54 protein-coding genes (2 of these 54 cut by a window edge) are annotated in these 54539 nt (G+C 70.6%); 23 read left to right on the forward strand and 31 right to left on the reverse strand.

Annotation, left to right across the window (positions count from 1 at the left end; all coding sequences use genetic code 11):
- The 5 genes from ACEN96_RS07635 to ACEN96_RS07655 form a co-directional block, all read right to left on the reverse strand.
- On the reverse strand, nucleotides 1–1526 hold the 5' portion of the coding sequence (locus ACEN96_RS07635) for an ABC transporter ATP-binding protein (protein ID WP_495587433.1). 226 nt of this gene lie to the left of the window's left edge; only the first 1526 of its 1752 coding nucleotides appear in the window; its start codon is at nucleotides 1524–1526; the stop codon falls past the left edge of the window.
- A gap of 157 nt (nucleotides 1527–1683) precedes the next feature.
- Nucleotides 1684–2796, reverse strand: a complete 1113-nt coding sequence (locus tag ACEN96_RS07640) for an IS481 family transposase (RefSeq protein WP_495587434.1) — start codon at nucleotides 2794–2796, stop codon at nucleotides 1684–1686.
- Between the two features lie 372 nt (nucleotides 2797–3168).
- On the reverse strand, nucleotides 3169–4080 hold the full coding sequence (locus ACEN96_RS07645) for an anti-sigma factor family protein (RefSeq protein WP_495587435.1): 912 nt from the start codon (nucleotides 4078–4080) through the stop codon (nucleotides 3169–3171).
- A 10-nt stretch (nucleotides 4081–4090) separates the two neighbouring features.
- Complete coding sequence (locus ACEN96_RS07650; RefSeq protein ID WP_495587436.1) at nucleotides 4091–4624, reverse strand: sigma-70 family RNA polymerase sigma factor; 534 nt, start codon at nucleotides 4622–4624, stop codon at nucleotides 4091–4093.
- Between the two features lie 128 nt (nucleotides 4625–4752).
- The gene (locus tag ACEN96_RS07655; protein ID WP_495588574.1) at nucleotides 4753–5121 is read right to left on the reverse strand and encodes a COG4315 family predicted lipoprotein; all 369 of its coding nucleotides are present in this window, start codon (nucleotides 5119–5121) and stop codon (nucleotides 4753–4755) included.
- 197 nt (nucleotides 5122–5318) lie between these two features.
- Between ACEN96_RS07655 and ACEN96_RS07660 the strand changes: the two genes are divergently transcribed.
- Nucleotides 5319–5657, forward strand: coding sequence for a DUF805 domain-containing protein (locus ACEN96_RS07660; RefSeq protein ID WP_495587437.1), 339 nt, complete (start codon nucleotides 5319–5321; stop codon nucleotides 5655–5657).
- An 85-nt stretch (nucleotides 5658–5742) separates the two neighbouring features.
- Nucleotides 5743–6249: a cupin domain-containing protein gene (locus tag ACEN96_RS07665; RefSeq protein ID WP_495587438.1), complete on the forward strand. Its 507-nt coding sequence runs from the start codon at nucleotides 5743–5745 to the stop codon at nucleotides 6247–6249.
- Nucleotides 6250–6317: 68 nt separating this feature from the next.
- Here ACEN96_RS07665 and ruvC read toward each other — a convergent pair whose 3' ends face one another.
- The 10 genes from ruvC to ACEN96_RS07715 all read right to left on the reverse strand — a co-directional run bounded on the left by ruvC (nucleotide 6318) and on the right by ACEN96_RS07715 (nucleotide 16556).
- Nucleotides 6318–6866 carry a crossover junction endodeoxyribonuclease RuvC gene (gene ruvC / locus ACEN96_RS07670; protein WP_343638861.1) on the reverse strand — a complete coding sequence of 183 codons (549 nt, stop codon included), beginning with the start codon at nucleotides 6864–6866 and terminating at the stop codon, nucleotides 6318–6320.
- A gap of 12 nt (nucleotides 6867–6878) precedes the next feature.
- Nucleotides 6879–7865 carry a phosphatidate cytidylyltransferase gene (locus ACEN96_RS07675; protein WP_495587439.1) on the reverse strand — a complete coding sequence of 329 codons (987 nt, stop codon included), beginning with the start codon at nucleotides 7863–7865 and terminating at the stop codon, nucleotides 6879–6881.
- Nucleotides 7862–8491: a lysophospholipid acyltransferase family protein gene (locus tag ACEN96_RS07680; protein ID WP_495587440.1), complete on the reverse strand. Its 630-nt coding sequence runs from the start codon at nucleotides 8489–8491 to the stop codon at nucleotides 7862–7864. The genes ACEN96_RS07675 and ACEN96_RS07680 overlap by 4 nt, the downstream gene beginning before the upstream one ends.
- A 9-nt stretch (nucleotides 8492–8500) precedes the next feature.
- Nucleotides 8501–10108 (reverse strand): GMC family oxidoreductase, encoded by a 1608-nt coding sequence (locus tag ACEN96_RS07685; protein WP_495587441.1) that lies wholly within the window; start codon nucleotides 10106–10108, stop codon nucleotides 8501–8503.
- Nucleotides 10105–11514, reverse strand: a complete 1410-nt coding sequence (locus tag ACEN96_RS07690) for a coniferyl aldehyde dehydrogenase (protein WP_495587442.1) — start codon at nucleotides 11512–11514, stop codon at nucleotides 10105–10107. The genes ACEN96_RS07685 and ACEN96_RS07690 overlap by 4 nt, the downstream gene beginning before the upstream one ends.
- 201 nt (nucleotides 11515–11715) lie before the next feature.
- Nucleotides 11716–12240, reverse strand: a complete 525-nt coding sequence (locus ACEN96_RS07695; RefSeq protein ID WP_495587443.1) for a porin family protein — start codon at nucleotides 12238–12240, stop codon at nucleotides 11716–11718.
- A gap of 353 nt (nucleotides 12241–12593) precedes the next feature.
- The gene (gene purH / locus ACEN96_RS07700) at nucleotides 12594–14174 is read right to left on the reverse strand and encodes a bifunctional phosphoribosylaminoimidazolecarboxamide formyltransferase/IMP cyclohydrolase (protein ID WP_495587444.1); all 1581 of its coding nucleotides are present in this window, start codon (nucleotides 14172–14174) and stop codon (nucleotides 12594–12596) included.
- Nucleotides 14175–14215: 41 nt separating this feature from the next.
- Nucleotides 14216–14449, reverse strand: a complete 234-nt coding sequence (locus tag ACEN96_RS07705) for a helix-turn-helix domain-containing protein (RefSeq protein ID WP_343638727.1) — start codon at nucleotides 14447–14449, stop codon at nucleotides 14216–14218.
- Nucleotides 14446–15582 carry a tRNA dihydrouridine synthase DusB gene (gene dusB, locus ACEN96_RS07710; RefSeq protein WP_495587445.1) on the reverse strand — a complete coding sequence of 379 codons (1137 nt, stop codon included), beginning with the start codon at nucleotides 15580–15582 and terminating at the stop codon, nucleotides 14446–14448. The genes ACEN96_RS07705 and dusB overlap by 4 nt, the downstream gene beginning before the upstream one ends.
- Before the next feature lie 71 nt (nucleotides 15583–15653).
- A complete protein-coding gene (locus ACEN96_RS07715) occupies nucleotides 15654–16556 on the reverse strand; it encodes a substrate-binding periplasmic protein (RefSeq protein ID WP_495587446.1) in 903 nt (300 codons plus the stop codon).
- Between the two features lie 21 nt (nucleotides 16557–16577).
- On the opposite strand from ACEN96_RS07715, the gene ACEN96_RS07720 reads away from it, so the two are divergent.
- Nucleotides 16578–17093, forward strand: a complete 516-nt coding sequence (locus tag ACEN96_RS07720) for a YqaA family protein (RefSeq protein ID WP_495587447.1) — start codon at nucleotides 16578–16580, stop codon at nucleotides 17091–17093.
- Between the two features lie 45 nt (nucleotides 17094–17138).
- On the forward strand, nucleotides 17139–18635 hold the full coding sequence (locus ACEN96_RS07725; protein ID WP_495587448.1) for a carboxypeptidase M32: 1497 nt from the start codon (nucleotides 17139–17141) through the stop codon (nucleotides 18633–18635).
- A 117-nt stretch (nucleotides 18636–18752) separates the two neighbouring features.
- On the opposite strand, the gene ACEN96_RS07730 is transcribed toward ACEN96_RS07725, so the two are convergent.
- Both ACEN96_RS07730 and ACEN96_RS07735 read right to left on the reverse strand, forming a co-directional pair.
- Nucleotides 18753–19382 carry a DUF642 domain-containing protein gene (locus tag ACEN96_RS07730; RefSeq protein WP_495587449.1) on the reverse strand — a complete coding sequence of 210 codons (630 nt, stop codon included), beginning with the start codon at nucleotides 19380–19382 and terminating at the stop codon, nucleotides 18753–18755.
- Between the two features lie 223 nt (nucleotides 19383–19605).
- The gene (locus tag ACEN96_RS07735; RefSeq protein WP_495587450.1) at nucleotides 19606–20217 is read right to left on the reverse strand and encodes a phasin family protein; all 612 of its coding nucleotides are present in this window, start codon (nucleotides 20215–20217) and stop codon (nucleotides 19606–19608) included.
- 149 nt (nucleotides 20218–20366) lie between these two features.
- Here ACEN96_RS07735 and ACEN96_RS07740 point away from each other — a divergent pair, with 149 nt between their 5' ends.
- The gene (locus ACEN96_RS07740) at nucleotides 20367–21461 is read left to right on the forward strand and encodes a TFIIB-type zinc ribbon-containing protein (RefSeq protein WP_495587451.1); all 1095 of its coding nucleotides are present in this window, start codon (nucleotides 20367–20369) and stop codon (nucleotides 21459–21461) included.
- Nucleotides 21462–21709: 248 nt separating this feature from the next.
- Here ACEN96_RS07740 and ACEN96_RS07745 read toward each other — a convergent pair whose 3' ends face one another.
- Together ACEN96_RS07745 and ACEN96_RS07750 are read right to left on the reverse strand one after the other, a co-directional pair.
- Nucleotides 21710–22690, reverse strand: a complete 981-nt coding sequence (locus tag ACEN96_RS07745; protein ID WP_495587452.1) for a hypothetical protein — start codon at nucleotides 22688–22690, stop codon at nucleotides 21710–21712.
- Nucleotides 22691–22952: 262 nt separating this feature from the next.
- Nucleotides 22953–23993, reverse strand: coding sequence for a zinc-binding alcohol dehydrogenase family protein (locus ACEN96_RS07750; RefSeq protein WP_495587453.1), 1041 nt, complete (start codon nucleotides 23991–23993; stop codon nucleotides 22953–22955).
- A 150-nt stretch (nucleotides 23994–24143) separates the two neighbouring features.
- Between ACEN96_RS07750 and ACEN96_RS07755 the strand changes: the two genes are divergently transcribed.
- Nucleotides 24144–25079: a LysR family transcriptional regulator gene (locus tag ACEN96_RS07755; RefSeq protein WP_495587454.1), complete on the forward strand. Its 936-nt coding sequence runs from the start codon at nucleotides 24144–24146 to the stop codon at nucleotides 25077–25079.
- A gap of 19 nt (nucleotides 25080–25098) precedes the next feature.
- Here ACEN96_RS07755 and blaOXA read toward each other — a convergent pair whose 3' ends face one another.
- Both blaOXA and ACEN96_RS07765 read right to left on the reverse strand, forming a co-directional pair.
- Nucleotides 25099–25998, reverse strand: coding sequence for a class D beta-lactamase (gene blaOXA / locus ACEN96_RS07760; RefSeq protein ID WP_495587455.1), 900 nt, complete (start codon nucleotides 25996–25998; stop codon nucleotides 25099–25101).
- Nucleotides 25999–26100: 102 nt separating this feature from the next.
- The gene (locus tag ACEN96_RS07765; protein ID WP_495587456.1) at nucleotides 26101–27621 is read right to left on the reverse strand and encodes a hypothetical protein; all 1521 of its coding nucleotides are present in this window, start codon (nucleotides 27619–27621) and stop codon (nucleotides 26101–26103) included.
- A 132-nt stretch (nucleotides 27622–27753) separates the two neighbouring features.
- On the opposite strand from ACEN96_RS07765, the gene ACEN96_RS07770 reads away from it, so the two are divergent.
- Complete coding sequence (locus ACEN96_RS07770) at nucleotides 27754–28455, forward strand: hypothetical protein (RefSeq protein ID WP_495587457.1); 702 nt, start codon at nucleotides 27754–27756, stop codon at nucleotides 28453–28455.
- Between the two features lie 166 nt (nucleotides 28456–28621).
- Here the strand turns inward: ACEN96_RS07770 and ACEN96_RS07775 are convergent, their stop codons facing one another.
- On the reverse strand, nucleotides 28622–29476 hold the full coding sequence (locus ACEN96_RS07775; protein ID WP_495587458.1) for a hypothetical protein: 855 nt from the start codon (nucleotides 29474–29476) through the stop codon (nucleotides 28622–28624).
- Nucleotides 29477–29695: 219 nt separating this feature from the next.
- Here ACEN96_RS07775 and ACEN96_RS07780 point away from each other — a divergent pair, with 219 nt between their 5' ends.
- Nucleotides 29696–29971, forward strand: a complete 276-nt coding sequence (locus ACEN96_RS07780; protein ID WP_495587459.1) for an AbrB/MazE/SpoVT family DNA-binding domain-containing protein — start codon at nucleotides 29696–29698, stop codon at nucleotides 29969–29971.
- Nucleotides 29972–30062: 91 nt separating this feature from the next.
- Here ACEN96_RS07780 and ACEN96_RS07785 read toward each other — a convergent pair whose 3' ends face one another.
- The 5 genes from ACEN96_RS07785 to ACEN96_RS07805 all read right to left on the reverse strand — a co-directional run bounded on the left by ACEN96_RS07785 (nucleotide 30063) and on the right by ACEN96_RS07805 (nucleotide 37713).
- Nucleotides 30063–33374: an error-prone DNA polymerase gene (locus ACEN96_RS07785; RefSeq protein WP_495587460.1), complete on the reverse strand. Its 3312-nt coding sequence runs from the start codon at nucleotides 33372–33374 to the stop codon at nucleotides 30063–30065.
- 13 nt (nucleotides 33375–33387) lie between these two features.
- A complete protein-coding gene (locus ACEN96_RS07790) occupies nucleotides 33388–34848 on the reverse strand; it encodes a Y-family DNA polymerase (RefSeq protein ID WP_495587461.1) in 1461 nt (486 codons plus the stop codon).
- Nucleotides 34796–35632 carry a translesion DNA synthesis-associated protein ImuA gene (imuA, locus tag ACEN96_RS07795; RefSeq protein ID WP_495587462.1) on the reverse strand — a complete coding sequence of 279 codons (837 nt, stop codon included), beginning with the start codon at nucleotides 35630–35632 and terminating at the stop codon, nucleotides 34796–34798. Before imuA ends, ACEN96_RS07790 begins: the two co-directional genes overlap by 53 nt.
- Before the next feature lie 103 nt (nucleotides 35633–35735).
- A complete protein-coding gene (locus tag ACEN96_RS07800; protein WP_495587463.1) occupies nucleotides 35736–37040 on the reverse strand; it encodes a sensor histidine kinase in 1305 nt (434 codons plus the stop codon).
- Nucleotides 37030–37713, reverse strand: a complete 684-nt coding sequence (locus ACEN96_RS07805) for a response regulator transcription factor (protein ID WP_495587464.1) — start codon at nucleotides 37711–37713, stop codon at nucleotides 37030–37032. Before ACEN96_RS07805 ends, ACEN96_RS07800 begins: the two co-directional genes overlap by 11 nt.
- Before the next feature lie 346 nt (nucleotides 37714–38059).
- Here ACEN96_RS07805 and ACEN96_RS07810 point away from each other — a divergent pair, with 346 nt between their 5' ends.
- The 3 genes from ACEN96_RS07810 to ACEN96_RS07820 all read left to right on the forward strand — a co-directional run bounded on the left by ACEN96_RS07810 (nucleotide 38060) and on the right by ACEN96_RS07820 (nucleotide 39598).
- Nucleotides 38060–38650: a GNAT family N-acetyltransferase gene (locus ACEN96_RS07810; protein WP_495587465.1), complete on the forward strand. Its 591-nt coding sequence runs from the start codon at nucleotides 38060–38062 to the stop codon at nucleotides 38648–38650.
- Between the two features lie 217 nt (nucleotides 38651–38867).
- A complete protein-coding gene (locus tag ACEN96_RS07815) occupies nucleotides 38868–39197 on the forward strand; it encodes a hypothetical protein (RefSeq protein ID WP_495587466.1) in 330 nt (109 codons plus the stop codon).
- Nucleotides 39198–39217: 20 nt separating this feature from the next.
- Entirely contained in the window at nucleotides 39218–39598 is a 381-nt protein-coding gene (locus ACEN96_RS07820; RefSeq protein WP_495587467.1) for a hypothetical protein, read from the forward strand.
- Here ACEN96_RS07820 and ACEN96_RS07825 read toward each other — a convergent pair.
- Nucleotides 39552–40208: a Crp/Fnr family transcriptional regulator gene (locus tag ACEN96_RS07825; RefSeq protein ID WP_495588575.1), complete on the reverse strand. Its 657-nt coding sequence runs from the start codon at nucleotides 40206–40208 to the stop codon at nucleotides 39552–39554. The genes ACEN96_RS07820 and ACEN96_RS07825 overlap by 47 nt on opposite strands.
- 369 nt (nucleotides 40209–40577) lie before the next feature.
- Between ACEN96_RS07825 and ACEN96_RS07830 the strand changes: the two genes are divergently transcribed.
- From ACEN96_RS07830 to ACEN96_RS07870, 9 genes are all read left to right on the forward strand, one after another.
- Entirely contained in the window at nucleotides 40578–42524 is a 1947-nt protein-coding gene (locus tag ACEN96_RS07830) for an AMP-dependent synthetase/ligase (RefSeq protein WP_495587468.1), read from the forward strand.
- Complete coding sequence (locus ACEN96_RS07835; RefSeq protein ID WP_495587469.1) at nucleotides 42524–43435, forward strand: ABC transporter ATP-binding protein; 912 nt, start codon at nucleotides 42524–42526, stop codon at nucleotides 43433–43435. The genes ACEN96_RS07830 and ACEN96_RS07835 overlap by 1 nt, the downstream gene beginning before the upstream one ends.
- A gap of 25 nt (nucleotides 43436–43460) precedes the next feature.
- Complete coding sequence (locus ACEN96_RS07840; protein WP_495587470.1) at nucleotides 43461–44390, forward strand: branched-chain amino acid ABC transporter permease; 930 nt, start codon at nucleotides 43461–43463, stop codon at nucleotides 44388–44390.
- Between the two features lie 33 nt (nucleotides 44391–44423).
- Nucleotides 44424–45488, forward strand: a complete 1065-nt coding sequence (locus ACEN96_RS07845; protein WP_495587471.1) for a branched-chain amino acid ABC transporter permease — start codon at nucleotides 44424–44426, stop codon at nucleotides 45486–45488.
- A gap of 96 nt (nucleotides 45489–45584) precedes the next feature.
- Nucleotides 45585–46928, forward strand: coding sequence for an ABC transporter substrate-binding protein (locus tag ACEN96_RS07850; protein WP_495587472.1), 1344 nt, complete (start codon nucleotides 45585–45587; stop codon nucleotides 46926–46928).
- Between the two features lie 22 nt (nucleotides 46929–46950).
- Complete coding sequence (locus ACEN96_RS07855) at nucleotides 46951–47757, forward strand: ABC transporter ATP-binding protein (RefSeq protein WP_495587473.1); 807 nt, start codon at nucleotides 46951–46953, stop codon at nucleotides 47755–47757.
- Between the two features lie 86 nt (nucleotides 47758–47843).
- Entirely contained in the window at nucleotides 47844–48134 is a 291-nt protein-coding gene (locus tag ACEN96_RS07860) for a hypothetical protein (RefSeq protein ID WP_495587474.1), read from the forward strand.
- Between the two features lie 42 nt (nucleotides 48135–48176).
- Complete coding sequence (locus tag ACEN96_RS07865) at nucleotides 48177–49460, forward strand: phenylacetate--CoA ligase family protein (RefSeq protein WP_495587475.1); 1284 nt, start codon at nucleotides 48177–48179, stop codon at nucleotides 49458–49460.
- A gap of 93 nt (nucleotides 49461–49553) precedes the next feature.
- A complete protein-coding gene (locus tag ACEN96_RS07870; RefSeq protein ID WP_495587476.1) occupies nucleotides 49554–50519 on the forward strand; it encodes a tripartite tricarboxylate transporter substrate-binding protein in 966 nt (321 codons plus the stop codon).
- Nucleotides 50520–50630: 111 nt separating this feature from the next.
- On the opposite strand, the gene ACEN96_RS07875 is transcribed toward ACEN96_RS07870, so the two are convergent.
- The 3 genes from ACEN96_RS07875 to ACEN96_RS07885 all read right to left on the reverse strand — a co-directional run bounded on the left by ACEN96_RS07875 (nucleotide 50631) and on the right by ACEN96_RS07885 (nucleotide 52442).
- The gene (locus ACEN96_RS07875; RefSeq protein WP_495587477.1) at nucleotides 50631–51014 is read right to left on the reverse strand and encodes a VOC family protein; all 384 of its coding nucleotides are present in this window, start codon (nucleotides 51012–51014) and stop codon (nucleotides 50631–50633) included.
- A 67-nt stretch (nucleotides 51015–51081) separates the two neighbouring features.
- Entirely contained in the window at nucleotides 51082–51519 is a 438-nt protein-coding gene (gene dtd, locus ACEN96_RS07880) for a D-aminoacyl-tRNA deacylase (RefSeq protein ID WP_495587478.1), read from the reverse strand.
- The gene (locus ACEN96_RS07885) at nucleotides 51516–52442 is read right to left on the reverse strand and encodes a cation diffusion facilitator family transporter (protein ID WP_495587479.1); all 927 of its coding nucleotides are present in this window, start codon (nucleotides 52440–52442) and stop codon (nucleotides 51516–51518) included. Before ACEN96_RS07885 ends, dtd begins: the two co-directional genes overlap by 4 nt.
- A gap of 89 nt (nucleotides 52443–52531) precedes the next feature.
- Here ACEN96_RS07885 and argB point away from each other — a divergent pair, with 89 nt between their 5' ends.
- From argB to slmA, 3 genes are all read left to right on the forward strand, one after another.
- The gene (argB, locus tag ACEN96_RS07890) at nucleotides 52532–53446 is read left to right on the forward strand and encodes an acetylglutamate kinase (protein ID WP_091725796.1); all 915 of its coding nucleotides are present in this window, start codon (nucleotides 52532–52534) and stop codon (nucleotides 53444–53446) included.
- Between the two features lie 221 nt (nucleotides 53447–53667).
- The gene (locus ACEN96_RS07895) at nucleotides 53668–54357 is read left to right on the forward strand and encodes a response regulator (RefSeq protein ID WP_495587480.1); all 690 of its coding nucleotides are present in this window, start codon (nucleotides 53668–53670) and stop codon (nucleotides 54355–54357) included.
- A gap of 92 nt (nucleotides 54358–54449) precedes the next feature.
- On the forward strand, nucleotides 54450–54539 hold the 5' portion of the coding sequence (slmA, locus tag ACEN96_RS07900; protein WP_343638781.1) for a nucleoid occlusion factor SlmA. The gene runs 549 nt beyond the window's last position; the window shows 90 of its 639 coding nt (coding positions 1–90); the start codon lies at nucleotides 54450–54452; its stop codon lies off the right edge, out of view.

Here is a 54539-nt window from a genome sequence, read left to right on the forward strand (position 1 = left end):
GTCTCGGTGCCGCTGTCCACGGCGGACAGCGCGTCGTCGAGCAGCAGCACCGGCGCCTCGGCCAGCAGCGCCCGCGCGATCGCGACGCGCTGGCGCTGCCCGCCCGACAGCGTCACGCCGCGCTCGCCCACCAGCGTGTCGTAGCCCTGCGGCAGGCGCGCGATGTCGTCGTGCACGGCGGCCAGCTCGGCCACCGCCAGGATCTGCTCGCGCGTCGCGTCGGGGCGCGCGAGGGCGATGTTGTCCGCCACCGAGGCCGAGAAGAGGAAGGGCTCCTGCGGCACCCACGCCAGCGTGCGGCGCAGCGCGTCGAGGCGGATCTCCGGCGCCGGCAGGCCGCCCAGGCGCACCGTGCCGGCGGTCGGTTCGTACTGGCGCAGCAGCAGGCGCAGCAGCGTCGACTTGCCCGAGCCCGTCGCACCGACGATGCCCAGCGTGCGGCCCGGCGGCAGCGTCAGCGCGATGTCCTCCAGCGCCGGGCGGGACATGCCGGGGTATTGGAAGCTGACGCGGTCCCAGGCCAGGTCCGCGCTGGCCGGCATCTCGCGGGTGCCGGTGTCGACGAGGCCGGCCGGCGCGTCCAGCACCGGCTGCAGCCGCGTCCAGGCGGCGCGGCCGCGCTCCAGCAGCGACAGCACCCAGCCGGCCGCGAACATCGGCCAGATCAACTGGCCCAGGTACATCGTGAACGCGGTGAGCTGGCCGATGCTGATGCGGTCCGTTCCCACGAGCCAGGCGCCGACGCCGAGCGCGATCACCGTCGCCGCGCCGAGCGACAGGCCGACGGAGGGCTCGAACATCGCCTCCCAGCGCTGCGCCTGATAGGCGGCGGCGCCGGCCTCGCGGGCCAGCTCGCCGAACTGCTCGCGGCTGCGGCGCACCAGGCCCAGCGCGCGCACGGTGCGCACGCCGGCCAGGCTGTCCTGCACCTGCTGGTTCAGCGCGGAGAAGCGCGACAGCGAATCGGACCAGGCCTTGTGGACCTGCGTCGAGATGCGCCAGAACGCGTAGGCCATGAAGGGGAAAGGCACCAGCGCCGCCAGGCCGAGCCGCCAGTCCACGCCGAGGGTCATCATCCCCAGCACCAGGATCAGCGTCAGCGAGCCGTCGAAGGCGGCGAGCAGCGCTTCGCCGGCGGCCATCTCGATGGCGTCGACGTCGTTGGTCGCCAGCGCCATCAGGTCGCCGGTGCGCTGCGCGTGGAAGAAGGCCGGACCCTGGCGCGTCAGCTGCGCATAGAGGCGGGTGCGCAGCTGGCGGCCGAGTTCATACGCGGTGCGGAACAGCGCCAGGCGCCAGCCCACGCGCAGCAGGTAGATGGACAGTCCCGCGAGCACCAGCAGGCCGAGCTGCGCGATCAGGTCCCAGCCGGCGAGCCGGTGCGACACCAGTCCGTCGACCACGTGGCCGACCTGCCGCGGGATCCAGACCGTCAGGACGGCGATGGTGCTGAGCATCAGCGCGCTGGCCGCGTAGGGGCGCCAATGGCCACGGATGTGGCCGGCGATCAGGCGTGTGAGGGACATGGCGGCGGATTGTGCCCGCCGGTTCTTGTACGGCTGGATGTCAGGGCAATGGCGCCGTGCCACGAGCCCCCTCTCCCCTCCCTCTCCCCGCTGGGTGTATGGACCGGAGACATGGGTGACAGGTGTGCCAGGACATGGGTAACAGGTCAGGACCAGGTTAGTCGGCCTGGCACAGGTCAATCAAGCGCACCTTTTGATGGCAGAAGAAGACGTCGAAGCTGCCGTCGAAATCAAGATGCGGTCTCAGGGCAACAGGCTGGCCGATGAGGCCTCGGCCGACACGGTAGAGCCTGCCCTTGAAGCAGATCCGCCCGCCGTCGCCGACGCGGCGCACCAGGTCGCCATCCCCGTACTCGATGGGCGCCAGCATGCTTGGCATTGAGCGCGGGTTTCCCGTGTAGCGACTCGCCGGCGTGTCCATGTCCAGCGCTCGATGCGGGCGCTTGGAGTTGTACAGGTGCCGCCACTGGCTGAAGTGATGCTGCGCATCGTCCAGGTCCTTGAAATGCCGCGAGGCCAGCAGCTCGGCCTTGAGCGTGCGATGGAAGCGCTCATCCTTGCCGTTGGTCTGCGGATGTGCCGGCCGGCTGTGGCTCAGCCGAATGCCAAGACGGATGAGCCACACGCCCAGCTCGGTAAGCGCTCCACGCGTGGGTGAGCCCCAGGGCGGGCCGTTATCCGCGTTGATGCGCTCGGGCAACCCATAGCGCTCAAAGGCGCGCTGCAGCACGGGTTGCACGGTCTCGAGCCGCTCGTTGCCCAGCGCCTGCAGGACCACGTTGAAGCGCGAGTGGTCGTCCAGCACGGTCAGCGGGTGACAGCGCTGGGAGTCGGTGGCGAAATGGCCCTTGAAGTCCATCTGCCACATCGCGTTGGGCGTCTCGTGCTCGAAGCGCTGCCAGCTCGTGGCGACCTTGCTGGCGTGCGGATCGATCAGACCATGGCGACGCAGCACCCAATTGGCCGTGCTCGCGGCGATCTGCACACCGTGGTCGCGAGCCAGCACATGGGCGATCTTGCGAGCCCCCCAGGCCGGGTACATGGCCCGCAGGGCCAGCACATGCGCCTGCAGCGGCTCAGACGTGCGAGTCGGCGAGTCGTGGGGGCGCCGTGATCGATCCTCCAGATCGTCTCGGCCGAGCCACTTGTAGCCGGTCTTTCGGCTGATTCCGTAGCGTCGACACAGCTCGCTGATGTTGGCATCAGGCTGCCGGGCGAAACGAACGAATTCCTCTCGTTGGTCCTTCACGGTGACTGGGCTCCAAGGCAACTTCGTCCTCCCGCTGACTAGGCGGGAAAAGTGTCACCCATGTCCTGGCACACCTGTTACCCATGTCCTCGGTCCATACACGCTGGGGCGAGGGGGTAAGACAGGGCAGCCCGCACTTGCCTTTGCGCAAGAACTCCCTCGCCCCCCGCGAGGGGGGAGAGGGCAGGGGAGAGGGGGTGCTTCGAAGGGCAGCAGCGCTGTGGCACGAGCCCCCTCTCCCCTCCCTCTCCCCGTTGGGGCGAGGGGGTAAGACAGGGCAGCCCGCACTTGCCTTTGCGCACGAACTCCCTCGCCCCCCGCGAGGGGGGAGAGGGCAGGGGAGAGGGGGCGGGTCGCAGGCAGCGGTGGCGATATTGCGACGGGGATCAAGAGCTAAGACGCAGGTGGCTTCACCGGCAAGCGATCCGCCATGCCGATGCGCGCGTGAACCAGGTCGGCCAGGATGCGCAGGCGTTTCTCGTCGAAGTTGCCGCTCAGCGCATAGGCGAGCTTTCCGTCGATCCAGTAGAGGCTGCGCGTGGTCTGGCCCGCTTCGACGCGGCGCGTCAGGCGGAAGGCCACCGGCGCCTCGGGCGAGCTCGCGCCGGCGCTGACGTAGAGCGTGAAGCGCTCGCCGGCCTCGTTCTCGTACATGAACTGCGCGCGCGCCAGCGGCGCGCCGGGCGACGCGTCATCGCCCGCCGGCAGCAGGCGGCCGCCGACCAGCTTCCAGCCGTAGTCGCGCAGCACCGGCGCGTGCAGCGGCTGGCCCAGCCGCTTGCTGAGCCACTGGATCAGGTGATCGGCCTGATCCGCGCCGACCTCGACCGGATGGCGCTGTTCGGGTTGATAGACGGCATGCGCGATGGCCGCGTCGCGGACGTAATCGGGCACCGACGGATCGCGGCCGGCGGCACGCGCGGCGGCCTCGGCGCTGGCGCGCTGCGCGGCTTCCTGCTTGGCGTACCACCACGCATGGCCGCCCCAGCCGCCGGCCACTCCGGCGCCGAGCCCCGCGGTCAGCAGCAGCGCCGCGGCCCAGGCGCGCGGCCAGCGCGGCGCGTTGGCGGCCTCGGGCGGCCGCAGCGCGGCGGCGAGGTGCGAAGGAACCGGCTCGTCGAGCCATTCGCGATGCAGCGCCTGCAGCGATTCGCGCTGCTCGCGCCACGCCAGCACCTGCTGCGCGGCACGCGGATGCCGCAGCAGCCGGTCGGCCACGGCGGCGGCGCGGGCGGGGTCGAGCTGGCCGTCCACGTAGGCGTGAAGGGTGGCCTCGTCGAGGTCGTGATCGTCGTCGTGCGTCATGGCGTGGCGCTCATTTCACCACCCGAAGCGGGGCGCGGCCGGCCTCGCCGCCGGACATCGACTGACGCAGCCGCTCGCGGGCGCGCGACAGCCGCGACATCACCGTGCCGACCGGCACGTCGAGCACGCGCGCCGCGTCCTGGTAGCTGAGTTCCTCGACGCAGACCAGCAGCAGGATCTCGCGCGCGGCGGCCGGGAGCGCCGCCAGCGCGCGTTCCAGATCCAGCCGCAGGGCGACCTGCTGCTGCGGTTCGTGCACCAGGGGCTGGACGGCGTCCTCCTCGTCCAGCGAGTCGTACAGCGCCTCGCGCGCGTCGCGGCGCTGGTTCAGGTAGAGGCGGTGCATCAGCGTCAGCAGCCAGTTGCGCAACGCGTCCTGGCGCGAGGGCCCGGGCTCGGCATGGAACAGCGCGCCCTTGCGGGCCGCGCGTTCGAGCGTGTCCTGGAGCAGGTCGTCCGCCCGCGCCGCATCGCCGCACAGCAGCCGCGCGTGACGGCGCAGGCGCGGCAGCAGCGGCAACGCTTCATCAATGACCACAGGCATGACCCAAGATGGATTGCGCAAAGGGATCGCGGTGTCGCTTTGGGCGCCTGGCTAGGCGCAAACCGCAGCCATAGCGGCGCTATGGCGAGGATTTGCAACGACGCCAGGCACCCAAAGCGGCGCCGCGATCAGGGCTTGGCGGTGTGCCAGATCTGATTGATGCCCTCACCGCCGCGATCGCCGGGCTTGGCGTCCTTGGTCCAGAAGTAGAGCGGCTTGCCCTTGTAGGCCCACTGCTTGGAGCCGTCGTCGCGCGTGATGATGGACCAGTCGCCGCTGGCCTTGTCCTCGGCGCGGGCCATCAGCGGCGGCCAGTTGGTCGCGCAGGGACCGTTGCAGGCGCTCTTGCCGGAGCCGGCGGTGTCCTTGTCGAAGGTGTAGAGCGTCATGTCGTTGGCGCCGACGAGCGCGCCATCCTTGGCCATCGCCGGGGCGGTCTGGGCGGCGGACAGGCCGGCGGCGGCCAACAGGGCCGCTGCGGCGGCGAACTTGAACATCTGCTTCATGCGAGGTCTCCTGGGTTGGGAACAGGGTGGGGGTATGGCATGAACACGGCGCGGGGGCCGTTTATTCCCGGGACATTCCAACTGACTTTCGGCCATGAAGGGGGATCGCCACGATGAATGAAGGTCCTTACCATGCGGCGGTCCCGATCCGGGGACGACATGTTCACATGAGAGGAAGGGAGAGTGCCATGACATTCACCGAAGCGATCCAGACCTGCCTGCGCAAGTACGCCGATTTCACCGGCACCGCCAGCCGGTCCGAGTACTGGTGGTTCGCCCTGTTCCTGGTGCTGGGCTCGCTGGTGCTGGGCATCGTCTCGAACACGCTGAGCCTGATCTTCACGCTGGCGATGCTGGTGCCTTCGCTGGCCGCGGCCTCGCGCCGTCTGCACGACATCGACCGCAGCGGCTGGTGGCAACTGGTCAGCCTGATCCCGGTCATCGGCTTCTTCGTCATCCTGTACTGGCTCGTCCAGCCGACCGCGCCGAACCGCTATGGCAACGCGCCGGGCGTGCCGGCGGTGTGATGACGGGCTGGTCGGGACGCGCTAGCCTCAGGTCCCGAGTTCAAGTGAGCTCGACACCCCCGTCGTCGCGCAAGGAGACCCCCGCATGACCGACCGTGCCAAGGCGCTCGCCGCCCAGCTGATCCGCAACTTCCACGAGGCCGAGCTCACCGCGTTCAAGCGCGAGCCGCTGTACGAGGCGCGCTCCGCGCGGCTCGCGCGCGGCACCGCGGCGCGCAAGCTCGGCGCTTCCTACGACATCGTCGAGCCCGGCAAGACCACCTGCCCCTACCACCTGCATTACGCGCAGGAGGAGATGTTCATCGTCCTCGAAGGCACCGGCACGCTGCGCGTGGCCGGCGAGCTGCTGCCCATCAAGGCCGGTGACATGATCTTCATCCCCGCCGGCCCCGAGTACCCGCACCACATCATCAACACCTCCGCCGCGCCGCTGAAGTACCTCTCCATCAGCACCATGGAACAGCCCGAGATCTGCGTCTACCCCGACTCCAACAAGTTCATGGCGGAGCACGGCCCGTCCAAGGCCGACCGGCCCTTCGAGGCGATCCGCGAGCTCGGCGGCGACCTGGACTACTGGCACGGCGAGCCCTGAGCGGGTCCTGATCGAGCCCTGATCGAGCCCTGATCGAGCCCTGATCGAGCGCGCCGCGCGCGGCCCGCTCAGTACGTCCGCGAGCCCTTGAACTGCGCGTGCTGGCGCCGCTGCAGCGTGGTCTGGCGGCTCATCGCGTCGAAGGAGACGCGCGCGTGCGCGTCCATGATCGCGATGCCCAGCGCGTCGGCCGCGTCCTTGCCGGGCTCGCCCGGCAGGCTCAGCAGCCGCGCCACCATCGCCTGCACCTGCGCCTTGGCGGCGCCCCCGTGCCCGGTGATGGCCTTCTTCATCTGCACCGCGGTGTACTCCGACACATGCAGGTCGCAGGACACCAGCGCCGTCAGCGCCGCGCCGCGCGCCTGCCCCAGCAGCAGCGTCGACTGCGGGTTCACGTTCACGAAGATGATCTCCACCGCCGCGCAGGTCGGCTGGTAGCGCGAGACCACCTCGCGGATGCCGTCGTACAGGATCTTCAGCCGCCCAGGCAGGTCGCCCGTGGGCAGGCCGTTCGTCTTGATCGTGCCGCTGGCCACATAGGCCAGCCGCGGCCCGTCCGCGTCGATCACGCCAAAGCCGGTCGTCTGCAGACCGGGGTCGATGCCGAGGATGCGCATGGCCTTGTCCCCTCAGGTCCCGGCGCGGAAATACCACCGCACCGCATGGAAGAACACCGGCGCCGCGAAGCACATCACCGCGATGCGGTCCAGCAGCCCCACCGCGCCGGTGATCGCGCTGCGGTTGCCCCAGGCGTTGATGCCGGCGTCGCGCTTGAGCGCCTGCATCACGAACGCGCCGAAGCTGCCGCAGCCCGCCGCGATGAACGCGGCGATCGCCGCCTGCCCGGCCTTGAACGGCGTGATCCAGTACAGCAGCGCGCCCGCCAGCGCCGCCGCGAACGCGCCGATCCACCACGCCTTCATCGTGAACGAGCGGCTGATGCGGCGCGCCACCGGCTTGGCGCGGAAGCGGCTGGTCGCGATCGCCTGCGCGATCTGCCCGCAGGCCACCACCGCCACCAGGAAGAACAGCAGGAAGGCGCCGCGGCCCTCGTACTTGGGGAACTCCAGCAGCAGCAGCGCCGGCGCGTGCGACAGCCCGTAGACGCAGACCATGATGCCCCACTGGATCTTGGCGTTGCGCTCCAGGAAGCGGCCCGGATCGTCCGCCAGCGCGCTGGCCACCGGGATCGCCAGGAAACCGTAGACCGGGATCAGCACCGAGAACAGGTCGAAGTGGCGCGTGCCCACCAGCACGTACTGCAGCGGCAGGATCACGAAGAACGCCATGATCAGCCCGCGGTGGTCGGCGCGGCGCGTGTGCAGCAGCGTGATGAACTCGCGGAAGGCCAGGAACGAGAACACGCCGAACAGCAGCGTCGCGCCCACCGGGCCCGAGATCCACGCGGCCCAGAACAGGCAGGCGCCGACCCACACCATGTTGAGCTCATGGCGGAAGTTGGACCAGCGGCGCTGCCAGGCGTCCTGCTCCTGCTCGGGCCGCTCGCGCAGCGACCACAGCACCGAGCCGATGCTGACCAGCAGCAGCGCGCCGAACAGCACGACGAACAGGAAGGCGACCTGCTCGCCCGGGTTCAAGGACTTGAGCCACCTCATTCCTTCCACCCTCCCGGACGCAGCGCCATGACGGCGGCGCGCGCGCGCTCCAGGAACGCGCGCTTGTCCTCGCCCGGCTCGATGCGGATCGGCGCGCCGAAGGTCACCGTGCACAGGATGGGCACCGGCACGACCTCGCCCTTGGGCATGACGCGCTGGACGTTGTCGATCCAGGTGGGGATCAGCTGCACATCGGGGAACTGCTCGGACAGGTGGAACAGGCCCGCCTTGAAGGCCTGCGGCGCGCCCTTGTTGGAGCGCGTGCCCTCCGGGAAGATGACCAGCGAGTCGCCGCCCTGCAGCGTCTCGACCAGCGGCTCGAGCGGATCCTCGTCGGGCGTGGCGCGGGTGCGGCTGACATAGACCGCGTTGAACACGGCGGTGGTGATCCAGGTCTTCAGGCGCGAGCTGGTCCAGTAGTCGCGCGCGGCGATCGGACGGGTGCGCGAGCGCAGCTCGGAGGGCAGCGATGCCCAGATCAGCACCCAGTCGAAGTGGCTCTGATGGTTGGCGAAGTAGATGCGTTGTTCCGACGTCGGCGGACAGCCTTTCCAATGCCCCTGCGCGCCGGTGATCAGGCGCGCCAGCCAGGACAGGAACAGGCCGGTGATTTCGGCTAGGACCATGGGGCGGGATTATCCCCGGGCAATCAGGTCCGCCGCCTTCTCCGCGATCGCCACGACCGGCGCGTTGGTGTTGCCGCTCACGACCGCCGGCATGATCGACGCGTCCACCACGCGCAGGCGATCGATGCCGCGCACGCGCAGCGCGGCATCGACCACCGCGCGCGCATCGCCATCCGGGCCCATGCGGCAGGTGCCCACCGGGTGATAGACCGTGTCGACGCGGCGCCGCAGCAGCGCCTCGATCGCCGCATCGCCGTCGACGCCGTCGCTCCACAGCTCCTTCTTCCAGAGCGCCCGCATCGCCGGCGCGCGCATCAGGTCGCGCGTCAGCCGGTAGCCCTCGATGAGCTCGCGCACGTCCTCGGGGTCCTGCAGGAAAGCGGGATCGATGCGCGGCGCCGCCATCGGATCGGCGCTCGCGAGCGTCAGCGCGCCGCGGCTGCGCGGGCGCAGCAGGCAGACATGGCAGGACAGCCCGTGCCCCCAGCGCAGCTGGCGCGCATGGTCCTCGACCAAGGCCAGCACCAGGTGCAGTTGCACGTTCGGCGCGGGCAGCCCCGACCGCGTCGACAGGAAGCCGCCGCATTCCGCGAAGTTGCTCGTGACCAGTCCGCGCCGTTCGCGGCGATAGCGCGCGGCCTGCCGCACGAACCACGCGCCGCCGCGCAGCGAGAGGCCGGCCAACTCGATGCGGTCCGATGCATAGCCAAAGACGAAATCCGGGTGATCGTGCAGGTTGCGGCCCACGCCCGGCAGGTGATGGCGGACCTCGATCCCATGGCGCCGCAGCTGCTCGCCATCGCCGATGCCCGACAGCATCAGCAGTTGCGGCGACTGCAGCGCGCCCGCGCACACGAGGACCTCGCGCGCGGCGCGGAAGGTTCGGCGCTCGCCGCCCTGCAGCGCCTCGACGCCCACGGCCCGCTGGCCTTCCATCGCGATGGACAGGGCGCGCACGCCCGTCTCCACCCGCAGGTTCGGCCGCCCGAGATGGGGCTGCAGATAGCCCCGCGCGACGCTCCAGCGCTCGCCCTCGTGCTGCGTGACCTGGTAGACGCCGAGCCCCTCCATGTCCGGGCCGTTGAAGTCGTCGAGCACCGCATGGCCGCGCGCGCGTGCCGCCTCGCGCCACGCGCCGTGCACGGGGGTGTCGGTGCGCAGGTCGCCGACCCGCAGCGGCCCGTCCTGGCCATGCCATGGCGCGCCGAAGCGCGCGTTGCGCTCGGCCTTCACGAACCAGGGCAGCAGGTCGTCGTAGCCCCAGCCCGTGCAACCGGCGGCGGCCCAGGCGTCGTAATCGCTGCGATGCCCGCGCGTGTAGACCATCGCGTTGATCGCCGACGAGCCGCCCAGCGCCTTGCCGCGCGGCTGGTAGCCGCGGCGGCCGTTCAGGCCGGCCTGCGGCTCGGTCTCGAAGCCCCAGTTGTTGACCTTCGCCGCCACCTGCAGCACGCCCGCGAAGGGCGTTGCCGTGACCCAGCCGTCACCGCGGCCGCCGGCCTCCAGCAGCAGCACGCGGCACGCCGGATCTTCGCTGAGCCGGCCCGCCAGCACCGCGCCCGCGGATCCGCCGCCGACGATCACGATGTCGGCGCCGTCCAGGCCCGCGGCGCTCATGCGATCTTCTTCAGCAGGCCGAGCAGCCGCTCGAAGGTCTTGCCATAGGGGGGATGGAACAGCTTCGTCCCCGCGAAGCGCGATTGCAGGAACACCGGCTTGAGCTTGCTGAAAGTGTTGAAGCCCCACACGCCGTGGTACGCGCCCATGCCGCTGGCGCCGACGCCGCCGAAGGGCTGCTCCTCCTGCCCCAGGTGCCAGATGCAGTCGTTGACGGTGACGCCGCCGGCCAGCGTGCGCGCCAGCACGTCGTCGCGCGCCGCCTTGTCGTCGCCGAACCAGTACAGCGCCAGCGGCCGGTCCCCCGCGTTGACATGCGCGATCGCCTCCGACGGATGGCCGTAGGGCAGGATCGGCAGCAGCGGGCCGAAGATCTCCTCGCGCATCACCGCCATCTCGGGCGAGGTGCCCAGCAGCAGCGTCGGCACCAGGCGCCGGTCGGCCGGGTGGTCGTCGTGCGTCGGCCGCAGCGTCGCGCCGCGGGCACGGGCGTCGTCGAGCAGCCCCCGCAGCCGCGCGTGATGGCGCGGGCTGACGATCGCCGTGTAGTCCGGATTGCCGTCGATGCGCGGATAGAGGCGGCGCATCGCGGCCACGATCGCGTCGGCCAGCGGCGCCACCAGCTCCCGCGGTGCGAGCACGTAATCCGGTGCGACGCAGGTCTGGCCCGCATTGAGCAGCTTGCCGAAGGCGATGCGCTCCGCGGTGAGGGCCAGGTCGGCGCTGCGGTCCACGATCGCCGGCGATTTGCCGCCGAGCTCCAGCGTCACCGGCGTCAGATGCCGGGCCGCCGCCTGCGCGACCAGCCGTCCCACCGGCGTCGAGCCGGTGAAGAACAGGTGGTCGAAGGGCAGCTCGGTGAAGGCCTTGCCGACCTCGGCATCGCCGGTGACGACGGTCATCTCCTCGGGCGCGAAGTGCTCGGCCACGAGCCGGGCCATCAGCTCGGACGTGGCCGGCGTCAGCTCGGAGGGCTTGATCATCACGCGGTTGCCGGCGGCCAGCGCCGCCAGCGCCGGCGCCATCGCGAGGAAGTAGGGGTAGTTCCACGGCGACACGATGCCCACCACGCCCAGCGGCTGCGGCATCAGCCGGTTGCCCGCGGGCAGGAAGTGCAGCGCGGTCGGCGCGCGGCGCACGGCCATCCAGCGCTTGAGGTGGCGGATCGCATGGCGCGCGCCGCTTTGCACGGTGAAGAGGTCGGCCAGCAGGCTCTCGTGTCGCGAGCGGTGGCCGAAGTCGCGCGACATCGCCTCGGCGAGCGCCTCGGCATGCGTCGTGGTCATCGCGAGCAGCCGCTGCAGCCGGTCGCGGCGCTGCGCCAGCGTCGGCAGGCGCTCGCGGTCGAAGGCGGCGCGCTGCTGCTCGAGCAGGAGGTGCAGGCGCTCTTGCGGGGCTTGGTCCATGGGATGTCTCCGCCGTTGTGCTGGTCGATGCCGGGGTGGCCAGAGGCTATGCGCAATCCCGCCGGCGGCCAAGCGCGCGGACCCTGGACTAGAGAGGCGCGACTAGCGCGGCGCGCCAATGAAAAAGCCCGGCCAGGGCCGGGCTTTTCGAGGCGGGCTCCAGGGAGCCCCCGCTGGACCGCCGCGAGGCGATCGCAACGATCAGAAGCGGTAGCCGACGCTCAGCGTCACGCCGTCAGCCTTGACGCCGTCCTTCTTGTAGTAGCGCATGTAGTCGACAGCGCCGTAGAACGACTTGTCGAAGTTGTACTTGCCACCCAGGCCGTAGGCGAAGCTGCCGCCGCTCTCCGAGCCGGACTCGCCATCGGCCGAAGCCTTGATCTTGCTGTGGGCGTAGCCCAGACGGCCGAAGACTTCGAACTGGTCGAAGGCGTACTTCGGGGTCACGAACAGGCCGTAGCTGTGCGGGATCTTGATCTTGACGCCGTCGACGGTGTCGTCCGACACGCCGAAGGCCAGCATGCCTTCGATGGCGACGTTCGGGTGCACGTCGTAGCCGATGATGCCGCGGATGGCGCCCGGCTTGGCCGACGGGCCGCCGTCAGCCTTGACCTTGACGAAGGTGTAGCCCAGTTCGCCGTAGAACGGGTTCTGGGTCTGGGTTTGCGCTTGAGCGGCGCCAGCAGCCAGCAGGGCGGCAGCGACGATGACAGAAATCTTGGTCATTGGAATACTTCTCTCAAAGTGATAAGCATCGCAGCGATGCGGGGGCGAAAGGTATCAACGCCTGACACCCATCGACAATGCAAGACGTCACGATCAGGTAAAAAAGTGCGTAAGACGTTGTCATGTGACCACGCATCGCCCCTGAATCTGCCCATGACCCACCCCAATCGGTGGGGGTTGCCCATCACCGCGCGTACAAGTGTTCACGGCGCCTTCACATCACTTCTTGCTACTCCCTCGGCCGTCGCGGACGCGGGCCCCAATGAAAAAGCCCGGCGCGGGGCCGGGCTCATGGAGACGGGGAGGGGCGATCGGGGCCAGGTCTTGCCCGGCCTCGGGATCGCGCGCGGCGATCAGTGACGGAAGTGCCGCACGCCGGTGAACACCATCGCGATGCCGCGCTCGTTGGCCGCGGCGATGACTTCGTCGTCGCGCATCGAGCCGCCCGGCTGGATCACGCAGGACGCGCCCGCGTCGGCCAGCACGTCCAGGCCGTCGCGGAACGGGAAGAACGCATCGCTGGCCACCGCCGAGCCGGCCAGCGCCAGGCCGGCGTTCTCCGCCTTGATCGACGCGATGCGCGCCGAGTCGATGCGGCTCATCTGGCCCGCGCCCACGCCCAGCGTCATGCCGTTGCCGCAGAACACGATCGCGTTGCTCTTGACGTACTGCGCGACGGTCCACGCGAACATCAGGTCATCGAGCTGTTGCGCCGTCGGCTGCAGCGTGGTGACGACCTTCAGGTCGGTCCTGGACAGGAAGTGGTTGTCGGCGGTCTGCACCAGCAGGCCCGAGCCGACGCGCTTGACGTCCTGCGCGTTGCGGCCCTGGTCCCAGGGCCGAGCGCCGCCCGGCGGCAGCGCGATCTCGAGCAGGCGCACGTTGACCTTGCCCTTGAAGATCTCGCGCGCCTCGGCGCTGAACGACGGCGCCATCAGCACCTCGACGAACTGCTTGGACACCAGCTCGGCCGCCGCGCGGTCCACCTCGCGGTTGAACGCGATGATGCCGCCGAAGGCGCTGGTCGGATCGGTCTTGAAGGCCTTCGCATAGGCATCGGCCGCGTTCGCCGCGACGGCCACGCCGCAGGGATTCGCGTGCTTGACGATCACGCAGGCCGGCGTGTCGAAGCTCTTCACGCATTCCCAGGCCGCGTCCGCGTCGGCGATGTTGTTGTAGCTGAGCTCCTTGCCTTGCAGCTGCCTGCCGGTCACCAGCGAGCCCGGCGCCGGGTACAGGTCGCGGTAGAGCGCCGCGGTCTGATGCGAGTTCTCGCCGTAGCGCAGGTCCTGCACCTTCACGAAGCTGCTGTTCATCTGCGCCGGGTAGTCGGACTGGGTGCCGTCGTCCAGGCGCGCGCTCAGGTAGTTGCTGATCGCCGCGTCGTACTGCGCGATGCGGTTGAACGCCGCCACCGAGGCCGCGAAGCGCGTGCGGTCGCTGGTCCGGCCGTGGGCCTTCAGCTCCTCGAGCACCTGCGCGTACTGCGACGCGTCGGTCAGCACCGTCACGTCCTTCCAATTCTTGGCCGCGCTGCGGACCATGGCCGGGCCGCCGATGTCGATGTTCTCGATCGCGTCCTCGAGCGTGCAGCCGGGCTTGGCCACGGTGGCCTCGAACGGGTAGAGATTGACCGCCAGGATGTCGATGGCGGCGATGCCGTGCTGCTCGATCGCGGCGACGTGCTCGGGCAGGTCGCGGCGCGCCAGCAGGCCGCCGTGGATCTTCGGATGCAGCGTCTTGACGCGGCCGTCCAGCATCTCGGGGAAGCCGGTGTGCTGGGCGACCTCGGTCACCGGCAGGCCGGCGTCGGCCAGCAGCTTGGCGGTGCCGCCGGTGGACAGCAGGCGCACGTTCAGCGCGTGCAGCGCCTGGGCGAATTCGACGATGCCAGTCTTGTCGGAGACCGAGATCAGGGCGGTGAGTTGGGCCATGGGAAGCTCTCTAGGGGGAATGCGGGGGGCGCGCGGCGGGCTCAGATCAGCTTGTGCTCGACGAGCTTGCGGCGCAGCGTGTTGCGGTTGATGCCCAGCCACTCGGCGGCCTTGCTCTGGTTGCCGTCGCTGTGCTGCATCACGACCTCGAGCAGCGGCTTCTCGACCAGGCGGATCAGCATCTCGTGCATCGAATGGGGCGCCTCGCCGCCGAGGTCGCGGAAGTAGACCTCCAGGTTCTCGCGCACGCAGGTTTCGATCGGTTTGGGCGTCATGCCGTGAGCCTTCTTTCTTGGTCTTCGTCGATGGGGCGGTCGTCGTTGGCGGCGCCGTCGCCCGCGTCGCCCTCCTCGTCCAGGCCGGCCTCGTCCGCGGCGCCGGCCCGCTGGTAGGGCAGCCGCTCATGCCGGACGGCGAGTTCGTCCAGCCAGTCCGTCAGCGCGCCGACCTGGGCGTCGCAGCTTTCGAGCGTGTTCATGCGGCGCCGGAAGTCCTCGCCGCCGGGCAGCGCGCGCACGGCCCAGCCGATGTGCTTGCGCGCGCTGCGCATGCCGGTGAGCTCGCCGTAGAGCGCGTAGTGGTCGTGCAGGTGATCGATCAGCCAGCGCTTGGCGTCGCCGATGCGCGGCGCGGGCAGCTCCTCGCCGGTGGCCAGGAAGTGCGCGATCTCCGCGAAGATCCAGGGCCGGCCCTGCGCCGCGCGGCCCACCATGATCGCGTCGGCGCCGGTGGCGGCGAGCACCTCGCGTGCCTTGCGCGGCGTGTCGATGTCGCCGTTGGCGACGACCGGAATCCGCAGCGCGGCCTTGACCGCGGCGATGGTGTCGTACTCGGCGTGGCCGCTGTAGCCCTGCTCGCGGGTGCGGCCGTGCACCGTCACCATCGCCACGCCGGCCGATTCCGCGGCGCGGGCCAGCGCCACCGCGTTCTTCTCCGCCTGGCACCAGCCGGTGCGCATCTTCAGCGTCACCGGGACGCCGCGCGGCGCGCAGGCGGCGACGACGGCCTCGACGATCTCCAGCGCCAGCGCCTCGTCCTGCATCAGCGCCGAGCCGGCCCACTTGTTGCAGACCTTCTTGGCGGGGCAGCCCATGTTGATGTCGATGATCTGCGCGCCGCGGTCGATGTTGTACGCGGCCGCCTCGGCCATCATGGCCGCGTCGGTGCCGGCGATCTGCACCGAGATCGGCGCCGGCTCGCCCTCGTGGTTGGCGCGGCGCGAGGTCTTCAGGCTGTTCCACAGGTCCTTGCGCGAGGTGACCATCTCGCTGACCGCATAGCCCGCGCCCAGCTTCTTGCACAGCACGCGGAAGGGCCGGTCGGTCACGCCCGCCATGGGGGCGACGAACAGGCGGTTCGGCAGGACGTGGGAACCCAGCGTGAGCGTGCCGGGCAGCGGCGTGGACATCGGGAACGGGGGCGGAGGCTGCACAAAAAAGAGGCAGGAGTATACCGCTGCCCCCACCGCCGAATCCCTCCTCAGAGCGAGGACTGCTTGCGCCAGAGCATGAAGCCCTGCTCGACGAAGCGGTTCATCACGCGGTCCTGCGACAGCTTGTAGACCGCGCGGGCGAGGCGGCCGCGCAGTTCCGGCGTGTTGCAGCGCGACCGGTGGGAGAGCGTCAGGTACAGGCCCTCGCGCGCGATGGCCGGCAGCAGCGGCTGGATCGACGCGCCGCCGCCGCGCGCCGCGTAGGCCTCGGCCGGCGTGTCCTCGTAGATCAGGTAGTCGGCGCGGCCGCGCTGCAGCATCAGGATCGCCTGCTCGATGCTGGCGACCTGGGTGATCTTGAGCGACTGGCGGGCGTAGTTGTCGAACTCGACGCCGAAGCTGTTGTTGATCACCGTGACGCCCTGGCGGCCGGCCAGGTCGCCCCAGCGCTTGAACGGCACCGGCGCGGCGGTGCGCGTCCAGATCACGCTGCGCGTCTCGCGGAAGGCGGGATGGAAGTAGTCCATGTACTCGGTGCGCGGCAGCGTGAAGAAGGCGCCGGCGATCAGGTCGATGCGGCCGGCGCGCATCTCCTCCTGCACGCGGCCCCAGGGGCCGACATAGCGGGTCTCGACCGGGATGCCGATCTCCGCCGCCAGCCACTGCATCAGCTCGGCGTTGGCGCCGACCAGCTTCTGCTCGTCCGACGGATCGCGCCACAGGTAGGGCGGGTACTGCGGATTGCCGGACGCCACCAGCAGCGGACAGCCGGCGATGGGGCCCGGCGCGGGCGTGGCGGGGGAGGGGGCGGGCGCCGCGCTTGCCTGGGGGGCGGAAGCGGTCTGCGCCATCGCGGCGGCGGCGCCGGGCGTCGGCCCGGCTGGCCCCGGACCCGCGAGGGTCAGGCCGATCAGCGCGATTGACGATGCAGCGAGGCTGCGCAAGGACATGGTCTTCGGATAATCCCACGCATGGAAGCCTGGCTGCAACACATGGTTCACCTGATGCTGGAGACCCTTGCCCTGCCGCAAGTGGGGCTTGGCGCGGTGTTCGTCATCGCCCTGGTCTCGGCCACGCTGCTGCCGATGGGGTCGGAGCCGGTGGTGCTGCTGCTCGTCAGCGCGAGGCCGGAGCTGTTCTGGCCCGCGATCCTGGTGGCCACCGCGGGCAATACGATCGGCGGCGCGATCACGTGGTGGATGGGCTACGGCGCCGAGCGCGCCTACGAGGCCACGGTGCACCACACGCCGCGCGACCAGCGCGTGCTGGGCTGGCTGCGGCGCTTCGGCGCCAGGACCTGCCTGCTGAGCTGGCTGCCGATCGTCGGCGACCCGCTGTGCGCGCTGGCCGGATGGCTGCGGCTGCCGTTCTGGCCCTGCGTGCTGTACATGGCGATCGGCAAGTTCGCGCGCTATGTGCTGATGACCAGCATCGGCGTGTCGATGCTGCCGGCGCAGTGGAAGACGATGCTGTCGATGGCGGGCTGAGGGCCGGCGCGCTTGCACAATGCGGGCTTCGACAGGAGACCCGCCATGAGCACCTCGAGCACCCCGGCGTACGACGCCTTGTGCCAGCGCCACCAGCGCATCCACCGGCTCGCCCACCTGCAGGCGATCGCGTCCTGGGACCAGTCCGCCTTCATGCCCGCGCGCGGCGCGCAGGCCCGCGCCGAGGCGCTGGCCGAGATGGGCGGCCTGCTGCACCAGATGGGCACCGATCCGGCGCTGCGCCAACTGCTCGGCGAGGCCGCCCAGGAGCCGCTGGACGAGGTCCAGCGCGCCTCGCTGCGCGAGATGCGCCGTGTCTGGCGCGCCGCGAACGCGGTGCCGCAGCGCCTGGTCGAGGCGCGCTCGCTGGCGAACTCGCATTGCGAGCATGCATGGCGCCAACAGCGCGCCGCCAACGACTGGGCCGGCTATGTCGAGAACCTGCGGCCGGTGGTGCGCTACGCCCGCGAGGAGGCGCAATACCTGTCCGACGACAGCGGCCTGGGCCGCTACGACGCGCTGCTCGATCACTACGAGCCCGGCATGCGGTCCGCCGAGGTCGATCGCGTGTTCGGCGACCTGCGCCAGTGGCTGCCGGGCCTGATCCGGCAGGTGATGGCGCGCCAGGCCGGCGATCGCGTCCTCCATCCGCAAGGGCCGTTCCCCGCCGCCGCGCAACGCGCGCTGGGCCTGGACGCGATGACGCTGCTGGGCTTCGACTTCGAGGCGGGGCGGCTCGACGAAAGCGCCCATCCGTTCTGCGGCGGCGTGCCGGAGGACGTGCGCATGACCACGCGCTACCGCGACGACAGCTTCCTGCAGAGCCTGACCGGCACCATCCACGAGACCGGTCACGGCCGCTACGAGCAGAACCTGCCGCGCGAGTGGCTGGGCCTGCCGATGGCGCAGGCGCGCTCGATGGGCCTGCACGAGAGCCAGAGCCTGTCCTTCGAGATGCAGCTGGGAGCGCATCCCGGCTTCGCGGGCCTGCTGCAGCCGCTGGTGGAACGCCATCTGGGGCGGCAGCCCGGCTTCGCCGCGGACAACCTGCACAAGCTGATGACGCGGGTCGCGCCCGGCTACATCCGCGTCGACGCCGACGAGGTGACCTATCCGGCCCACGTGATCCTGCGCTACGAGATCGAGCGCCCGCTGATCGAGGGCCAGATCGAGGTCGAGGACATCCCCGCGCTGTGGGACGCGAAGATGCAGGAGCTGCTCGGCCTGGACACGCGCGGCAACTACAAGGACGGCTGCATGCAGGACGTGCACTGGGGTTGCGGCCTGTACGGCTACTTCCCCTGCTACACGCTGGGCGCGATGTACGCGGCGCAGTGGTTCGCGGCGATGCGGCGCGAGCGCCCGGCGCTGGACGAGGAGATCGCGCGCGGCGAGCTGGCGCCGGTCTTCGACTGGCTGAAGTCGCGCATCTGGTCGCAGGGCAGCCGCTGGGAAACGCCCGAGCTGGTGCGGCGCGCCAGTGGCGAGGCGCTCGATCCGGCGCACTTCCGGCGCCATCTCGAGTCGCGCTACCTGGGCTGATCCGCGCCGGCGCGCCATGAAGAAAGGGCACCCCCAGGGGTGCCCTTCCTGTTTGCGTCCGCGGTCTCTACCCCACGGCCGCTCCCAACGAGTCGTCGAGGACCCGGTGTTCTGGTGTCAGGCCTTGCCCGCGCCCTTGCGGCGGCGCAGGACCAGGCCCATCGCGCCGAAGCCGGCCAGCATCAGGGCCAGGCTTTGCGGTTCCGGCACGGCGGCGGCGTTGCCGCCCGCGGCGGCGATCACGCTGACGTTGTCCAGCGAGGTGCCGAAGGAGTCACTGCGGCCGACCGAGCCGAAGCGCAGCGTCATGGGACTGCCGGTGCCGGTGAAGGTGGTCGTGAAGGACTGCCAGCTGGTGGTGGTGTCGGCGCCGACGGTGCCGGCCAGGCTGCCGATGCTCCACGACAGGCCGTTGCTGACGGCGCCCTGGTTGTCCGGGCGGTTGGCGTAGGAGAAGGTCAGCGTGTAGGCGGTGCCCAGCGCGGTGTTGAGCGTCTGGCTGATCCAGCTGTTGGTGGTGGTGTCCAGCTCGGCGAAGTTGCTGCCGTTGAAGGCGGCGCCGGCGACGTTGTTGCGGAGTTCCACGCCATGCGGGCCGACGGTCCAGCCCGGGATGCTGTCGAGGATGGCGTAGCTGCCGTTGCTGACGATGGTCGACTCGAAGCTGCCGTTGGTCAGCAGGTTCACGGGCGCGGCCAGGGCGAACAGCGGGGCGGCGAACAGGGAGGCTGCGATCAGGCGTTTCATGGGGTGGACTCGGGAAGTTCGACAAGGGGCGCGGTGGTCCGGCGCTTGTGTCGAATTGTTTGAGTCCGCCCTTCAGGTGCCATCCCCCTGTGCGCTGGGGGTTTGGTTGCAATTCGTGACGGATTGCACGTTGCCTGCCGAGCCGGCGAGGGGGTCGGGTCGTGCCCCGTTCCAACTTCTCACCGGCTTCTCACCGGCCTATCGCCATTTCTTCACCGGGCTTTCACCGGCCTTTCGCCGGCTTGGCTGGCCTGGTCGGCTTGGCGGTCTTGGCCGCGGGCGCCTTGGGTGCCGTCTTTGGAGATGCCTTGGTCGCGGGCTTGCGGGTCGCGGCCTTCGGCGTGGCGGGCGCCCGTGCCGCGCGCAGCATGGCGACCTCGGTCTCCAGCGCCTCGACGCGCGCGCTCAATCTCGCGGCCGTCTCGGCCGACGGCATGCCCAGCCGGGCGAGCGCGCGCGCCACGCGGTCCTCGAAGATGGCTTCCAGCTTGTCCCAATGCTGTCCGGCGCGGCCGCCGACCTCGCCGGCCATGTCGCTCATGCGGCGGGCGGCGGCGTCGAGCGCCGCCTCGGCCGCGCGGGCCTTGTCCTTGGCCTTGCCCCGCGCCTGGTCCTGCAGCCGGGCGCCTTCGGTCGCGAGCGCGCCCAGCACGGCGCCGCCCTGATCCTGGGCCTTGGCGAAGGCCGCCAGACCGGCCGACCAGATCTGCTGCGCCGAGGCCTTGACCTGATCCGCGAACGGCGCGTCCGCGGCCGGCGCCGAGGCGGCTTTCGCGTCCTTGCGGCGGCCTTTCGCCTTCGTCGCGACGGCCGTCTTCTGCTGTTTCTTGACCATGGGCATTCCTTGTCGTCGCGGGGCGAGGAGCCTGACGCCCGCCGCTCACCGAGAACCGGACTATAGGGGCCGTGCCCGATGTCACGCTGACTCGCCGCTGACCTGCTTCCCCCATCGGGGCGAACGGCGCAGGGACCAGAATGGGCGCCATGTCCTTTCCACGTCCCGCGAAGGAACGCCGCCCCGGCGAGGAGTTCCCCGACACCGTGCCCGACCTCATGCCCGATGCCGCGCCGGCCCTGCCGCCGCTGGCCTGGGTGGGCGAGTCGCCGCGCCATGATGGCGCCGTCATCGCGTGTCCGCAATGCCGCGCGCCGATGCGGCATGTCGTCCTGGCAGGGCACCTCGCGCCAGCGACGGTGGACGTCGATCACTGCGGACCCTGCGGCCTGGTGTGGTTCGACGCCCGCGAGTCGGTGCATCTGTCCCCGCTGGCCTGGGTCCAGCTGCTGCGCGACCTCAACCGGCTGCGCCGCCCGGACCGGCCGCATCAGCCGGACCGCGCCTGCCCCGTCTGCGCCCGGGCGCTGAAGGAAGTCCACAACCAGACCCGGTACGGCCGCTTCCCAGCGCTGGAGTGCGGCGGCTGCGGCGGGCATCTGCACAGCCAGGCCGGCATGCTGGCCGAACGCGGCTTGTTGCGTCCGCTGCTGCCGGCCGAGCGCGGCGCGCTGCAGGCCGAGCGCCGCGAATTGCTTTGCTTGAGCTGCGGCGCGCCGGCCGACGGCAAGGGCGAGTGCTGCGCCTGGTGCAAGTGCCCGCTGCTGATGGCCGACATGCCGCGGCTGGCCAGCGCGCTGCGCAAGCGGGCGGCGTCGGAGCCGTTGCTGATGCCCAGTGGCGGCAAGCCGGTGGGCTGGGCCTGCCGCGGCTGCGGCGCGCCGATGGACCCGACGCGCGAGACGCGCTGCCCGGCCTGTCAGCACGCGGTGGTGGCGCCGTCGTTCGATGACCTGGACGCGTTGCTCGACGCCATCGAGCACGACTGGCACCTGCAGGATGAATTGAGCTCGCGCGAGCGCCGCGAGCGGGCTGCGGCCTATGCCGAGGTCACGCCCCACGACGCGGCCGGCGGCAAGCACGGCATCTTCTGGAAGGGCGAGTACGAGCGGCGCTACGACGCGGAGAACGCGCGCCGCGAGGGGCGCGATTGGCCCGTGTCCGGATGGTCCGACGGACGGGAGGGCACGCCGCCCACGCTGACGGAGATCGCGCTGCGCCTGGCGGCGCTGCTGATCCGCTGATCGGAAGCGGCTGCGGTACTGCCACCGCCGCTGGCCCTCACCCCTCCCTCTCCCGGAAGCGGGCGAGGGGGTAAGAAGAGCCGGGCGGCGCAGTGAACCCCCTCGCCCCAGTGGGGAGAGGGAGGGGAGAGGGGGCTCGTGCCACGGCGCTGCTGCCCTTCGAAGCACCCCCTCTCCCCTGCCCTCTCCCCCCTCGCGGGGGGCGAGGGAGTTCTTGCGCAAGGCAAGCGGCCCCAGCGCTCTCGCGCTCAGAGATCGAGCAGGCTGATCGGCTTGGCGCAGGCGGCCGGCGTGCCGCCGCCGCGCACGACGAAGGGCAGGGCGCCCCAGGGACCGGAATCGCGCGGACAGCCATTGCGCAGCGTGCCGCCCGGACAGGCGCAGCCCTTGGTCTTGACGAGCTGGTCCAGCGTCTGCGTCTGCTGCGGATTGAGCTTGGGCAGGCGCGGGGCGAAGACCAGTTGCAGCGCCGTCGCTGGCACTGGCGTGTCCGCGGCCGGCACCGGGCCGAGCAGCGTCGCCATCGACTGCGTCTCCTTCAACGCCGCCGTGGCCTTCATCGCCCTGGCGCGGCGCAGGTAGTTCAGCGCGACCTCCATCGCCGCGTAGCCGCGCGCCGACGACGCCGTGAACGGCTTGCGGAAGGCCGCCCCATAGGTGTTGGCGATCTGCTCCCAGCGGCCGCGGTCGACGGTCAGCACCGGACACAGCACCGCGTCGACCCGCTCCGAGAGCGTCGCGTCGAAATCCATCCAGCACGAGGTGCGCGCGCTGATGCGCAGGCCGGTCTGGCGGCGCAGGTCGGCGGCGATCTTCTCGCCGGCATTGAGCTCGATGCGGCCCAGCTGCAGCTGCAGGTCCTGGTCCTTGACCCGCTCGGCGTTGCTGGAGACGAAGGGGATGCCCGCGGCACGCAGCGCGTCGGCGCCGGCGCTGATCTCGCACCAGTTGCCCAGCACCACGTCGACCTTGGCCTTGACGAACTCCTGCGAGATCGCCTCCGCCTTGCGGGCATCGCAGCCGCTGTCCTTGACGATGAGCTTGGGCGCCGCATCCCCGGGCCAGGTCTTGAGGGCCAGCGTCATGCCGAGCTGGAGCTGCTCGGACTGCTCGGCGCTGGGATAGCTGCCCGGCAGGATCACGCCGATGGTGGCGGCCGACGCGGCGCTGCCCGCGCACAGGAAGACGGCCGCCGGCAGGACGGCGGCCAAGGCCTTGCGGATGTTCATGACGATCCCTCGCTGCATGGCCGTGGTCGGCCGTTGTTGGAAGCTTGTGACTCTTGTTGTCGCCCGGCACGCGTCGTGGCGCGCCAGGGCGGAGGTATCGCCTGTGCGCGGCCTTCGCGCACTGAGGTTTTCCCGAAATCCGCCCAATGAAAAACGCCCCGGCGAGCCGGGGCGGTAAGACGTCACAACCGTGGCGGACGCTGCGGCATGCGCGCAACGCGAGGGAGATCGCGCGCCGCCGGAGCAGGGAATCCCCGGTCCCTCAGGCCGGCCAGCCCTGCAGCACCAGCTTGCCGCGCTGGCGCTGGCTCTCCTGGAGCGCGTGGGCGCGCTGGAGCGTTTGCGCCGAGATCGGGCCGACCACCTCGGACAGCGTGGTGCGCACCGCGCCGGCGTCGACCAGGGCGGCCACCTCGGCCAGCAGCTGGCCCTGGGCGGCGATGTCGTGGGTCGCATGCATGCTGCGCGTGAACATCAGCTCCCAGTGCAGCGACAGCGACTTGCCCTTCAACGCCATCACGTCGAGGTCGGCCGGGCCGAAGTCGTCGATCATCGCCAGCTTGCCCTGCGGCTCGAGCGCGTCGATGAAGTCCTTGAAGTGCTGCGGCGTGTGCGTCAGGCTGGTCACGTAGCGCAGCGGCGGCACGCCGTCCCGCTGCAGCGCGGCGATCTGCGGCGCGAGCGGCTGGCGATGGTTGATGACGTGGTGGGCGCCGAGCGCGCGCAGCCACCGGCCGCCGTCGCCCTCCGGCTCGGAGCTGGTGCCGATCACGGTCAAGTGCTCCTGCCGGCGCGCGAGCTGGACCAGGATCGAGCCCACGCCGCCGGCGGCGCCCGTGACCAGCAGGCTGACCGGCCGCCGCGGCGCCTGCTGCACCTGCAGGCGGTCGAACAGCAGCTCCCAGGCGGTGATGGCGGTCAGCGGCAGCGCGGCCGCCTCGGCGTCGCCCAGCGAGACCGGCGCCTTGGCGGCGATGCGGTGGTCGACGCACTGGAACTGCGCGTTGCTGCCGGGCCGGGTGATGTCGCCGGCGTACCAGACGCGGTCCCCGACGGCGAAGCCGCCCACCTCCGGTCCGATCGCGCGCACTGTGCCGACGGCGTCCCAGCCGAGGATCACCGGCGTGGTGCCGTCGGCGCTGGCGCGCCGCACGCGGATCTTGGTGTCGACCGGGTTGACGGCGATCGCGGCGACCTCGACCAGCAGGTCCTTGGGGCCGGGCGCGGGCATGGGCAGGTCGAGGTCGAGCAGCGACTCGGCCTCGGTGATGGGCAGGGAGTGGAAGTAGCCGACGGCTTTCATGGGAGGCTCCGGGAGGGCAGGGTCAGACAGGGAGGAGTGAGGAATGAATGGGCCAGAGTGTGCGAGCGCGGGCAGAATCAATGAAGTCAGTTGAATCGCTATCAGTTTCAATGCAGCGTTGAAGATCGCCGGAGGGAGGGGCGTCGTGCGATGGACATCGAGAACACCAGCGAGCTGCGCCTGCTGATCGAGTGCGCCCGGGGCGGCAGCCTGACGGCGGCCTCGCGCGAGATGGGTATCACCCCCGCCGCCGCGAGCGCGATGTTGAAGAAGCTGGAGGCGCGGCTGGGCGTGCGCCTGGCCGAGCGCAGCACGCGCGCGCTGCGCCTGACCGCCGCCGGCGAGCGGCTGCGCGACTATGCGCAGCGGGCGCTGGAGCTGCTCGACGAGGGCGTGGCGCTGGTGTCCGAAGGCGGGGACGGCGCGGGCGGCAAGGGCCGTGACGGCACCGCGCTGCGCGGCCGCATCCGGGTGAGCGCCTCGAGCGACCTGACGCGGCGGATCGTGCTGCCCCTGCTGGATGGATTCCTGGACCGCCATCCGGGGGTGGAACTGCAGCTCAGCGTGGGGGATGCCCTCCAGGACGTGGTCCGGGACGAGGTCGATCTGGCCTTGCGCTACGGGGAGCTGGCCGACTCGCGGCTGGTGGCGCGCAAACTCCACGACGGGCGCCGGCTGCTGGTCGCCTCGCCCGACTATCTGAAGCGGCACGGGTGGCCGGCGCATCCGTCGGCGTTGACGCAGCATGAATGCATCCGCTTCAAGATCGGCGACCGGCTGGAGCGCGAGTGGCGCTTCTGGCGGCGCGACGCGCTGCAGGCGCCGCCGCTGGACGTGACGGTGCAGGGCCGGCGCAGCGCGGACGATGGCGGCATCGCCCACCAGTGGGCGCTGGAGGGCCGGGGGCTCACCTACAAGAGTGAGCTGGATGTCCGCGACACCCTCGCCAGCGGGGCGCTGGTGGAGGTGCTGCCCGAGTGGGTGGGGCGGCCGATGCCGCTGCATGCGCTGATGCCCAGCCAGCGCTTCCTGCCGCAGCGGTTGAAGGCGCTGGTGGATCACCTGGCGGAGGCGCTCCGGCGCTGAGGCGCGACGCGCGCCCGCCTCACTCCTGCTGCGGGGGCAGCGCGCGCAGGCTGCGCAGCACGCGCTTGACGATCTCCTCCCGCTTCGGGGCGAAGGCGTCGCTCGTCATGTCCAGGTTCAGCGCGAAGTAGACGGGGCGCGGATCCTCGTCGCGCTCCACCCAGCCGACCAGCCAGCCGATCGCCGGCCGGGAGGCGTCCGCCCAGCCGGTCTTGGCGTACATGCGCCAGCCGGGTCCCTGCTCGCGCAGCAGGACCTTGCGCGCGATGTCGTAGCTGCGATCGGACAGCGGCAGCGCCCGGTCGTGGACGCGGCGCAGGAAGTCGATCTGTCCCACCGCCGAGATGCGCAGGTCGCCATCGAGCCAGAAGCGGTCGCCGACCGGGCCGGCCGCGGCATTGCCATACCGGAAGTCGCGCACGTACTGCTGGACGGTGGACTGGCCGATCTTCCTGGCCAGCGACTGGAACACCCACACCGCCGACACCCGGTAGGCCGAGGCCAGCGTCTGATCACGATTCCAGTCCGCGATCGCGCGCTGCTGGCCGTCCCACTTGAAGGACTGCGTCTCGTCGACGGCGGCCCCGGTGTCCAGCGCGATCAGCGTCATCGGGATCTTGAAGGTCGAAGCCGGCAGGAAGGCTTCGAAGGCGCGCGCGCCGTCCGACGCGATCCAGCGATGGACGCGGGTGTCGAGCAGCGCGATGACGCCCTTGGTGCCGAGCTCGTCGAAATGGCGTCCGAGTTCGGGACGGGTCTCCCAGCGCTCGCGCTGATCGGCGGGCACGGCCGCCGCCGCGATGGGCGCGGGGGCCGGCGCCGCGGCCGGAACGGTCTGCGCCAGCGAGGCGCGGCACGCGCTGAGGGCGAGGCTCGCGAGCAGGGCGCTGGCGAGGAGGCGATGGGAGAAGGCGGGCATCGGCATGGACTTGAAACGCGTGACGCGTCCTGTGGAGTGGGCGATGCCGCCAGTGTGCGAATGCGTGGCGCGCCGGAGGCGCGCATTCGGCGTTACGGCCGTTCAGGCGCGCCGTGAGTGCGGCATCAAGGCCTCGGCCTCGTCGAGGTAGCGCCGGCGCGCGGTCTCGTCGCGCAGCTTGCGCGCCTGCAGCCGCGCCTGGCGCACGAGGTCGGTGGCGCTGAAGGCGTCGCCTTCGTCGAGCGCATGCCGCGCCCACAGCAGCAGGAAGGCGCAGCGCTGGTCCGGCGGGATCTGCGAATGGCGCGCGCGGCACGAGGCCCAGCGCTGCGACGCGAGTTCGCCGAAGGACGCGGCCGGCAGCGGCAGCCCTTGCGCGGTGGCGAGCCGCTGCAGCGCGGCGAAGCCCAGCCGGCCCAGCGCCGCCAGCCGCAGCAGGAAGATGGTGTTGAGCAGCGAGCTGCGGCCCAGTTGCCAGCGCGCGCACAGCGCGTCGCTCAGGAGCAGCCAGCGCACCGCGTCCTCGAAGCCGGCGCCGCCCTCGGGCAGCAGGCCTGCCTCGACGAGCTGGCCCAGCGCGTTGGAGAGATTGGCCGCGCAGACCTGCAGCGCGTCGGGCAGTCCGGCGAGCGAGGCGCCGCGCAGCGCGTCCCCGAGGCTGGCGAGCGACTGCATCGCCAGGGCCGCGTCGCCGCGCGTGATGGCGAGTTCGCGCAGCACGATGCCGCGCAGGTTGCCGTGGTCGCAGCGCAGCGTGGAATCGCTGGCGAGGACCTCGGGGTCGACCTCGTCGAGCTTGTCCAGCGCCGCCGCGGCCTGGCCGAGGCTGCCGTACCAGTGCCAGGCGGCGAGGATCGCGACGCGGGCGCGGAGCTGGCGCCGTTCGAGCCGGGGCAGGCGGCCATGGTTGAGTGTCTGGCCGAGCTCGCGCAACTCGTCCTGCAGGGCGGCCCAGTCACCCAGACGGCGCGCGATGCGGGCGCGGCGCAGGCCGAGCGCCGCGGCGGCGGCGTCGTCGCCGGCGGGGACGTGGGGCGCGGCCTGCTGCAGGGCCAGGCGCGCGGGATAGAGCTCGCCGCGGTCGAGCAGGTAGTCGGCGCGGGCGAGCGCCTCGGCGTAGGCCAGCGGCAGCAGCGCCGCGGCGGCGGGCGCGCGCACCGGCCGCTCCTGGCCGAGCCAGCGGGCCAGCGCCGCGCCGGTGGCGGGCTCGCCGTCGATCTCGAAGCGGCAGCGCGCGAGCAAGGCCGCATTGAGCCAGAACGGGCCGCTGCTGCGGGCGCTGGCCTCGATCAGCGCGGCCAGGGGGCCGTCGTCCAGCAGCGCGAGCGCGCGCCAGACCTGGGTGCGATGAAGTTCGGCCATGCCGGCGATGCGCTCGCGCAGTTCGGCGCGGGCGCAGGGGCTGTCGACGCGCGCCAGGCCTTGCTCGTGGGCCTGCAGCAGGGCGGCGATCAGGCGCGGCAGGAGCCGGTTGCGCAGCTCGGGCAGTCCGTCGACGCGCAGGCCCTGCGCGAGCAGCTGGACGCGGTGGAAGGAGGGCTGCGCGCCGGCGCGCATGGCACTGGAAAGGGGGACGCCCGCGGGCGTCGTGGCGCAGGGACTGGAGGCGGGAGCGGCGGTCATTGGAGGCGCATTCTGCGCGGAGCGCGCCGGCGATGTGACGCCAGCGCCGTAACGCGCGTTACGGCGGCGTGTTACCGGGCGCTCGGGTCCGTGTTTTGCCGATACGGTTCATCACAACTCAAGGGGACTGCGATGGTCGCGAATGAAGCCTGGTATGCGGGCGAGGGCGGCGCCGCCGCTGTGGGTCCGACGCGCGGCAACGTGTCGGCGGTGTCGTGGGCGGCGGTGCTCGCCGGGGCGGCGGCTGCTGCGGCGCTGTCCTTGATCCTGCTGTTGCTCGGCGTCGGCCTGGGACTGACCGCCGTGTCGCCCTGGGGCGGCGACGGCTCGAATGCCGGGGCGCTGGGCATGGCCAGCGTCGTGTGGCTGGCGTTCACGCAACTGGCGGCATCGGGGCTCGGCGGCTACCTGGCCGGCCGGCTGCGGGTGCGCTGGCGCGATACCGACCTCGACGAGGTCCATTTCCGCGACACCGCGCACGGCCTGTTGTCGTGGGCGGTGGCCACGCTGTTCACGGCGGCGGCGCTGACGGCGTCGGTCGGCGCGATCGCGGGCATCGGCGTGAAGGCGCCCGGTGTCGCGGCGACGGCGGCCAATGCCGTGGCCGCGGCGGCGGCGAACACGGCGGGAACGACGGCCGGCTCGACGGCCGCGGATGGCGCGTCGGCGGCCGCCTCGCCGGCGCCCTCGGCCTCGATGCCGGCGCTCAGCCAGGAGGCGATCGATGCCGCGCGCAAGACGGCGCTGTGGATGTTCGTGTCCCTGCTGATCGGCGCGTTCACGGCGAGCTGGCTGGCCACGATCGGCGGCCGCCAGCGTGACCGGTTCGAATGACCCGGCCCTTCATCCAACGACAAGGAGAACCGACATGCGATCGCTGCTGCTGTACCTGCTGGGCGTGCCCATTCCGATCATCATCCTGATCGCGCTGATCCGATGAGCATGGCTGACGCCGGACCGCTGCGCGGTCCGGCGTCAGATCGATCTCCTCGCGCGGGTGTCAGTTCAGCGTCGTGGCGGCCAGCGCGTCGGCGTTCTCGCCATATCGGCGCCACGTCTCGGGCGCATGCGACAGCCGATCCGCCACGACCTTGAGCACCGCGGGATTCCAGACCAGGCCGCAGTGGCTGCCGTCGACCTCGACGTTCTCGATCATCGGGTGGTCCTCCGGCTGCACGCAGGCCTGCCAGGCGACGACGCCGTCGCTGCGGCTGTAGATCGAGGTCGTGGGCACGCGCGGCGCGGCGATCAGGCGCGACTTGAAGTCCTCGTCCAGCACCGGCATCGAGCCATTCACCCAGCGGTAGATCAGGCTGACGTTGGTCTGGGTGGCTTCGCCGGTGATCGGCGTGCCGATCGTGATGACCTGGCGCACCGGCAGCGCGATGCGCTTGGCGACCTCGCGCGCATAGATGCCGCCCAGGCTCCAGCCCACCAGCGAGACGGGCTCGGGCCGCTCGGCGACCAAGGCCTCGATGTCGGCCGCGAGCGCGTCGAGCCAGCGGTCGATGTCGCCGGTGGGGCCGGTGTTGAGACCGCGGCCCCAATCGCGCGCCGCGTAGCCCAGGCCATGGCAGAAACCCACCAGTGGCGCGATCGACTGCGCGTCGGCGGCCAGGCCGGGGAAGACGATCACCGGATGACCGTCGCCGGGCGGATGGCCGCTGCGGTCCATCAGGCGGCAACTGGCGTACTCCATCGCGGCGCGCAGCGGCTCGATGCCGAGCAGGGCCCAGGACGGAGAGGGGATCAGCGGTGCCGCGACGGGCACCGCGCGGGGACGAGCGGCGATCTTTTTCATGCTGCCGGGGGGCGGCCGCGCCAGCATGCGCTGGCGAGGTCGGCGTGAGGACAAGTTGAGCCGATCTTTCCGCAAGGCCTGGCCCGTGGATACCCCCCGAATGACGCATTGCACCGTCGGACTGAACCTACAGGCGAGGGAGTGGTGGGGGGCGGCCGCGCGTTCTCTCCCACCGTTGATGGAAGTCAGGGGGAGAGGCGGTTTTTCGATGGCATGCGGGGCTAGTCTTCCTCCCGTCGTGCACGAGGCCGTGCATCAGCGAAAGGAGTGGCGATGTTGTCGAAGATGAAGATCAGTACCGAAGGCGCGCCCGATCAGGTGCGGATACCGGAAGAGATCCTGAGGCATCTCGGAGTCGAGCCAGGCGAAGCCATCGATGTCGACTTCTGGTCCAACGGAACTTGCATCTTGCACTTGACGCGAAGGAGCAGTCGCATTGAGAGCATCGCCGGCATCCTCGCTGACCGACCGCGCAAGCGGAAGAAGCCTTTGTCGTTGAAGCAGATGAACAAGGCGATCGAAGAGGGTTGGGCGGGGAAGCGGCGATGAGGGTGACATTCCTGACTTTCGATCGGCGAGCAATTCGCAAGTTGCGGCAATTGGGATTTCTTGCTTGCTCTCCGTGAGAGAGCCGATGTAGTCAATGGAAATCCCGGCTCTCCGTCCTCAACCGGCCCAGCATCGGCGTCAGGTCTTCCATGTGGCCGGCGATCAGGTTGCGGACCTCGCCGCTGCGCTGCCACTTGCCCTTCACCGCCATCAGCCGCGAATGCAGCATGACCTGGCGCTGCCGCTGCCACAGCGCGCGGTGCACGATGACCTGGATGTCCCCGGTCTCGTCCTCCAGCGAGATGAAGATCGTCCCCTTGGCCGTCGCCGGCTGCTGCTTGACCGTCACGATCCCGCAGCCGCGCGCCGGCCGGCCATCCGGCAGCTCGTTCAGCTCCCGCGCCGACATCCAGCGCTGCTCGCGCAGCATCGGCCGCAGCAGCGCCAGCGGATGCCGCCGCAGCGTCAGGCCCAGCGACGCATAGTCGAAGACGATCTCCTCGCCCTCCGGCGCCTGCGGCAGCGCCAGGAAGTCCTCCTGCACCGGCGCCGCCGACAGCAGCGGCGGCGGCGCATGCTGAGCGGCCGCATCCCACATCTGCTGGCGCCGATGGCCGCTCAGGCTCGTCAGCGCATCGCCCGCCGCCAGCATCGTCATCTGCTGCTGGTTCAGGCCGGTGCGGCGCGCCAGGTCTTCCGCGTCGTTGAACGGACCATTTCTGCGCTCGATGCAGATCGCCGCCGCCGAGGCCTGCTGCAGGCCCTTCACCAGCCGCAGCCCCAGCCTCACCGCCACCGGCGCCGCATCGACCGCCAGCGCTTCGTCCGACTCCAGCCAAGGATCGCCCTCTTCGTCCCGCGCGATGCCGTCCAGGTCCAGCGGCTGCGCATCGAGGGCCTCGGCGTCCTTGCCACGCCGCGTCGGCCGGATCACGCGGCCATCGGCGCGTTCCAGCGTGCAGTCCCAGTCGCTGTGCATCACGTCCGGCGGCCGCACCTCGACGCCGCTGCGCCTGGCGTCCTGCACCAGCTGACTCGGCGAATAGAAGCCCAGCGGCTGCGCGTTCAGCATCCCCGCCAGGAATTCCGCCGTCCGGTGCTTCTTGAGCCAGCTGCTCGTGTAGACCAGCAGCGCGAACGACGCGGCATGCGACTCCGGGAAGCCGTATTCCGAGAAGCCCTTGATCTGCTCGAAGATCTGCTCCGCGAAGGACACCGGGTAGTGGCGCGCGCGCATCCCCTCGATCAGCCGCTCGCGGTATTTCCCCAGGTCGCCCTTGCGCTTCCACGCCGCCATCGAGCGCCGCAGCTCGTCGGCCTCGCCGCCGGTGAACCCGGCCGCGATCATCGCGATCTGCATCACCTGTTCCTGGAACACCGGCACCCCCAGCGTGCGGTCCAGCACCGATTCCAGCCCGCTCGGATAGACCACCGGCTCCAGCCCCTGCCGCCGCTGCAGGTAGGGATGCACCATCCCGCCCTGGATCGGGCCCGGCCGCACGATCGCGACCTCGATGACCAGGTCGTAGAACTTCTCGGGCCGCAAGCGCGGCAGCATGCTGCGCTGCGCCCGGCTCTCGATCTGGAACACACCGATCGTCTCGGCGCGCTGGATCATCTCGTAGGTGGCCTTGTCCTCGGCCGGGATGTCCTTGACCTCGAAGGGACCCCGCTGGCGCTTGCTGATGAAGTCCAGCGTCTTGCGGATCGCCGTCAGCATGCCCAGCCCCAGCACGTCGACCTTGAGCAGCCCGACCGCGTCGAGGTCGTCCTTGTCCCACTCGATCACCGTGCGGTCCGGCATCGACGCGTTCTCCACCGGCACCATGCGCGTCAGCGGTCCCTGCGTCAGCACGAAGCCGCCCGGATGCTGCGACAGGTGGCGCGGGAAACCGAGCAGCTCCGAGGTGATCTCCACCAGCTGCCGCACCGCCAGGTCATTCGCGTCCAGGCCCGATTCGCGCAGCCGCTCCGCGTCGATGGTCTGCCCATCCCACCACTGGTGGTTGCCGCACAGCGTGTCCAGCGTCTGCGGCTCGAAGCCCAGCGCCTTGCCGACGTCGCGCAGCGCGCTCTTGACGCGGTACGAGATCACCACCGCCGCCAGCGCCGCGCGCTCGCGCGTGTACTTGCGGTAGAGGTACTGGATGACCTCCTCGCGGCGCTCGTGCTCGAAGTCGATGTCGATGTCGGGCGGCTCGTTGCGCTCCTTGCTGATGAAGCGCTCGAACAGCACCTGCATCCGCTGCGGATCCACCTCGGTCACGTGGGTGCAGTAGCAGACGATGGAATTGGCCGCGCTGCCGCGCCCCTGGCACAGGATGCCCTGCGAGCGCGCGAAGTGGACGATGTCGGCCACGGTGAGGAAGTAATGCTCGTAGCGCAGCTCCTCGATCAGCGCGAGCTCGCGCTCGATCTGCTCGCTGACCGCCGCAGGAATGCCGTCGGGCCAGCGCCGGCCCGCGCCTTCGTAGGTCAGCCGGCGCAAATGGCTGGCCGGCGTCTCGCCCTCGGGGACCACCTCCGAGGGGTAGTGGTAGCGCAGTTCGTCGAGCTTGAAGTCGCAGCAGGCGGCCACGCGCAGGGTCTCCGCCAGCAGTTCGGCCGGGAAGGCCAGTCCGAGCCGGCCGCGCGCGCGCAGGTGGCGTTCGGCGTTGCGGTCCAGCGCCTGGCCGCACTCGGTCAGCGGCCGGCCCAGCCGGGTCGCGGTCAACACGTCCTGCAGCGGTTTGCGGCTGCGCACATGCATGGTGACGTCGCCCACGGCCACCAGCGGGATCTCGGTCAGCGCGGCCGCCTCGCGCAGCCGCAGCAGGCGGCTCTCGTCGTCGAGCTCGCGGGTCTGCGTCACGCCCAGCCAGCAGCGGCCGGTGAAGCGCGACAGCAGCCAGCGCGACATCGCCAGCAACGGCGCCGCCGCCGCATGCCGGTCCGGGCAGGCGATGACGACGCAGTCATCGAGCGCCTGGGGGCCGATGTCGTCGATCGTGCAGCGATAGCTGCCCTTGTCGGCCGAGCGCCGCAGCCGCGAGATCAGCTGGCACAGGTTGCCATAGCCGTTCAGGTTGCAGGCCAGCACCACCAGCGTGAAAGGGGCGTCCTCGTCCGGACCGGCGCCGCCGCGCGGGTCGATGCGGAACTGGCTGCCCACGAGCAGTTTCAGCCCGTGCTGCTTCGCGGCCACGTGCGCGCGCACGATGCCGGCCATCGAGCATTCATCGGTGATCGCGAGCGCGGCGTAGCCGAGTTCCCTGGCGCGCTGGACCAGTTCCTCGGGCCAGCTGGCGCCCTTGAGGAAGCTGAAGTTGCTGAGGCAGCGCAGTTCGGCGTAATCGGGAAGAGCAGGCAGCGCCGGAAGCGCAGGAGGCGCAGGAGGCGGGGGCGGGGCAGGCTGGACGGTCATCGCTCGACCCCGTTCAGGCGTAGACGCCGTGCAGGAACCAGGCGCTGCCGCCATCGTCCAGCGGCTGCCGGAAGATGGCGACGACGCCGGCGTTGTCGTTGACCGCGATCCAGTAGTCGCGCACGACGTTGCGGTGGCCGAGTGCCACCGTCGCCGCGTCGTCGTGCGGCACGATCGCGGTGAAGGCCGGCGCGGTCTTGTCGCGCGCGCCGGTGCCGGCCTCGGAGGCCACGTCCGCCGGCGCGCGCGCCGGCAGGCGATCCCACCAGCCGCCCTCGACGCGGTCGGGCCCGGCCAGCAGCGTCAGCGCGCCCTGATAGTGCGGCCGGTGCTCGCGCAGCGCCAGGCGCAGCGGCGGTTCCAGCAGGAAGCCGGGCTCGGGCATCGATGGCGCGGGCCGCGCCGCCGTGCGGCGCCGGCCCGCTCGCTGGCCGTCGGTGGCGGGTTGCCAGCGCGTCATCCATTCGAGCCGGTGATCGTCGCCAGGCGCCGGCTGCAGCACCCGCTCCGGGCCGAAGCGCGCGGCGATGCGCTCCAGCGTCAGATAAAGCGTCTCGCCGGTGCGCACCGTGTCGGGCAGCAGCGAGGCGCTGTCCTCGGTCAGGGCCTGGACCCCGATCGCCTCCAGCCGCAGCTCGCCGACCGGGGCCAGCAGCCGGGTCTTGGCCAGGTGCTCGGCCATCAGCCGGCAGAAGTGCTCGAGCGCGCGGATCGGCTCGGCGGTGCGGATCGTCAGCGAGCCGCCGTCGCCGGCGTCCTTGGCGCGCATCGAGTCGTGCACCCAGTGCAGCGTCACACCGGTCGCGCCGGCATGGCGCGCCGCCAGCCAGCCGCACAGCCGCATCAGCAGCGGCCGCGCGCCCAGCAGCAGCGCGGGCGCGTGATCCTCGCGCCCCGGCAGTTCGATGCGGGCGTGGAAGTCCTCGGGCAGCACTTCCCAGCGATGCGCCTCGGGACGCAGCCCGTAGGCCTGGTCCAGCATCGCCAGCAGCGCCGCGCCGAAGCGCCGGCTGATGCCGCCGCGCGGCAAGGCCCGCAACTGGCCCAGCGTGTTGATGCCGGCGCGGCTCAGCGGCTCGGCGTGGTCGGCGCCGGCGCTCAGCGCCTGCAGCGGGAGCGGATCCAGCACCGCCTGCAGCAGCCGCCCGCCCAGGTCCGGCACGCCGCAGCGCGCCAGCACCAGCGCGGCGGTGGCCGTCGGCGCCCAGCCGATGCCGATGGCACCCAGGTCCGGCGCCTCGTCGGCGATACGCGCCTTGAGCGCGCCCAGGCCGCGGAACAGCCGCAGGCTGGCCTCGACCTCCATGACGACGGCGTCCTCCATCAGCGCCACGCGCGGCGTGAACTGCAGGCACCACACGGCCAGTCCTGCCTGCGCCTCCGGACAGATCCCCCAGGGATGGTCCGGCGGCGCGGCCGGCTCAGCGGACGGCGCCGGCGGACGAGGCGGCAGGATCAGCGCGACCCACAACATCGGTCAACTCCGGGAACGGGGCGAGCGGCTGGGGCTCGCGCGGGGATTCAGACAGGGCGGCGGACAGGGATTCGGGAGCGAGGGCCGGGACCGGCGCGACCGGACGCATCGTGCTGGGCCGCATCACGCGCGGCGTCAGCACGCGCTCGAGTCCGCCGGGGATGGATGCCAGCCGCAGCGGCGTCTCGTGGGCGGGGCCCTTGCGCTTGAGGATCTGGACATCCAGCGCCCAGTCGACGTCGATCGTCACCTGCAGCCGCAGCGGCGCCGGCGAGGGATCGTGACGCGCCGCCAGCGGCCGGAACAGGAACACCGGACCCTCGAAGGACTGGGCCAGCACCTGCAGGCGCCGCAACTGCTCGGGCGCGGCCTGCGGCATCCAGGCCAGCACCGCGCCGGCGGCGTTCGACTTGATCAGCTGCTCGGCGCACCAGAGCCGCTCCGACGGCGTCCGCGCGTCGATCCAGACCAGGTGGCGCTCGTCCAGCCCCAGGTGCATCAGCCCGGGCAGGTGCGGGCGCTTGGGCGGGCCGACCAGGGCCACGGCCGCGCCGTCCACGACGACGCGCCGCAGCGCCGGCCCCGCGAGCCGCCATTCGGCCAGCGAGAACTGCGGCAGCAGCAGCTCGGTCAGTTGGCGGCCGGGCCAGCCGCCGCCCGGCAGTTCGGCGTCGAGCGCGTCGAAGCCGCTGGGCCAGACCGTGTCGGTGCCGCGGCCCAGCGCGTCGCCGCGCCAGACGGCCTCGGCCACGGCGGGGGGAAGGGGCAAGGACGGGGAGGGCATGGCGGGTCGGTCGGGAGAGACGACAACGCCGGTCGTGACACCGGCGTTGAGAACTGTATGTGCATACAGTATAGGTTGACGGCCGACCCGTCCAGCGGATGTTTCACTTCAGGTGGGGAGAATGTCCCGATCCGAAGCTCAGCGCGAAGCGCGTCCCGCCGTTGGCCGGCGCCTCCAGGCTGACGGTCCAGCCCAGGTGCTCGGCCACCCGCTTGACGATGGCCAGGCCCAGCCCGGCGCTGCCGGCGCCGGCCGGGTCGACCTGCATGAAGCGGTCGAAGATGCGGTCGCGCACGGCCGGCGGGATGCCGATGCCGGTGTCCTCGATGACGACGCGGCCGGCCTCGAGCCGGATGTCGACGCGGCCTTCCTCGGTGAACTGGCAGGCGTTGCGGATCAGGTTGCCCAGCGCGATGGCCGCGAGCTCGGGCCGCGCCGGCACTTCCAGGCCGGCATCGGCCGGGGCGGCATGCAGCGTCATCTCGACGGCCTTGCCCTTGAGCAGCGGACGGCAGCGTTCCATCTCCTGGCGCAGCAGCGGCAGCACCGCGGTCGGCGGCGCGCCGATGCTGGCCGGGTCGCGCGACAGCAGCAGCATCGCCACCACGCGCTCGCTGGTGTCGGCGGCGGTGCGGCGGATGCGCTCGGCCAGCTCGACCATGTCGTCGCGGCCATGCAGGCGCGCCTTCAGCACCTCGGCGGCGCCCAGCATGATGGCCAGCGGCGTGCGCAGCTCATGGCTGACGTCGCCGGTGAACCAGCGCTCGCGGTCCAGGTAGCGCTGCTGGGCCTCGGTCTTGGCGGCGAAGGCACGCGACAGCACGCCCAGTTCGTCGGTGGACTCCTGCAGCGGGTATTCGCGCGGCGCGGCGCCGGTTTCGACGGCGCGGGCCAGCGCCGTGACCGGCGCGACGATGCGGCTGGCGGTCAGCTGCGCCAGCAGCAACGCCAGGCCCAGGCAGCACACGAAGGCCAGGCCGAGCAGGCCGTAGACGCCAGCCTCGATCTTGGCGAAGTCGTCGTCGCGGTCGGTCAGCACGAAGGGCGCGCCCAGGTCGTCGCGGATCAGCACGTTGACCTCGACGCCGTCCTGCAGGATCGAGTACTTGCCGGGCGGCTGGCCGCGCAGCGGCTCGGGGATGCCGGTGCCGCGGTAGAGCGTGACGCTGGGCGGGAGGTCGGGTGGCAGGCCCTGGCGTTCGCGCGCGACGAGCTCGTCGGCGGTGCGGCTCAGGCGCTGGTCGATCAGCCGGTCCTCGATGCTGGAGGCGATGCGCACCGCCGCCACCGCGAAGGCGCCGCAGACCAGCAGCGTCAGCAGCAGGAAGGCGGCGGCGACGCGGGTGCGCAGCGTGGTCGGCGCGGCGGTCGAGCGCGGCCGCCGGCCATCGCCGCCGTCATCCCGCATCGGGCGACACCAGGCGGTAGCCGATGCCGGGGTGGGTCTTGAGCAGCGGCACGGGGAAGGGCTTGTCCAGCGCCGCGCGCAGCGCGTGGATGTGGGTGCGCAGGGCGTCGCTGTCGGGCGGGTCGTTGCCCCAGACCTCGCGCTCGAGGTCCTCGCGGCGGACCAGCTTGGGCGCCTCGCGCAGCAGCGCGGCCAGCAGCTTGTAGCCGGTCGGGGTCAGCTGCAGCGGCTTGCCGGCGCGGGTCGCCTCGAGCGTGTCGGGGTCGAAGTTGACGTCGGCGTAGCTGACCGCGGCGCTGAGCTGCAGGCCGTGGGAGCGGCGCATCAGCGCCTTCAGGCGGATCTCCAGCTCGACCAGCGAGAAGGGCTTGACCAGGTAGTCGTCGGCACCGTTCTCGAAGCCGTTGACCTTGTCGGCGATGGTGTCGCGCGCGGTCAGCATCAGGATGGGGGTGGGGCGGCGGAAGTCCTTGCGCAGCCGGCGGGCGACGTCCAGGCCGTCCAGGCCGGGCAGGGTCAGGTCCAGCACGATCGCGTCGTAGGAGCCGGCGGCCGCCTGCGCCAGCCCGCCCAGGCCGTTGCGGGCCACGTCCAGCTGGTAGCCCATCGGCTCCAGGTAGGCGCACAGGTTGGCGACGATGTCCGGGTTGTCTTCGATGACCAGCAGCTTCATCACGAGGCTCTCGTTCTGCGGCGGGAATTCGCCGCGTCGTCCGACGGAAGCGGGCCCGGAAAGGGGGAGGTCCCTCGCGGCAGGCCCGCGGAAGCTGGGAATCCTATGCCAGTGCCCAGGAGCCGACCTTGCGCGGGGCTGTCGGCTGGCCTACCGGGGGCTGTACGGCGGCATGACGGGGGCCGCATGCGCGGCGCTCGCCCATTCCCGTTGGGGAAGGAGGCGAAGGGAAAGGGGAAGGGGAAGAAGGCATCGACCGTGCGCAAGTGCCGGCAACGGCGCGGGACCCTGGAACCGGTGGAGACTTGATTTCCGGCGCAGGCGCATAATGTGCGGGTTAACCCTTATGTTTGCACCTGCCTTCCCCCTTCCGGCGGTCGAGCGGTTCACCGGGACCCGCCGGTTGATCCTGCGCCCGCCCGCGGCGGCCGATGCCCGCGCCTTCCGCGAGCTGCTGGTCGACCCGGCCAACCGGCGCTTCGACGCCGGCGGCCCGGCCGCGTCCGAGCGGCTGGAGCTGTGGCGCGCGCAGTGGGCGCGTGACGGGCTCGGCCCGTGGGCGGTGTCGCTGCGGGAACAGCCGTCGCTGGGCGCGATCGGCTTTGGCGGCCTGAGCCGGGGGGTGGCGGGCGGCACGCCGGCGCTGCTGCTGGAGTTCCACTTCCTGTCCGATCACTGGGGCCGCGGTTACGCGGCGGAGATGTCGCTGGCGGCGCTGGCGCTGGCCTTCGAGGGCCTGTACGCGGGATCGGTGCAGGCGCTGCTGGGCGCGAGCAACACGGCGGCGCGCAAGACGCTGGAGCGGGTGGGCTTGCGGCTGACCGGCTCGGTCGCCGACCACCCGGGCGAGGCGGCCAGCCTGCTCTACGAGATCAATGCCGCGCAGTACGCGGCGCTGCCGCGCGAGCAGCCGGAAGCGACGCCCTTCGGCGCCTGATCGCGCGGGCCGGGAGGCCTGGCGTCGCGACGTCTTCCAGCACAACGAGTCAGACGGACCACCGATTCGTTGGGAAGCTGCACCGATGTGCCCATTAATTGGCCATGGAGGTCATGGGCCGAAATGAATGCAATGAAGTCGTCCCGTTGACGCAGGCCGTCAAAGGGGCGAAGGCGGGCAATGTCGCCCGGCCTTCCAAATCGACTTGGAGATTGAGATGACTGCATTCAATGCCGATTCCTCCGCTGCCCGTGTTTTCGCAAGGCGTGTCGATCAACGCGAAGCTGCCGGGATTCAGCCGCTGACTCCCGAGGAAATGGACCAGGTCCACGGTGGATTCGGGCCTGCAGGGGCCATCGCTGGGGCCGTCGGTGCGGGCGTGGGTTCCTATCTGTCCGGAGGCAACGCTGGCCAAGTCGCCGCCGCAGCCATCTTCGGCGGGGTTGCGGGCTTCTTCGGTGGCGTTGGCATGTACGCCAGTTCCGCGGCCGTAGCGGCGATGGGGGCGTTCGCGGCCAGTGGAACGAGCCGGTACTCGAAGCGCTAAGTGACCGATGAATGGTCGGCATGGTGCAGGCCATGCCGGCCTCATTTCAGGAGTTGGCCATGCCCCACCACGACTTCCAGATCTTCCTCAATAGCGGCCCCGTCATCTTCATCATGGTCCGTTACGCAGAGCAGTTCGCCGCCAAGGAAGGGCGTCTCCAGTTGATCGGGTTCTTGACGGCCGTCTTGGTCGGCAATGCCTTGTTCAACATGGAGCGCTTCTCGCCGTTTGAGGCCGTGTTGCGCGCTCTGGGCTGCTCCGCGATGCTGTTCGTGTGCATCTTTGGACTGGCGCGTTACAACGCCCGGCGACGGGAGAGGAAGGCGGCCGCCAAGCCCGGCAGCGTGTCGAGCGTCACTGCTGCGGATAGACCCGCAGCCCCGCCAGGTCCAGCACCCTGAGGCCGCCGTACTCGACCGCGATGAGGCGCTGCTCCTGCAGATGGCGCAGCGCCTCGTTGACGCGCTGGCGCGAGAGCCCCACCAGATGCCCCAGCTCCTGCTGCGTGATCCGCAGCAGGCCGTTCACGCCCGGGTACAGCTGCGGATGGAACAGCGCCGCCAGGTTGCGCGCCACCCGCAAGTCGGGGTCGCTCTGGCGATCGATCTCCCGCGCGGCGATGAACTGGCCCAGCCGCTCGTTGAGCTGGTTCAGCACATAGCGGTTGAAGCCCAGGCTGGTCTCCAGCAGTTCATGGAAGCTCTCCAGCGGCAACCCCGCCACCACGCTGCGCCGCAGCGCCTGGATGTTGTAGCGGTAGCACTCGCGCTTGAGCAGCGTGCCCTCGCCGAACCAGCCGCCCGGCGGCACGCCGGTGAAGGTCACCGGCCGCGCCGCGGCGTCGTCGTTGCTCATCTTCAGCAGCCCGTCGATCACGCCGAACCAGAAATTGGCTTCGCGCCCGATCCGGCAGACCCGCTCGCCGACCTCGACCTCCGCCACCTGGATGCTGGACGCGACGCGCTCGCGGCGCTCCGGCTCCAGCGCCTTCAGCCACGGAATGGCCCCCATCTCCTGCGCCGACGCGGCGCGCGCGCGCAGCCGCAGCGGCTGCGCCGGCGGAGCAACGGACGCGGGCGAGCGCAGGGGCGCGTCGAGCGCGGCGCGGACGGCGGTGTCGGACGTGGCAGCCATCCCCCGTTCATCGCGCCCGCGCATGACAACAACCTGACGCGACCCCCTGGGGAAAACACGGGCCGCCGCCCATCCGGTTCACTGCTCGCGCGCTGGACCTGATCCGGGAAAACGCTCCCCCGAACTCTCCCTAGGAATGTCGTCGCAACGACAACACGGCGTCAATGGGCCGGCCTACAGTCCATCCAAGCCCGCGCCACGAGCGCCTCCCCCAGAGAGGCGACAGCGGGACACAAGGAGACGACGGTGGAGCAGACCTTCCCCCGATGGTTGCTCGCCCATGCCCGGCAGCGTCCCGACGCTCCCGCGCTGCGCGAGAAGGAGCTCGGCATCTGGCAGACGCTCAGCTGGTCGGCGCTCGCGGCGCTGGTGCGCGACCTCGCGCACGGCTTCGCCGCCGCCGGCATGACGCGCGGCCAGCACGTCGTCGTCGTCGGCGAGAACCGGCCCCGCCTCTATGCCTCGATGCTCGCGGCGCAGTCGCTGGGCGCGATCCCGGTGCCGCTCTACCAGGACGCCGTCGCCGCCGAGTTCGTCTTCCCGCTGAAGAACGCCGAGGTCGCCTACGCCGTCGTCGAGGACCAGGAGCAGGTCGACAAGCTGCTCGAGATCCGCGACCAGTGCCCCGCGCTGCGCCGCGTCTGGTTCGACGACCCGCGCGGCCTGCGCCATTACGAGGCCGAGGGCCTGGCCTCGATCGACAGCCTGTGCGGCGACGGCCGCGCCCATGCGCTGCGCCATCCGGGCTGGTTCGAGCGCGAGGTCGACGCGGGCCAGGCCGGCGACGTCGCGGCGATGTTCTTCACCTCCGGCACCACCGGCAATCCGAAGGGCGTGATCCACACGCATGCGACGCTGATCGACCGCGCGCTGGCCGGCGCGCGCTTCGACAGGCTCACGCCGCGCGAGGAGGTGCTCGCCTACCTGCCCTGCGCCTGGATCGGCCAGAACATCTTCAGCTACGCCCAGTGGCTGGCCTGCGGCTATGTCGTCAACTGCCCCGAGTCGGCCAGCACCGTCAGCATCGACCTCAAGGAGATCGGCCCGACCTACTACTTCGCGCCGCCGCGCGTCTTCGAGGGCCTGCTCACCAGCGTGATGATCCGCATGGAGGACGCGGGTGCCATCAAGCGCTGGCTGTTCGCGCGCTGCATGGCGCTCGCCAGCCGCGTCGGCCCCGCGCTGATGGACGGCCGGACGGTCGGCGCCTGGGACCGCTTCAAGTACCGGCTTGGCGACCTCGCGATCTACGGGCCGCTGCGCAACTCGCTGGGCTTCTCGCGGGTGCGCGTGGCCTACACCGCCGGCGAGGCCATCGGCCCCGATCTCTTCAGCTTCTACCGCTCGATCGGCATCAACCTCAAGCAGCTCTACGGCTCGACCGAGACCGCCGTCTTCGTCTGCCTGCAGCCCGACCATGAAGCGAAGTCCGACACCGTCGGCGTGCCCATCGGTGGCGTGGAGATCAAGCTCGCCGACAACGGCGAGATCCTGGTGCGCTCGCCGGGCCTGCTCAAGGGCTACTACAAGAATCCGGAGGCCACCGCCGAGGTGCTGGGCGCCGATGGCTGGTACCGCACCGGCGACGCGGGCTTCCTCGATGCGGGCGGCCATCTGAAGATCATCGACCGCGCCAAGGATGTCGGCCGGCTGCGCGGCGGCGCGCATGACGGCGCGATGTTCGCGCCCAAGTACGTCGAGAACAAGCTGAAGTTCTTCGCCTTCGTGAAGGAGGCGGTGGCCTTCGGCGATGGCCGCGACCGCGTCTGCGCCTTCATCAACATCGATGCCGAGGCGGTGGGCAACTGGGCCGAGCGCCGCAACCTGCCCTACGCCGGCTACACCGACCTGGCTGGCAAGCCCGAGGTCTACGCGCTGATCAAGGACTGCGTCGAGAAGGTCAACGCCGACCTCGCGCAGGACGAACGCCTGGCCGGCAGCCAGATCACGCGCTTCCTGGTGCTGCACAAGGAACTGGACGCCGACGACGGCGAGCTCACCCGCACCCGCAAGGTCCGCCGCGGCGCGATCGCCGAGAAGTACCGCGTGCTGATCGACGCGCTCTACGAGGGCCGGCGCTCGCAGTTCATCGAGACGGCGGTCCGCTTCGAGGACGGCCGCGCCGGCAAGGTCGCCGCCGACCTGCGCATCGAGGAGGCCGCCACCTTCTCCCCCACCCGGAGGGCCGCCTGATGAGCGCCATCGCCACCGCCGACGCGCCGACCCTGGCGCCGCCGCCGTCCGAGGACCGCCAGCATGGCGCCGATCCCGGCGCGCCGTCCGCCGCCGTCACGCCGGCCGCGCGGCGCCGCGTCGGCGAGGTGATCCTGGAGGTCGCCAACATCACGCTGTCCTTCGGCGGCGTGAAGGCGCTCAACGACATCAGCTTCGACGTCCGCGAGCACGAGATCCGCGCCATCATCGGCCCCAACGGCGCGGGCAAGAGCTCGATGCTGAACTGCATCAACGGCGTCTACCAGCCGCAGCAGGGCCGCGTGCTGCTGCGCGGCGAGGACATGCGCCAGCTCAGCCCGCGCATCCGGCTGCGCCGCATGGCCGAGATGGGCGTCGCGCGCACCTTCCAGAACCTGGCGCTGTTCAAGGGCATGAGCGTGCTGGACAACATCATGAGCGGCCGCAACCTGCGCATGCGCACCGGGCTGCTGGCGCAGGCGCTGCGCAACCCGTGGTGGAGTCCCGCCGAGCGCGAGGAGATCGCGCACCGCCAGCAGGTCGAGCGCATCATCGATTTCCTCGAGATCCAGGCGCATCGCAAGACGCCGGTGGGCCGGCTGCCCTACGGGCTGCAGAAGCGCGTCGACCTGGGCCGCGCGCTGGCGATGGAGCCCAAGGTGCTGCTGCTGGACGAGCCGATGGCCGGCATGAACGTCGAGGAGAAGCAGGACATGTGCCGCTTCATCCTGGACGTGAACGACGAGTTCGGCACCACCATCGTGCTGATCGAGCACGACATGGGCGTGGTGATGGACATCAGCGACCGCGTGGTGGTGCTGGACTACGGCCGCAAGATCGGCGACGGCCGGCCCGACGAGGTCCGCGCCAACGAGGACGTGATCCGCGCCTACCTCGGCGCCTCGCACTGAACCCCGCATTCAACCGGAGACGACGATGGGCTTCTTCCTCGAGACCCTGATCGGCGGCCTGATGACCGGCATGCTGTATTCGCTGGTGGCGCTGGGCTTCGTGCTGATCTTCAAGGCCAGCGGCGTCTTCAACTTCGCGCAGGGCGCGATGGTGCTGTTCGCGGCGCTGGCGATGGCGCGCTTCGCCGAGTGGATCCCGCGCTGGACCGGCCTGAGCGGCAAGCTCGCGGTCAACCTGCTGGCCTTCCTCGTGGCGATGGCGCTGATGGTGGCGGTCGCCTGGCTGGTGCAGAAGCTGGTGCTGTCGCGCCTGGTCAACCAGGAGGGCATCACGCTGCTGATGGCCACGCTGGGCATCACCTACTTCCTGGACGGCTTCGGGCAGACGCTGTTCGGCTCGGACATCTACAAGATCGACGTCGGACTGCCCAAGGACCCGGTGTTCCTGCTGGAGCAGCAGTTCCAGGGCGGCGTGATGGTCAACCAGGAGGACCTGGCCGCCGCGCTGATCGCGGCGGTGCTGGTGGCGGCGCTGTCGCTGTTCTTCCGCCACACCGGCACCGGCCGCGCGCTGCGCGCGGTGGCCGACGACCACCAGGCCGCGCAGTCGATCGGCATTCCGCTGTCGCGCATCTGGGTGATCGTGTGGAGCGTGGCCGGCTTCGTCGCGCTGGTGGCGGGAATCATCTGGGGATCGAAGCTGGGGGTGCAGTTCTCGCTGTCGCTGGTGGCGCTCAAGGCGCTGCCGGTGGTGATCCTGGGCGGCCTGACCTCGGTGCCGGGCGCGATCCTGGGCGGGCTGATCATCGGCGTGGGCGAGAAGCTCTCGGAGATCTACCTCGGGCCGCGGCTGGGCGGCGGCATCGAGATCTGGTTCGCCTACGTGCTGGCGCTGATCTTCCTGCTGCTGCGGCCGCAGGGGCTGTTCGGCGAGAAGATCATCGACCGCGTCTGAACACGCGCATGAACGCCTGAAACGGAGAACCCCATGCTCTATCGCGAGAACGGCCAGTTCAAGACCAGCTACGGCGCGGACCAGCAGATCTTCCCGATCGCGCAGGACCGCGTGGCGATGCTGCTCCTGCTGGCGCTGGCGGCCGTGGTGGTGCCGGGTCTTGCCAGCGAGTACCTGCTGCGCGCGATCCTGATCCCCTTCCTGATCCTGTCGCTGGCCGCGCTGGGCCTGAACATCCTGGTGGGCTACTGCGGCCAGATCTCGCTGGGCACCGGCGGCTTCATGGCGGTGGGCGCCTACGCGGCCTTCAACTTCCTGGTGCGCGTCGACGGCCTGCCGCTGGTCGCGGCCATCCTGCTGGGCGGGCTGTGCGCGACGGTGGTGGGCGTGCTCTTCGGCATCCCGTCGCTGCGCATCCGCGGCCTGTACCTGGCGGTGGCGACGCTGGCCGCGCAGTTCTTCTGCGACTGGGCCTTCCTGCGCATCAAGTGGCTGACGAACGACTCGTCCTCCGGCTCGGTCGGCGTGTCGGGCCTGTCGGTGCTGGGGCTGCCGATCGAGACGCCGGTGCAGAAGTACCTGTTCTGCCTGGCCTTCGTGCTGGTGTTCGGGCTGATCGCCAAGAACCTGGTGCGCGGGCACATCGGCCGCAGCTGGATGGCGATGCGCGACATGGACGTCGCCGCCGCCGTCATCGGCATCCGGCCGATGGCGGCCAAGCTCAGCGCCTTCGCCGTCAGCAGCTTCATCGTGGGCGTGGCGGGCGCGCTGTGGGCCTTCATCCACCTGGGCTCGTGGGAGCCGGCGGCGTTCTCGATCGACCGCAGCTTCCAGCTGCTGTTCATGGTCATCATCGGCGGGCTGGGCTCGATCGCCGGCGCCTTCTTCGGCGCGGCCTTCCTGGTCGTGCTGCCCATCGTGCTGGACAACCTGCCGTACTGGTTCGGCATCCCGGTCGACACCGCGCTGGCCTCGCACCTGACCACCATGATCTTCGGCGCGCTGATCGTGTTCTTCCTGATCGTCGAGCCGCATGGCCTCGCGCGGCTCTGGCAGATCGCGAAGGAGAAGCTGCGCCTGTGGCCCTTCCCGCATTGACTCCGCATTGACTCCGCACTGAATCCGCAGTCCCGCAGTCCTTCCGCTTCCGACACATTCAACAAGGCACCGCGAGTGCCACCAGGAGACAGACCGATGAAGCCGAACAAGACCTCGACGATCGCGGCGCGCGCCGCGCTGATGCTGGCCGCCGCGGCCGGCCTGCTGGGCGGCCCGGGCGCCGCGCTGGCGCAGGCGAAGGAGCAGTTCATCCCGCTGCTGGTCTACCGCACCGGCCCCTACGCGCCCAACGGCACGCCCTGGGCCAACGGCAAGCAGGACTACCTCAAGCTGATCAACGCGCGCGACGGCGGCATCAACGGCGTGAAGATCGCCTTCGAGGAATGCGAGACCGGCTACGCCACCGACAAGGGCGTCGAGTGCTACGAGCGCATGAAGGGCAAGGGCGCGTCGCTGTTCGATCCGCAGGCTACCGGCATCACCTTCGCGCTGACGGACAAGGTGCCGGCCGACAAGATCCCGCTGATCACGCTGGGCTACGGGTTGTCGGCCTCGCAGGACGGCAACGTGTTCAAGTGGAATTTCCCGATGATGGGCAGCTACTGGACCGCCGCCGACATGCTGATCCAGCACCTGGCGAAGAAGGAGGGCGGCTTCGACAAGCTCAAGGGCAGGAAGATCGCGCTGGTCTATCACGACTCGCCCTTCGGCAAGGAGCCGATCCCGCTGCTCGAGGAACGCCAGAAGATGCATGGCTTCGAGCTGGTGAAGATCCCGGTGACGGCGCCCGGCGTCGAGCAGAAGTCGGCCTGGCTGCAGGTGCGCCAGCAGCGCCCCGACTACGTGCTGCTGTGGGGCTGGGGCGTGATGAACTCGACCGCGCTGAAGGAGGCCCAGGCCACCGGCTATCCGCGCGAGAAGATGTATGGCGTCTGGTGGGCCGGCGCCGAGCCCGACGTCAAGGACGTGGGCGAGGGCGCCAAGGGCTACAACGCGCTGGCGCTCAACGGCCATGGCCAGCAGGCCAGGGTGATGCAGGACATCCTGAAGTACGTGCACGAGAAGGGCCAGGGCAGCGGGCCCAAGGACGAGGTGGGCTCGGTGCTGTACACGCGGGGCATGATCATCTCGATGCTCAGCGTGGAGGCGATCCGCCGCGCGCAGGAGCGCTTCGGCAAGGGCAAGGTCATGACCGGCGAGCAGGTCCGCTGGGGCCTGGAGAACCTGGCCATCGACCAGAAGCGGCTCGACGCGCTGGGCATCGGCACCCTGATCCGGCCGATCTCGACCTCGTGCCAGGACCACATGGGCTCGACCTGGGCCCGCGTCCACACCTGGGACGGCGGCAAGTGGAACTTCTCGTCCGACTGGCTGCAGGCCGACGAGCAGATCCTCAAGCCGATGGTGAAGGCGGCGGCGGACAAGTACGCCAATGACAAGAAGGTCAGCCGCCGCGCCCCGGCGGACTGCCAGAGCTGACCCCGCGATGCCGGAGCGCGCCATGAGCCAGATCCTTCTGAACGTCAACGGCATCGAGGTCATCTACAACCACGTGATCCTGGTGCTGAAGGGCGTCTCGATGCGCGTGCCCGAGGGGCGCATCGTGGCGCTGCTCGGCGGCAACGGCGCCGGCAAGACCACGACGCTGCGCGCGGTGAGCAACCTGCTCGCCGGCGAGCGCGGCGAGGTGACCAAGGGCTCGATCGAGCTGCGCGGCGAGCGCGTCGAGCGGCTGTCGACCTCGGCGATGGTCGATCGCGGCGTGATCCAGGTGATGGAGGGGCGGCACTGCTTCGCGCACCTGACCATCGAGGAGAACCTGCTCACCGGCGCCTACACGCGCCGCGACGGCAAGGCCGCGATCGCCCAGACGCTGGAGAAGGTCTACGCCTACTTCCCGCGGCTCAAGACGCGGCGCGGCTCGCAGGCGGCCTACACCTCCGGCGGCGAGCAGCAGATGTGCGCCATCGGCCGGGCGCTGATGGCCTGTCCGAAGATGGTGCTGCTCGACGAGCCCTCGATGGGCCTGGCGCCGCAGATCGTCGAGGAGGTGTTCGAGATCGTCCGCGACCTCAACCAGAAGGAGGGCACCACCTTCCTGCTGGCCGAGCAGAACACCAGCATGGCGCTGCGCTACGCCGACTACGGCTACATCCTGGAGAACGGCCGCGTCGTCATGGACGGCGAGGCCGCGGCGCTGCGCGACAACGAGGACGTGCGCGAGTTCTATCTCGGCATGGGCGGCGGCGACCGCAAGAGCTTCCGCGACGTCAAGAGCTACAAGCGCCGCAAGCGCTGGCTGGCCTGAGCGGCGGATGAGCGACGACTGGGTGATGACTGGGCGATGACTGGGCGGTGATCCGCCCGCTGATCCGATTCAAGGGAGACCCGTTCATGGACGACGACTTCTTCGCGCCCCCGCCGTTCAAGGCCGAGGAGGCGCTGGTGCAATTGCGCCGCGCGCTGCGCGACTTGCGCGCCCTCACCGAGCGCGGCGACACCTGGAGCTTCGAGGGCCAGGAGGTGCTCAAGCTCTCGGCCGGCGACGGCCGGATCACCGCGAAGCTGGCGAGGAAACCGGCGCGCAGCCCCGACTGGGAGACGCGCGCCTGCCGCAACGCGGCCGACGTGCGCAAGCTGCAGGACGACCTCAGGCGCCGGCTGGCGCAGTGGGCCGAAGAGTGACGCCGGACCGGCGATGAGGGGAGCTTCCATGAGGAATCCGCGATGAGCGCCGAGTTCTACGACACGCTCGAGCACCGCGACCCGGCCGCGCGCGAAGCCGCGCTGATGGCGGCGCTGCCGCGCCAGGTGGCCCATGCGCGCCAGCACACCGAGGCCTTCGGCGCGCTGCTGGCGGGCGTCGATCCCGACCAGGTCCGCACCCGGGCCGGGCTCGCGCGGCTGCCGGTGACGCGCAAGTCGGAGCTGCTGGCGCGCCAGCAGGCGGTGCGCGCCGATGGCAGCCGGACGCTGTTCGAGCCTTTCGGCGGCTTCTCGACCATCGGCTGGCGCGGCCTGCTTCGCGACAGCGGCGCGCGCCGCGTGTTCCAGTCGCCGGGCACGATCTACGAGCCCGAAGGGCGGGGCCAGGACTACTGGCGCCTCGGACGCGCGTTGCACGCGGCCGGACTGCGCGCGGGCGACCTGGTCCACAACTCGTTCAGTTATCACCTGACCCCGGCCGGCGCGATGATGGAAGGCGGCGCCGAGGCGCTGGGCTGCACCGTGTTCGCGGGCGGCGTCGGCAACACCGAGCTGCAGCTGCAGGCGATGGCCGAGCTGCGCCCGCATGCCTACATCGGCACGCCCAGCTTCCTGAAGATCCTGCTCGACAAGGCGGCGGAGCAGGGGCAGCCGCTGTCGGTGCGCAAGGCGCTGGTCAGCGGCGAGGCCTTTCCGCCCTCGCTGCGCGACTGGTGCGGCGAGCGCGGCGTCAGCGGCTTCCAGTGCTACGCGACTGCGGACCTCGGCCTGATCGCCTATGAGACGGCGGCCCGGCAGGGACTGGTGGTCGACGAGGGCGTGATCGTCGAGATCGTCCGCCCCGGCACCGGCGAGCCGGTGCCCGATGGCGAGGTGGGAGAGGTGGTCGTCACCACGCTGAACCCGGACTATCCGCTGATCCGCTTCGGCACCGGCGACCTGTCGGCCGTGCTGCCGGGCGCCTGCCCGACCGGACGGACCAACGTCCGCATCAAGGGCTGGATGGGCCGCGCCGACCAGAGCGCCAAGGTGCGCGGCATGTTCGTCCATGCCGGCCAGGTGGCCGAAGTGCTGCGGCGCTTCCCCGAGGCGCGCCGCGGCCGGCTGGTGGTCGAAGGGGAGATGGCGCAGGACCGCATGACGCTGCGGGTGGAGACCGAGGGCGCCGCCCCGGGCGGGCTGGCCGAGGGCCTGGCGGCCGCGCTGCGCGAGGTGACCAAGCTGCGCGGCGAGGTGGCGTTCGTCGCGGCCGGCGCGCTGCCCAACGACGGAAAAGTCATCGAGGACCTGCGCAAGTTCGATTGAGGCACCGGCTTACGTAGTTTCCGTAAGCCGCGGCGAGGGACGCCGACCTAGCATCCGCGCCATCACCCACACCTCCATCGAGGAAGAGACACCATGAAGAAGATCCTGCTCGCCTGTGCCGCGGCGCTGAGCGTTGGCGCCGCCTGGGCCGAATACCCGGACAAGCCGGTGACCATCGTCGTTCCGTTCGCGGCGGGCGGCCCGACCGACAAGGTCGCGCGCGATCTGGCCGAGGCGCTGCGCAAGCCGCTCAATGCCACCATCGTGATCGAGAACGTGGGTGGCGCCGGCGGCACGCTGGGCGCGACCAAGGTGTCCAAGGCGGCGCCGGACGGCTACACGCTGCTGCTGCATCACATCGGCATGTCGACCTCGCCGGCCCTGTACCGCAACCTGCAGTACAAGACCCTGGACGACTTCGAGTACCTGGGCCTGATCAACGAAGTGCCGATGACACTGATCGGCCGTCCCAGCCTGCCGGCCACCAACTACGCCGACCTGGTGAAGTGGCTGAACGCGAACAAGGGCAAGATCAACCTGGCCAACGCGGGCCTGGGCTCGGCCTCGCACCTGTGCGGCCTGCTGTACATGAGCACCATGAAGATCGACATGACCACCGTCCCGTACAAGGGCACGGGCCCGGCCATGACCGACCTGATCGGCGGCCAGGTCGACATCATGTGCGACCAGACCACCAACACCACGACGCAGATCGACGGCGGCAAGGTCAAGGCCTTCGCGGTGTCGACGCCCAAGCGCCTGGGCGGTTCGCTGGCCAAGCTGCCGACGCTGGACGAGTCCGGCCTGAAGGGCTTCAACGTGACGATCTGGCACGGCCTGTACGCGCCCAAGGGCACGCCCAAGGCGGTACTGGACAAGATCAACACCGCGCTCAAGACCGCGCTGAAGGACGCCGAGTTCCACAAGCGCGAAGAGGCGCTGGGCGCCGTGATCGTGACCGACCACCGCGTCAATCCGGCCGATCACAAGAAGTTCGTCGCCGACGAGATCGCCAAGTGGACGCCGATCATCAAGGCGGCCGGCCAATATGCCGACTGATGGCCGATTGATCGCCGATTGACGGCCGACTGATCGCCGGTTCCGGCACCGACACGCAAAACCCGCCTTCCGGCGGGTTTTTCATTTCCGCCCGAAGGCGCGGGCCGGTGCTCAGGCCGGCGAGCGGCACACCACCGCCAGCTTGTTGCCGTCCAGGTCGCGGAAGTAGGCGGCGTAGAAGTTGGGACCGTACTGCTCGCGCGGCCCGGGGCGGCCTTCATCGCGGCCGCCGCCGGCCAGCGCCGCCGCGTGCGCCGCGTCGACCTGCGCGCGGGTCGAGGCCGCCAGCGCCACCATCGTGCCGTTGCCGGCGCTCGCGTCCAGGCCGTTGAACGGCGCCACCACCCACAGCTGCGTCTCGCCGCCCTCGGGCCCGTAGCCCACCATCTCGTCGTCCGAATAGCCCGGCTTCAGGCCGAGCGGCGCGAGCGCGTCGTCGTAGAACTCCTTGGCGGCGCGGCGGTCGTTGCTGCCCAGGGTCACGTAGGTGATCATGTTCGCTCCTCTGTCATTGCGATGCGGATCCCGCATTCTCGTCAGTTCGGAGCGCGGGCTGAGCTGTTCACATCCGCATCGGGATGGTCACCGGACCGTCGTTGACCAGGCTGACCTGCATGTCGGCGCCGAACTCGCCGGTTTCGACGAGCGGATGCTGCGAGCGCGCGAAGCGCACCGCGTGCTCGTAGAGCCGCCGGCCGAGTTCGGCCGGCGCGGCGCCGGTGAAGCTGGGCCGGTTGCCGCCGCTGGTGTCGGCGGCCAGCGTGAACTGCGAGACGATCAGCAGCCCGCCGCCGACGTCCTGCACGCTGCGGTTCATCTTGCCGGCCTCGTCGCTGAAGATCCTCAGCTTGAGGATCTTGGCCAGCAGCTTCTCCGCCACCGCCTCGTCATCCCGCGGCTCGGCGCAGATCAGCACCAGCAGCCCCTGGCCGATCCGCCCGGTGCAGCGGTCGCCGACCTCGACCCGGGCCTCCTTCACGCGTTGCAGCAGCGCGATCATGCGCGTCCCTCCTCGGGTTCCTGTTGTCCCTGTTCTTCCGCCGCCGCCAGTTCGGCGAAGCGGGTCTCGACATCCACCGGCAGCAGCTGGATGCTGGCCCGCAGCCCCGGCAGCGCGCGCATCAAGGCCTGCTCGACCTCGCCGCGCAGCGCCGCGGCGCGGCCCAGCGTCCAGCGCGCCGGCACGTGCAGATGGAAGTCCACGTAGCGCAGCTGCCCCGCGGCGCGCGTCGCGACGTGGTCGAAGCGCAGCTCGGGGGATTCGAAGCGCTTGAGCACCCCGGCGATCGCCTGCTGGTCGCCGGGCTCCAGCGCCATGTCCATCAGACCGCCGGTGGAGCGCCACATCAGGTGCATCGCCTCGCGCAGGATGTTGAGCGCCACCACGATCGCCAGCAGCGGATCCAGCCAGGCCCAGCCGGTCAGCATCACGCCGATCAGGCCCGCGACGACACCGACCGAGGTCCACACGTCGGTGACCAGATGGCGCGCGTCGGCCTCGAGCGCGATCGAGCGGTGCTCGCGCGAGGCCTTCAGCATCTTCCAGGCCAGCGCCGCGTTGATCGCGGTGCTCACCAGCGACAGCGCCATGCCGATGCCCAGCTGCTCCAGCGGCTGCGGCGCGCGCAGCCGCTCGACCGCGGCCCAGCCGATGCCCAGCGCGGCGATCAGGATCAGCGCGCCCTCGAAGGCGCTGGAGAAGTACTCGGCCTTGTGGTGGCCGAAGGGGTGGTCCTCGTCGGGCGGGCGGCGGGCGATCGTCACCATCGCCAGCCCGAACAGCGCGCCGGCCAGGTTCACCCCCGATTCGAGCGCATCCGACAGCAGGCCCACCGACCCGGTCCACCACCAGGCGGCCGTCTTCAGGGCGATGGTCGCCAGCGCGACGACCACGGACAGCTTCATGTATTGCTGGACTTGCATGGCGGCGATTTTGCCGCTCCTACAATTGCCGCCGTCTTTCCCTCGGACCTCCCTCCGCACAACCCAGCCCCACTCAGCCGGACAGCACCATGAGCAACACCCCGCCCGTTCACGACGCCGACCTCAGCCACATCCCGCCGCGCGACAAGGCCGAGCTGCTGTCCCAGGCGCTGCCCTACATCCGCAAGTACCACGGCAAGACCATCGTCATCAAGTACGGCGGCAACGCGATGACCGATCCCGCGCTGCAGCAGGACTTCGCCGAGGACGTGGTGCTGCTCAAGCTGGTCGGCCTGAACCCGGTGGTGGTGCACGGCGGCGGCCCGCAGATCGAGGACGCGCTCAACAAGCTCGGCAAGAAGGGCCACTTCATCCAGGGCATGCGCGTGACCGACGAGGAGACGATGAGCGTCGTCGAATGGGTGCTCGCCGGCGAGGTGCAGCAGGACATCGTCGGCCTGATCAACGTCGCCGGCGGCAAGGCCGTGGGCCTGACCGGCCGCGACGGCGGCATGATCCGCGCCAAGAAGCTCAAGCTGATCGACAAGGACGACCCGGCCAAGGAGCATGACGTCGGCTCGGTCGGCGACATCGTCGCCATCGACCCCAGCGTCGTGAAGGCGCTGCAGGACGACCAGTTCATCCCCGTCATCAGCCCGATCGGCTTCGGCGAGAGCAACGAGAGCTACAACATCAACGCCGACGTGGTCGCCGGCAAGCTGGCCGAGGTGCTCAAGGCCGAGAAACTGGTGCTGCTGACCAACACCCCGGGCGTGCTCGACAAGCAGGGCAAGCTGCTGACCGACCTGTCGGCGCGCGAGATCGACGAGCTCTTCGCCGACGGCACGCTGTCGGGCGGCATGCTGCCCAAGATCGCGTCGGCGCTCGACGCCGCCCGCAGCGGCGTCAAGGCCGTCCACATCATCGACGGCCGCGTCCCGCACGCGATGCTGCTGGAGATCCTCTCCGAGCAGGCCTACGGCACGATGATCCGGTCGCACTGAGCCCGCGCCCCCTGAAAGGGCGCCCCTTCCCCGGAGAAATCCCCCGCGAGCCCCCTCCGAACGAGGGGGCTCGCGCGTATGCGGGAGCGCGGATTGCCTGCCTCCATGCCCTGGAGCGGGGGATTGGTCGAAGGTCATACCACTGCAAGCTGGGGATTGCCGCTGAAACACGCGACATCCCAGAATGCGCCCGGAACGGCTCCATAGCCGTGAGGGATTGCATGTCACTTTTCAGCGTCTTGATCGTCGAGGACCAGCTTCGCTTCCGCGAGGCCTTTGCCCATGCCCTCGAGAAAGCCCCCGACATCCGTCTGGTCGGCATGGCCACCGACTTGCAGCAGGGGCGGAAGATGTTCGACCAGACACGTCCCGACGTGCTGCTCGTCGACCTGGACCTGCCTGGCGGCAGCGGCATCGAACTGATCCGCCATGCCGCGCATGTCGCGCCGGAGTGCGAGGTGATGGTCATCTCGGTCTTCGGCGACGAGCAGCACGTGCTCTCGAGCATCGAGGCCGGCGCGACCGGCTATCTGCTCAAGGACTCGCTGGCGCTGGACCTGCCGGGCCAGCTGCGCTCGCTGCGCGCCGGCGGCAGCCCGATCTCCCCGGTGATCGCCCGCCGGCTGCTGCTGCGCCTGGCGCCGCAGGGCGGCGGCTCGCATCCGCGCGGCTTCGGCGATTCGGCCCCGATGCCGCTGGTCGACGAGCAGGTCGTCGCGCTGTCCGAGCAGGAATCGCGCGTGCTGCACCTGGCCGCCAAGGGCTTCACCTTCGACGAGATCGCGCAATTCATGAACGTGTCGCCGCACACGATCATGACTTACGTGAAGCGCACCTACCGCAAGCTGCAGGTGCGCTCCAAGGTCGAGGCCATCTACGAGGCGCGCCGCCTGGGCTGGCTCAGGGACTGAGCGGGGCCCGCGAAGGCGGCATACGGCGTCCGGCATCGGCGCCGGGACGCGGGCCCGGTGTGCCAGAATCGCCGCACACTTCGGCCCCTTCCATGCACACCAGCCCTTCGGACACCCCGGATTCCGCCGCTGCCAAGCCGGCGGAACTGCCACGCAAGCGGCTCAAGCCGGGCGAGCGCCGG

Source organism: Roseateles sp. Mitsp63, from assembly GCF_059491535.1.

Coding starts and splice junctions, on each gene's coding strand:
- ACEN96_RS07885 (WP_495587479.1), bottom strand. CDS start 52,442: ATGCAAGTCCAGCAATACATGAAGCTGTCCGTGGTCGTCGCGCTGGCG.
- ruvC (WP_343638861.1), bottom strand. CDS start 6,866: ATGCGCATCCTCGGCATCGACCCCGGTCTGCAGACGACCGGCTTTGGC.
- ACEN96_RS07855 (WP_495587473.1), top strand. CDS start 46,951: ATGAGCCAGATCCTTCTGAACGTCAACGGCATCGAGGTCATCTACAAC.
- ACEN96_RS07695 (WP_495587443.1), bottom strand. CDS start 12,240: ATGACCAAGATTTCTGTCATCGTCGCTGCCGCCCTGCTGGCTGCTGGC.
- ACEN96_RS07680 (WP_495587440.1), bottom strand. CDS start 8,491: ATGGTCCTAGCCGAAATCACCGGCCTGTTCCTGTCCTGGCTGGCGCGC.
- ACEN96_RS07865 (WP_495587475.1), top strand. CDS start 48,177: ATGAGCGCCGAGTTCTACGACACGCTCGAGCACCGCGACCCGGCCGCG.
- ACEN96_RS07750 (WP_495587453.1), bottom strand. CDS start 23,993: ATGAAAGCCGTCGGCTACTTCCACTCCCTGCCCATCACCGAGGCCGAG.
- ACEN96_RS07800 (WP_495587463.1), bottom strand. CDS start 37,040: ATGCGGGATGACGGCGGCGATGGCCGGCGGCCGCGCTCGACCGCCGCG.
- dusB (WP_495587445.1), bottom strand. CDS start 15,582: ATGTCCACGCCGCTGCCCGGCACGCTCACGCTGGGTTCCCACGTCCTG.
- ACEN96_RS07815 (WP_495587466.1), top strand. CDS start 38,868: ATGACTGCATTCAATGCCGATTCCTCCGCTGCCCGTGTTTTCGCAAGG.
- ACEN96_RS07685 (WP_495587441.1), bottom strand. CDS start 10,108: ATGAGCGCCGCGGGCCTGGACGGCGCCGACATCGTGATCGTCGGCGGC.
- ACEN96_RS07755 (WP_495587454.1), top strand. CDS start 24,144: ATGGACATCGAGAACACCAGCGAGCTGCGCCTGCTGATCGAGTGCGCC.
- blaOXA (WP_495587455.1), bottom strand. CDS start 25,998: ATGCCCGCCTTCTCCCATCGCCTCCTCGCCAGCGCCCTGCTCGCGAGC.
- ACEN96_RS07805 (WP_495587464.1), bottom strand. CDS start 37,713: ATGAAGCTGCTGGTCATCGAAGACAACCCGGACATCGTCGCCAACCTG.
- ACEN96_RS07730 (WP_495587449.1), bottom strand. CDS start 19,382: ATGAAACGCCTGATCGCAGCCTCCCTGTTCGCCGCCCCGCTGTTCGCC.
- dtd (WP_495587478.1), bottom strand. CDS start 51,519: ATGATCGCGCTGCTGCAACGCGTGAAGGAGGCCCGGGTCGAGGTCGGC.
- ACEN96_RS07850 (WP_495587472.1), top strand. CDS start 45,585: ATGAAGCCGAACAAGACCTCGACGATCGCGGCGCGCGCCGCGCTGATG.
- ACEN96_RS07660 (WP_495587437.1), top strand. CDS start 5,319: ATGACATTCACCGAAGCGATCCAGACCTGCCTGCGCAAGTACGCCGAT.
- ACEN96_RS07665 (WP_495587438.1), top strand. CDS start 5,743: ATGACCGACCGTGCCAAGGCGCTCGCCGCCCAGCTGATCCGCAACTTC.
- ACEN96_RS07825 (WP_495588575.1), bottom strand. CDS start 40,208: ATGGGGGCCATTCCGTGGCTGAAGGCGCTGGAGCCGGAGCGCCGCGAG.
- ACEN96_RS07740 (WP_495587451.1), top strand. CDS start 20,367: ATGTCCTTTCCACGTCCCGCGAAGGAACGCCGCCCCGGCGAGGAGTTC.
- ACEN96_RS07780 (WP_495587459.1), top strand. CDS start 29,696: ATGTTGTCGAAGATGAAGATCAGTACCGAAGGCGCGCCCGATCAGGTG.
- ACEN96_RS07820 (WP_495587467.1), top strand. CDS start 39,218: ATGGTGCAGGCCATGCCGGCCTCATTTCAGGAGTTGGCCATGCCCCAC.
- ACEN96_RS07650 (WP_495587436.1), bottom strand. CDS start 4,624: ATGCCTGTGGTCATTGATGAAGCGTTGCCGCTGCTGCCGCGCCTGCGC.
- argB (WP_091725796.1), top strand. CDS start 52,532: ATGAGCAACACCCCGCCCGTTCACGACGCCGACCTCAGCCACATCCCG.
- ACEN96_RS07770 (WP_495587457.1), top strand. CDS start 27,754: ATGGTCGCGAATGAAGCCTGGTATGCGGGCGAGGGCGGCGCCGCCGCT.
- ACEN96_RS07745 (WP_495587452.1), bottom strand. CDS start 22,690: ATGAACATCCGCAAGGCCTTGGCCGCCGTCCTGCCGGCGGCCGTCTTC.
- ACEN96_RS07720 (WP_495587447.1), top strand. CDS start 16,578: ATGGAAGCCTGGCTGCAACACATGGTTCACCTGATGCTGGAGACCCTT.
- ACEN96_RS07705 (WP_343638727.1), bottom strand. CDS start 14,449: ATGACGCCCAAACCGATCGAAACCTGCGTGCGCGAGAACCTGGAGGTC.
- ACEN96_RS07725 (WP_495587448.1), top strand. CDS start 17,139: ATGAGCACCTCGAGCACCCCGGCGTACGACGCCTTGTGCCAGCGCCAC.
- ACEN96_RS07840 (WP_495587470.1), top strand. CDS start 43,461: ATGGGCTTCTTCCTCGAGACCCTGATCGGCGGCCTGATGACCGGCATG.
- ACEN96_RS07790 (WP_495587461.1), bottom strand. CDS start 34,848: ATGTTGTGGGTCGCGCTGATCCTGCCGCCTCGTCCGCCGGCGCCGTCC.
- ACEN96_RS07765 (WP_495587456.1), bottom strand. CDS start 27,621: ATGACCGCCGCTCCCGCCTCCAGTCCCTGCGCCACGACGCCCGCGGGC.
- ACEN96_RS07715 (WP_495587446.1), bottom strand. CDS start 16,556: ATGTCCTTGCGCAGCCTCGCTGCATCGTCAATCGCGCTGATCGGCCTG.
- imuA (WP_495587462.1), bottom strand. CDS start 35,632: ATGCCCTCCCCGTCCTTGCCCCTTCCCCCCGCCGTGGCCGAGGCCGTC.
- ACEN96_RS07835 (WP_495587469.1), top strand. CDS start 42,524: ATGAGCGCCATCGCCACCGCCGACGCGCCGACCCTGGCGCCGCCGCCG.
- ACEN96_RS07735 (WP_495587450.1), bottom strand. CDS start 20,217: ATGGTCAAGAAACAGCAGAAGACGGCCGTCGCGACGAAGGCGAAAGGC.
- ACEN96_RS07645 (WP_495587435.1), bottom strand. CDS start 4,080: ATGACGCACGACGACGATCACGACCTCGACGAGGCCACCCTTCACGCC.
- ACEN96_RS07895 (WP_495587480.1), top strand. CDS start 53,668: ATGTCACTTTTCAGCGTCTTGATCGTCGAGGACCAGCTTCGCTTCCGC.
- ACEN96_RS07875 (WP_495587477.1), bottom strand. CDS start 51,014: ATGATCACCTACGTGACCCTGGGCAGCAACGACCGCCGCGCCGCCAAG.
- ACEN96_RS07810 (WP_495587465.1), top strand. CDS start 38,060: ATGTTTGCACCTGCCTTCCCCCTTCCGGCGGTCGAGCGGTTCACCGGG.
- ACEN96_RS07860 (WP_495587474.1), top strand. CDS start 47,844: ATGGACGACGACTTCTTCGCGCCCCCGCCGTTCAAGGCCGAGGAGGCG.
- ACEN96_RS07845 (WP_495587471.1), top strand. CDS start 44,424: ATGCTCTATCGCGAGAACGGCCAGTTCAAGACCAGCTACGGCGCGGAC.
- ACEN96_RS07675 (WP_495587439.1), bottom strand. CDS start 7,865: ATGAGGTGGCTCAAGTCCTTGAACCCGGGCGAGCAGGTCGCCTTCCTG.
- ACEN96_RS07655 (WP_495588574.1), bottom strand. CDS start 5,121: ATGTTCAAGTTCGCCGCCGCAGCGGCCCTGTTGGCCGCCGCCGGCCTG.
- ACEN96_RS07690 (WP_495587442.1), bottom strand. CDS start 11,514: ATGGACCAAGCCCCGCAAGAGCGCCTGCACCTCCTGCTCGAGCAGCAG.
- ACEN96_RS07870 (WP_495587476.1), top strand. CDS start 49,554: ATGAAGAAGATCCTGCTCGCCTGTGCCGCGGCGCTGAGCGTTGGCGCC.
- purH (WP_495587444.1), bottom strand. CDS start 14,174: ATGGCCCAACTCACCGCCCTGATCTCGGTCTCCGACAAGACTGGCATC.
- ACEN96_RS07785 (WP_495587460.1), bottom strand. CDS start 33,374: ATGACCGTCCAGCCTGCCCCGCCCCCGCCTCCTGCGCCTCCTGCGCTT.